This window comes from Halobacteriovorax sp. DPLXC-1 (assembly GCF_036903125.1).
Classification (GTDB): Bacteria; Bdellovibrionota; Bacteriovoracia; order Bacteriovoracales; family Bacteriovoracaceae; genus Halobacteriovorax_A; species Halobacteriovorax_A vibrionivorans.
This window is the reverse complement of record NZ_JAYMCO010000002.1, coordinates 288,358-346,028: the sequence shown is the minus strand read 5'-3', so window position 1 is coordinate 346,028 and position 57,671 is coordinate 288,358. Positions and strand designations below refer to the sequence as shown.

The following is a 57,671-nucleotide window of genomic DNA, read 5'->3' as shown; positions in this document are numbered from 1 at the left end:
ATCCTGTTGGTGTATAAAAAGCTCGAATACCCATGCCTGCGGCACGGATTCTTTCGCTTAACGTACCTTGTGGGATCAGTTCAATTTCAATTTTTCCAGATAACATGGCCTCTTCAAGGTCAGGATTCCCTCCTACGTAACTACAATATCCTTTAGAGATCATATTCTTTTTTAAAAGTTTTACTAGGCCTCTTCCTGAGTTTCCAATATTATTTGAAACAACTTTTAGGTCTTTGAGGTTTGTTGTGGATAAGTAGTTAATTGAGTTTTCTGGAATACCACATAGGCCAAATCCACCACTCATAATAGTACTTCCATCTGTGATATCACTTAAGGCCTCTTTGGCATTGTCATATAATTTACTATACATAAGCTTCCTTATTTATTTTGTATTATATTTAAAAGTTTCTCTAAACAATCTTCTAGAAGGTCATTAGGGTAGTTAAGGTAGGGACATAAAATAATCATATTCCTAGTCATATTGATATATAAACCATTATTTAAGCAATTCTCCCAAAATATTCTCATGTCTTCATTTGTATTGAGTTCAATTGCCATTAGCATTCCAATACTTCTAATTTCTGAGACCGAATCTAGTTTTAGAAGTTTATCTTTGAAGTGACTTAAAAGATTAATATTTTCTTTTAAAGTATTTTGGAAGTTAGCATCTTTTGTAAGATTTAAAACTTCATCTAAAAGGCGAAGGCCAATTGGATGGGAGGCATTTGTTAGTCCACAAGATAGAACCTCACTGTCAAAGAAAGATGCAATATCTTCAGAAACAAATGTTGCCCCAAATGGAAAATATCCACCTGAAATAGATTTTGCAAATGTAATAAAGTCTGGCTTAATTGGATAATTTTGAAAACCAAAGTCTTTTCCTGTTCTACCGAAGCCACAAATTACTTCATCTAGAATTATTTTTATATCATTGGTGCGACATACTTTTTCTAGTTTAATATAATAAGACTCTGGAGGAATATAGACACCATTTCCGCCGGTGATAGTCTCAAGGCAGATTGCTGCAATATTATCTGCGCCAATATCTTTAATTATCTTTTTCGTTTTTTCTAGGTCAGGATCATTATAAAAATTAGGGATAAAGGCCTGTCCTGGAGCGGACGTTCCTAATGCATCTCTACGCCAATCACCAGAAAGGGCAAGTGAGCCAGAAGTTGCTCCGTGATATGAATTCTCACAAGAAAGAATAATTTCTCTTTTAGTAAATTGCCTTACCATCTTTAGAGCATTCTCATTGGACTCTGCCCCTGAAAGGGTGTAGAAAATACGTCCATCAAAACCAATTCTATCAACTAGCTTCTGTGACACTTCAGTTTTTAAAGTGAATTCCGTTTTCGGTATGGCCATTGGGATTTCATTAAGCTGATGGATTAAGGCATCGATTAATTGTTTATTTTTAAGACCAAATGATTGATGGTAACTTCCTGATGAAAGATCAAATATTTTATCATCACTTGGAGTTATATAACCCCATTCGAAAGTTTCTTTTAGCTCAATTACTTTGGGGTTATTTTGATTTGACCAAGTATGAAAATATTTTCGATGCCCCATTTTAATCTCACTTTTTTTCTTGTGACCTATTTCGTATCCACAAGTGGTAGAGGTATTTCTACGTAGCGATAATTGTCATCGTATTCTCGACAGCCTCGCCATATTTTTAGCATTTGTGTTTTATAATTATAGAGTGCTCCACCACAAGTTTGTGAAGGATCGTTGGCACCTTCTGGGCTAAAGTGTGAACAAATTGAAATAGGGTGGCCATCATGAGATGTTAAAAAGTCAAACATGGCCTTCTCTGTTGTAATTTGTTTTGCGTATTTCTTTGCAAGTTCATATCGCTTATGTGTTGTTTTACTTATATTTTTCTTGTCTTCAACACTTATGATTCTCTCATTAAGGCAATGATTTGTATGAAAGATTATTTCTTTAGATTGTGGAGGCACAATCTCTTTAACAGTAGGAGTAATTTCATAATTGTAGGCATTACTGCCATCACTTATTAAATAATTATGACCTGAAGTAACTTTTGCGTTCATTAGGGTATCGATTACTTCATTTTGAGTCTTTAATGTCGACAACTTTCTTATCAATGCAGGCCAGATAATACCATTTTCACCATCCACCACATTTATATTATTGACACCAACAAATTGAGCGTAGCTATTCATTGCCATAAGCCCGAGGCAACCACATACTGTGTAGATTATTTCTTTTGTTTGCGTTGATTCATTGTGAACCTCAATTATCATCAAGTAGTTCTTTGCGCTTTGGTGCATATCCCAAGTTTGGCCTGCGAGGCTTATATCATCTCCGATATAAGAGATTGCTGTGCATCCTTCATCTGGTAATTGGATATCACGAAAGTCTGTATAGTTATTTAAGATGATAATGTCTGTTAATGAGCATTCACACCCTTCTGCTATTCCTTCAAGCTCAAGGGCCAAATCATTTGAGAAATCTTTCGTAAAACGAAATTGTTCCTTTGCAAATTCATCAAGTTTATTTTCTAGGTGAGGAGACCTCTTTAAAAGTAAGTTTGTTCTAATTTTAACAAGTTCTTTGATTGCCTCTTTGTAAGCCTTCCCATGCTGTAGTCCATTTTCGTATGGGTCAGAACTCTCATACTTAAAAATTGGTAGATTTAAGTCTGTTAACATGTGAAGAACCATTTTCCTGAGTTGCCAAAATCGCTTGGTGCCTTAAGGCCAAATTCATAAGAGATGTCCTCAAAACATTTGAATTCTTTCTTAGGTGTGTTTGATGTTAAGTATTGATAGGCTTGGGCCAAGGCATATGCATCTCCATCCCAAGTAGAAATCATCATTAATGGCTTTGATTCATAGACTTCATCTTTTAACATGCAAAGTCCTATCTGACCTCCAAAGTGGATATAGCTCGCATCTGGAGTAATCCCGTTTTCAGCACTAAGCATTTTTTTGTTCTTATGAAAATAAACACTCTCGTTAAATACAACTTTTGTTGCATTTTTGTGAGAATATTCAATTATTTCAATAAGCTCTTGTGTCGAAAACTCTTCTAGACGATCACCAATGAAAAGAGCGAGGTATTCTCCCTTATCAAGTTCTTCTTTTAGATCCGCTAAGCTTTGCGCCTTAGCATTTGGATAGAAGTCTATTTTTCCTGATAGTGTCGCTGACATAAAGCTTTGTTTACCAAAATAGTCATTATCAAGAGAAAGTACTTTTGTTCTCTTTTTTCCGTTCTTTATTAGAATTGATTTATATATCTTATCCACACACTCGCTATGTCCACTAGCACTAAAGAAATGTTGGAGCTCTTTTGGTGCAATCGCTTTAAAGTGTTTCATATTACTCATGAAGCTTTCATCAATAAAATTAGATAGGCATACTTTGTTAACTAATGTTCCCATATCATTAAATGAGGGAGTGTTTAATATAGGTGAAGATGATAGTTTTACATTTTCGTTATTCCACTTAAGGTTTTGACGGTAAATGATGACATCTCTAAAATCTACATCATCTAGATAGTTTTCTTCAAGAATGGTCTCAATAATTGCACCAAGTGAGCAATTTATTGAAAGCATGGCGCCTGCGTGAATATCTCTATTTCTTCCATAAATATATTCAAAGCCTGAAGATGCTGCAATTGTTGAAAGGGCATACTTTAGATATTTTCCCATGCCGTTTGTTTGGCGCTTTTTTACAATCGTTGTATCTAGCATATAAAGTGCTTTTGGATTATTGAAGTGTTTTAATAGTCTTAGTCCACTTTCGTGTGGAAAGTGTGAGATTTTTCCTGCAAAAGAAATACCTATTAATTCTTCATCTTCAGAGAGAAGCCCTATGGCCAGAGAGTCATCGCATTTCGCTATTTTCTCAAACTTCTCTATCTCTGTTTGTCTTGTTGGTTCATAGATAGCTTTTTGTATCTCTTCAATTTGGCCTTTATACTTTTTGAAGTTATCCTTATCAATATCAATCAGGGTAGCGTTGAAAGTGTCCTTGAAGAATTCATTTGAGAAACTTTTTGCTTCTTTTGTATCAAGTTTACCTTGTAGAGATTTAATAAGTTGTTCATGCCACTTATATTCATTTTGGATATTAACTTCTTTCTTCGTTTTGAATTCGATCTGATTATGTTCACCCTTATAAACACGTTTAGCAATCTCATCAATAGCATTAAATAAGTAGTCAATATCAGTAAATGTCCATGCAGTATTTAATCTAAATCTTAGCGTGTTTTCACCTGCTTGATAGTAGAGAAGACCTAGGTCAAATCTGTTTTTAATAAATGCAGGAATATCGTCTTTGTTTGATAAGTCAAAAGCAAATGCAAGTCCAAAGCAACGTGGAGCAGATAATTGTTCCCATTCACTTACTAGTTTAGATAGCTTTTCCTTTGTATAATCCTGGATCTCTTTAATCTTAAGTCGATTTTGGTCAAGAGCTATCGCCTGATAGTAGCCACGAATTACTGAAGATGTTTGGAATTCATTATTAAGCCATAATGGATTTTCTGTTAAGACAATTCCACTTTGTGCCTTTTTAGCACAAGTGATGAATTCTGGATTGAGTTGTTTACCTTGGGAGTCTTTAAGGTTAAATGTACGATGCCAGAAGAAGTCCAGTCCTAGGTGAAAACCTGTCTGTACTTCATCGTAGATGACTGCTACTTTATATGACTTTGCAAGTAAGTTAAGTGCATTGTGGAAACGATTTGTCGAGTAGCGGTCTCCACCTTCACATTGCATTGGTTCTACTAGAATTGCAAAATGTTCACCGCTTTGGAATGCTTGTTTTAACTCTTCTAGTGAGTCAATTTCACTTTTTAGTAAGTCATCAGCATTTGATTTAAATTTATCTAATTTTGTATCAAAGTCTTTTGCGTATGGGTTTTCCCAAAGCTTTAACCATTCATTATCTAGTTCAAGGATAAAGTTGTCGCTCTTTGTTTCCGGGTATTTAATAAAAGTCGTTTCATGTCCTGGTATTTGATATGGTTCTCTTTTGGAAGGGTTCCATGTTGAAAAAAGAGTTGAGAGAAAACGCCCATGGAAACTACCTTCAAAGGCCATAATCTTCTTTGCATCTTTGTTGTATCTACTTTTATAGGCCATTATAAGCGCTGTTTCATTGGCCTCAGCTCCTGAATTAACATAAACGGCCTTTAACTTCTTATTTGATGCCTTACTTTGAAGTAGCTTTTCAAAAGAATGCGCAATCTCTAAAAATGTTGAATCTTGATAATTTCCTGTCCAGGCACTCTGGTGCATTAATGTTCCAAAGAGTGGAGTTGCATTAAAGCCTAGTCCTAAGGTTGCAATTTGTGATGCAGCATCTAATAAGTATTCAGGATGACCTTCTTTATCCGTTTCCATTGCAAAGTAGGGCCCTTGAGAAAAATTATGTGCAGGAATATATTCCTTCTTTTCTGCTGGGGTGAAATTATCTTGATACATAGATGATAATTTCTTCTTTGCGTGTTCATGACTTTTACTACTTATTAGTTTTACTTCCATATATTAACCTTGATTTAATTATCTCGTTTCTTTAAGTATTTTCTCTTTTAAAAAATCACTAAATTTCAGTCCAGTATTTTCTAGCATCTTCGGAAACATCGAAATACTTGTCATACCAGGAAATGTATTAATCTCATTTAAGTATATTTCTCCATCACTTAAGAAGAAATCAATTCTTGATAAATGTCTAAGCTTAAGACACTTAAATGCTGTTTTAGCGATATTTTGCATCTTAGCAATTTGTTCACTTGTTAGGTCTTGAGCTTCAACTAATGTTTTAGCGTGAGAATCATCACTATATTTTTGTTGATAATCATAGAACTTATCATCATCATTTATAATTTCACCTGGCCTTGATGCATGGAGGTTTCCATCTTGTTCAAATACAGCAATTTCAAGCTCTCTGCCTTTGAGTGTTTTTTCTATGAGCACATCGTCACTATATTTTAACGCTTCATTAAGTTTTGTTTCAATCTCACTAGACGTTGTAACGTGATAGCAACCAACAGATGACCCTTGGCTAGCAGCCTTTATAAAGACATCATTATTTGATTCTTTAAAGAACTCTTTGATTTCTGATAACTCAAAAGGTAGACCTCTGTGTATTGCTTTCCATGGAGCATTGTTTATCCCCAGTAGATCAAACCACAACTTTGTTGTGACTTTATTAAAACAAATACTACTGCCTTCATGACGAGGTCCTAAATAAGGAAGCTTATGCATCTCTAGATAGCATTGAATTTCACCTGTTTCGCCAGGAGGGCCGTGTATGACTGGAATAACGTAATTGATATAAGGGCGCTCAGTTGCTGTTTCTAAAATTTGTCCGTTTAAGCTAACTTTATTTCCGTTAAGGGTTAGATTAGCATCCTTGTCCATTTCAACAACGATTGGATTGAGTTCTTTTATGAGACTCACTTGGTCTTTAATATATTGAGCTGACCTCAATGAAACTTCATGTTCTGAGGAGCCACCTCCGCAGATGATTAAGACGTTCTTCCTTTCCATGGAACCTTCTCTTTAATAAATATAAAAGACCCCTAAGGCTTATGCCTTAGGGTATTTTTCGCTATCAAGCATTTTTAATTTTTCTAGCATCTCTTCATGAGACCAGTTAAATGACTTCTTTGAACCATGCTTACGAACTGAAACAGCTTTGTTTTCAATTTCACGATCACCAAGAACAAACATAAATGGAACTTTTGCTTTTTGAATTTGGCGAGTCTTGTATCCCATTGTTTCATTTCTATCATCAACTCTTACACGATAACCTTCAGCAAAGAGCATGTCTTTAAGCTCTTTAGCTGCTTGTCCATGCGCATCTTCATTTACAGGAACGATTACAATTTGCTCTGGTGCCATCCAAAAAGGGAATGCACCAGCAACGTGTTCTGTGAATACACCAAAGAATCTTTCAAGAGATCCTAGTAGGGCACGGTGGATTACAACTGGTCTTTCTTCGCCGCCATCACTTGTTGTAAATTTCAAGTCAAATCGGTCTGGTAGTTGGAAATCAAGTTGAATCGTACCCAATTGCCACTTTCGCCCAATTGCATCTGCTACTTCAATATCGATCTTTGGTCCATAAAATGCGCCGTCACCTTCTTTGATAACGTATTTATGTCCAGAGTTCTTTAAAGCTTCTTCAAGAGCATTCTCTGCTATATCCCATGTCTTATCATCCCCGGCCTTCTTTTCAGGACGAGTTGATAAGTTAACTGTAATGTCATCAAAACCAAATAATTCATAAGCAGTGAAGATCATCTTCATTGTCTTTTGAATTTCTTCTTGAACCTGCTCAAGTGCTAGGAAGATATGAGCGTCATCTTGGCAGAATGAACGTACGCGAGTTAGACCTGCAAGGGCCCCGGCTTTTTCATTTCTATGTAGACGGCCAAAGTCAGCATAGCGAAGAGGTAAGTCACGGTAGCTATACTTGTAATGCTTATACATTAGCATGTGACATGGGCAGTTCATTGGTTTTACTGCATACTCACGCTCATCAATCTTAGAAAAGAACATATCATCTTTATAATGTTCGTAGTGACCAGATGTATGCCATAGTTCACTATCTAGGATTTGAGGTGTGATAACTTCGTCATATTCATAAAGACGATAAAGTCTTCTAATATAATTTGTGAGTTCATTTACAATGATTGCACCTTTAGGCATGAAAAACGGTGCACCTGGAGCAACAGGCTCAAAGTGGAATAATTGTAATTCTTTTCCTAATTTTCTATGGTCACGCTTTTTTGCTTCTTCAAGCATCATAAGGTGTTGCTTAAGTTGTTTGCGATCCATGAAGCAGGCTGCATAGATTCTTTGCATAACTTCACGCTTTTCATCACCACGCCAGTATGCACCTGCGATACTTAGTAATTTAAAGCCTTGTGGTAGATCTGCTGTATTTTCAACGTGTGGTCCTCGACATAAGTCAATGAATTCACCTTGAGTGTAACAACTAACTTCTTCATCTTCAGGTATGGCCTCTACTAATTCTATTTTTAAATCTTGACCTTCTGATTTAAAGAAATCGATAGCCTCAGAGCGACTCATAACCTTTCTTTCAATAGGAAGCTTCTCTTTAATGATGGTTTTCATCATATCTTCTATTTTAGGTAGATCATCTTCACCAAGGGTTTGATCCATTAAAATATCGTAGTAAAAACCGTTTTCAATAACAGGTCCAACCCCAAATTGAACTTTAGAATCTGGGTAAAGTCTTGAAATTGCTTGGGCCATAAGGTGAGCGCTTGAGTGTCTAATAGTATCTAAATCGTATTTGGCCATTGAATCTCCGTAAATAAGCCTAAAATTTGTCCTTTAAATGCACATAATATCAAATAATTAAAGGGTTCATCAATATTTTGAGTGTAAATATTTTAATGAAAATGAACTGTTTTGACTTGTAGCATGATGACATGATATGAACTTGTTGTGGTAAGATTCCACAAAATTCTCACAGCAAATAACGTGAAAATTAATCGATAGGGAGTTAAATATGCAGATTGTCGGGGGACAAGAATCTGGAACAAGTAATCAAAAAGAATCAGCAAGTTTAGATGTTCTAGGCTTCGTCGGTTCTGGTGAAGGGCTAATTCCAACTCAAGATAATTTAACTAAGCTAGAAGTCGGAAAGGCTTACTACCAGCTTGGTAAGCTTCACTATGATAAGGCCGATCTTAACAAGGCGGAAGTAAACTTTCTTAAAGCTATCGATTGTGCTGAATGTCCTCAGGATAATTACCGTGTTTTAAAAATTCTAAGTTTTCTCATTCGTATTGCGGCCGAGAAATTAGAGGATGAAAAAGCCGAAAAATATATTTCACATAGTGAGGCCATTGTTAATGACCTTCAAGAGAATCTAGGAAGCCTATCAGCTGAATACTTCTATTATTCAGGTCTTATCAAGTCATATCGAACTGACTTTGATGGAGCATATCAAGACCTAGACTTATCTTATAATAAGTCTAAAGAGGAAAATGATCCTGATCTTCACTCTAAATGCTTATTAGCTTTAGCAAATAATGCATTTAACAGAGGTCAATTTGAACTTTCTCTCGAGTATATGGGACAACTAGATAATCTTTTAAAAATTATTAATAAAGAGTATTTAGGTGGTTCAATGCATATGACATATGGAAAAATTCATATGGCCACAGGTAATATTGAAGCGTCTTTAAAACATTTTAATCTTGCAAATATTACGCTTCAAAATAAGAAGTGCTGGAACCTATACGGATATATTCTTTTAGGAATTGGACAAGTTCAAAAAGTTAAAGGTGATTACGATAGAGCAACTCTTTATTATAACCTAGCAAAGCAAGCAGTTGATTCGACGACATTTAAGCGTCTAACAAATGTTCTTGATGCCGAGATTCATGAAGTTAATGATTCAAGTGTTGATATTTACCTTGATCGTAACAATAGAAAAGTAAAAGAGAAGAATATTGGTGTAATTGATTTCAAACATCGTTTTGTTCTTCTAGAGATTCTATTCTTATTAGCTAAGAATCGCGGAAGTTTCTTTGATAAAGAAGATCTTGCGAGAGAGATTTGGAAAGATGAGTACAATCCATTAATTCACGATAAGCTTATCTATACTTCGATTTCTCGTCTAAGAAAGTTAATTGAACCTAAAGATAATAGTAATACGAAGAGAAAGTATATTATTCGCGGAAAAGACGGATATACTTTCAATCCAGATGTTAAGATTCGCTATCAAATGGAGACTAAGCTTACTGCTGGTAAAGCCGTGGCAAACGTTGATATCAGTTCTCCAGTTTAAGATAGATGCGATTTTTAATTTATATTTCAATTTTTTTTATGACAAATACATGGGCCCTTCGAGAAAGGGCCCTTTTCTCTATAAATGGTAAAATATATTTTACCAAGGAAGCCAATTTCCTCTTAAAAGCGTATCAGTATTCAAAATGCTCTATAGATGAAAATAAGAACAAAGATTATTTTAATGAATTAGTTGGAAAACTTTCAACTCAGGAAGGTGTAGAAGCCGCTCCACTGGTACCAAATGACTCTCAAATACAAAGAATTAAAAAGATAATGCTTATAGGGAAGTTGTTAAGCTTGGAGCATGAGTTTTTATCAACACCGAAGTTTGAAAAATGCAAGGTTCCTAAGGCTTATAGAAAAACTGTCGAGCAAATCTTTAATACAAATCTTGAGCTTGCAAAGCGCTATAAATCATTCATTAATAATAAAGACATAATAACTCCAGAAAGCCTTGTGAAAAGGTCAACAAGTTACCGTACGCATATATTGAAAGATATTCAGTCACGTCTATTTCTGTAAGGTCTAGGTAGTCGAAATATGAAAATACAATTCGAATACTTGGCCAAATTAGATGAACAGATGGTTGATAAGTTATCAGACTTTGAATCTGATCATTTTAAATGGTCATGGTCTAAGAAAGTTTGGAAAGAGCTTGCAAGTTCTTCAAGAAATATTGTTTGCTTGTGGCAAGAATCCTTAGAAAATAATAAAAAAGAAATTATATCTTTATGTGTATTTGAACTGTCTTCTCCAGATTTCTGCCATCTCTATAAGATCGTTGTCGATGAAAAATTCCGACGTCGTAAGTTAGCTTTGGCCTTATTTAAGCAAATGTGCCACGTCGCATCAGTAGAGTTAGGCTTCAGTAAACCTCATATATACCTTGAAGTAGAGGAGAATAATGATGGTGCGATTGGATTTTATCAAAAAATGGGCCTTAAACAGATTCATATAAAAAAGCGGTTTTATCAAAATGGTAATTCGGCCGTAATAATGCAGGGCGTTCAGGATTGTGACAAACCTTGACAAGATTTCAAAATGTCTGATAATTAATAGGTACTTAGAAATTTAGAATAATTTTTTTTAAAATCTGGGTAAATAACGATTAGTTAAATTTTTAACAAGATATAATCGGGTAGACTTATTAGTGCTACCCTTTTTTTTTATTAATAGGCACATTTTAATGAATTTAAATGTTGAATATAAAGGTATAGAGAAGAAGTTTTACGAGCTTTCACAAGCTATTGTAAGTGAAGCTGGTTACTACCTTTACGATATGGAATATATAAAAGGTTCAAAAACTTTACGCGTTTATATAATGAATAAAGAAACGAATACTGCAGTGATCGAAGATTGTGTGGCAGTTGATCGTGCTTTTAGTGAGCCTATGGAGAGTGCTGACTGGATACCAGATGATATTGTCTTAGAAGTATCTTCTCCTGGAATGTTTCGTAAAATTAAAACAAGAGAACACTTTGACTTAAGTAAGGGACAAAGAATTCTCGTTGAATTAAATAAGAAGTTTGGTGACTTATTTCAAGGTGAGAACTTTGATAAAAAAACGGCCAATACTAAGAAAGTTTTATGTGTTTTAAATGATGTTGGAGATGACTATATAGAAGTTAATCTCGACAGTGACTTTGATTTAAAATTAAATTTAAATGATATTAATAAGGTAGCACTTGAACCAGAAGTGTAACTATTGAGGTGAAAAAATGAGTTTCTCAGAATTAGGTAAAATTATTGATGTATTAGGTAAAGACCGTGGAATCGATAAAGCAATTATCGTAAACGCTATTGAGCAAGCTTTCTTAGTAACAGCTAGAAAGAAGTTTGGAATTCAAGGTGAATATGAAACTCGTTACAATGACGATGATGACGATGTAGAGATTTTTCAATATAAGAATGTTGTTGAAGATGTAAGAGATCCAATTATTGAGATTAATCTTTCTGATGCAAGAGAATTAGATGAAGACGTAGAGGTAGGAGATCAATTAGGTATTAAAATTGAAAACCCTAATTTTACTCGTGTTGATGTTCAAACTGCTCGTCAAATTATTATGCAAAAAGTACGTGATGCTGAAAGAGAAATTCTATTCTCTGAGTTCAAGCACAGAGAAGGTGATCTAGTAACTGGTATCGCTAGAAGATATGAAAGAGGGAATATCATCGTTGACCTTGGTAAGGCCGATGCAGTTCTTTCAAGAAGAGAAATTATCCCAGGTGAACAATTTAATCCAGGTGATAGAATTCAAGCATACTTAACTGAAGTTGTGATGACGAACAGAGGTCCTGAAATTAGACTTTCTCGTACATCTCCAATGTTCTTAGTTAAGCTATTTGAAGTAGAAGTACCTGAGATTCAAGATGGAACAATCGAAGTTAAGTCTGCTGCACGTGAGCCAGGTCAGAGAGCGAAGATTGCTGTACAATCAGTTGATAAAGATATCGACCCTGTTGGTGCATGTGTTGGTATGAAGGGATCTCGTGTTCAAAATATCGTTAACGAACTTCAAGGTGAAAAAATTGATATCGTAAGATGGAACGATGACCTAGCAACATTTGCTATTGCAGCACTTGCACCATCTGAAATTGAAAATATCTCAATTGATCATGACTCTAAATCAATGGATGTGATCGTTGAAGAAGATCAACTATCTCTTGCAATTGGTAGACGTGGTCAAAACGTTCGCCTTGCAGCGATGTTATCGGGATACAATATTAACATTATCTCTAAAACAAAACTTCAAGAGAAAGTTAATAAGGCCGTTGAAAACTTACTTCAAATTCCATCTGTTTCAGATGCAATGGCGCAAGTACTTGTTCAAAATAGCATCATGGCAATTGGTGACTTCATGGCAACACCTGCAAGCGAAATCGCTTCAATGACTGGTGTTGATGAAGCTGCTGCTCAAGCGGCAATTGATGAAGCAGCAAAGCTTGTTGAAGAAGGAACAATTGAACTTCAACCTGAAGGTGAAGAAGAGCTGGTATCTGCATCAGCAGTACCAAGATACCTAGGTATCATAAATAAAGAGTCTGGTGAGGAATCAGAAGAAGGCTCTGATAAATTTAATGAAGCTGAGAGAAGACTAAGAGAAGAATTAGCTGCATTTAAAATTAAATAATTTATAAAATTGTAGTCATACTACGGAGACAAAATGCCTAAGAAAATATTTGAATTGGCCAATGAAATCGGAAAGAAGCCTCTCGATCTTGTTGAGGAACTGAAAGCCCATGGCTTTAACGTAAGAAACCACATGTCGGTATTATCGGACGATGATATCACAAAGTGGCAAGAGTTAGCCGGCGCTAGTGCTAAGAGCGAAGATGCTCCAGCAAAGAAGAAGGTAACAAAGAAGAAAAAGGCCAAGAAGAAGACTGCTAAGAAGACTACTGTTCGTAAGAAAGCAGCTAGTAAAGACGAAGAAGACGGTGAAGATAAGCCGGCAAAGAAAACTGTAACTCGTAAGAAGAAAACAGTTGTTCGTCGTAAGGCTTCTTCAAAATCATCTGAGGCAACACCATCTGTTGATGAAAGCACTGAAGAGACAACTACAGTACATGTTGCTGAAGCTTCTGCAGAAAAACCTGAGAAGGTAGTTGAGGCAAAAGAAACTAAGGTTGCTGAAAAAAGCTCTGAAGAACCTAAAGCTGCTGAATCGAAAGATGAAACAGAAGCTCAAGAGAAGAAAGTTGAAAAAGAGACTTCTTCAAAAGAGAAAGAAAGTGACAAAGGTGTTGATGGTAAACCATTTGGTTTAAGAATTGTTTCAGCGCCTACTAAAGAAGATAAAGAGAAAGCTGCAGCTAGAAAGACTCGTGAAGCTAAAAAAGCTGAAGAGAAGCCAGAAGACGACATTAATGCGAAAGCTGGTCCTGGTACAAAAGGTGTTACTGGTAAGAAGGACGCTAAAAGTAGTAGGCTAAGTGGTCTTGCTTCTATGTTAAGTGCTAAGAAGAATGTTAATCGTTCTCAAGCCCTTAATGAAGAACGTGCTACAACTGAGCTTAAGTCATATGCTGCTCTTCAAGGCTCAGGCCGTCCAATGTATACTCAAGTTAAGAGGAAGAGACAATATTCAGGTCCTTCTAAGTCAACTGAGATAACAGAAGTTAAAGAATCAAAAAGAGTTATTAAGCTTCATGGTGGAGCTTATGCTGAGCAATTAGCTAAAAAGTTATCAATTAAGCTAAAAGATATGATCGATAAGTGTCTTGATCTAAACCTACTTGTTAGAAATGGTGATTACATCGGTCTAAAATTAGCAGGTCAAATCGCTGCGCTTTATGATTATCGTGTAGAAGATCAGTCATTTGATGAAGATGCAGTTATCGGTAAAGAAGAACTTTCTGAAGAAGAAGTTAGTAAACTTCCACTTCGTGCTCCTGTTGTTACTATCATGGGTCACGTTGATCACGGTAAAACAACTCTTCTTGATTGTATTAGAAACGCGAAAATTGCAGACGGTGAAGCTGGTGGTATCACTCAGCACATTGGTGCATATTCAGTTGATGTTAAAGATTCTAAACTAACGTTCTTAGATACTCCTGGTCACGCGGCCTTTGGAGCAATGAGACAACGTGGTGCAGATATCACAGATATCGTTATTCTAATTGTTGCAGCAGATGATGGTGTTATGCCACAGACTGTTGAATCGATTAAATATATTCAAAGTGCTGGAAAGCCTTTAATTGTAGCAGTTAACAAAATGGACCGTGAAGGAGCTAATCCAGATCGTATCAAGCAAGCGTTAACTGAATACAGTATTACACCTGAAGAATGGGGTGGAGATACTCAATTCTGTAATATCTCAGCTCTTAAAGGTGAAGGAATTGATGAACTTCTAGAAGCACTTGCTCTACAAGCTGAAATTCTTGAGCTTCGTGCAGATCCAAAAGGTGTTGCAGAAGCCGTTGTTGTTGAGTCTAGAATTGAGCATGGCCGTGGACCTGTTGCAACTGTACTTGTTGAAAAAGGAACGCTTAAAAAAGGTGATTCAATTGTAGTAGGTGAAACTTTTGGTAGAGCTAGAAGTTTAACTGACCACAGAGGTAATCAGCTTCCAAAAGCTGGGCCATCAACTCCTGTTCAAATCCTTGGTCTAAGTGAGGCTCCGGCTCCAGGTGACGTTCTAAACGTTGTTAAAAATGAAAGAGAAGCAAAGAAGATTGCACAAAATAGAATTGATGAGCGCATCAGAATTGAAGCTGCTGCGACGACTCAAGGACCTAAGGTTTCTCTTGAGGACTTCTTTGCAACGGCAGCTGGTGAAGAAGGTCAAACAAAAGATCTTAATCTTATCATTAGAGCAGATGTACAAGGTTCATACGAAGCTATTAAAACTGCACTAGAGTCAATTTCAAATCCTGAAGTTGAAGTTAAGGTAATTCGTGGTGGAGTTGGACAAATTAGTGACTCTGACATTGAACTTGCTAATACTTCTGGGGCATTTGTCATTGGATTTAATATGAGACCAGCAACATCTGCTAGAAAACTTTCTGAGCAGTATGGTGTTGATATTAAAACATACTCAATCATCTATGAACTAATCAATGATGTTAAACTTGCAGTCGAAGGTCTTCTTGATCCTGAATATACTGAAGAGTATATCGGTCGTGCAGAAGTTCGCGATACATTCTCTGTTCCAAAAATTGGTACAATTGCAGGTTCTGTTGTCGTTGACGGTAAGATCATGGTTGGATGTAATGTTCGTCTTCTTAGAGAAGGTAAGATCATGTTTGATGGTAAAATGTCTTCTCTTAAACGTTTCAAAGATGACGTTAAAGAAGTTAAGAATGGTTACGAGTGTGGTGTAGGTCTTGAAAACTATAATGATATTAAAGTTGGCGACCTATTTGAAGCATACCAAATGAAAGAGAAGAAACGTAAACTTGAAGACGTTATGACGTCTGAGTCACCGATTCTTTAATATTGGAGATAGGCCATGAGTAGCAATAATAAAAAACTGCAATACGAAGAGCAGATAAAAAATGAAGTCAATAAGTTATTGCGTACAGGTCTGGATAATAGTGCATTCACTTATTGTTCAGTAACTAAAGTTGAAATGAATCCAGACTTCTCAGTAGCAACTCTTTACTGGGATACATTTGATCCTTCTCGAAGAGGTGATATTGCAAAAGCAATGGAGTCAGCTTTAGGTAAAATGAGAACTCATTTGGCAAAAACACTTAAGGTTAGACACACTCCATCTCTAACTGCTGTTTATGACTCGCAATTTGAAGACGAGCAAGAAATTGAACAGCTGCTTAAGTCAGAAAAAGAAAAAGGAAAGTCATACTAATATGGCACGAAAGTTTAAAGGCCCAATTTTTGGGCCTTTCTTTTTTAAGGTCGATAAGCCTAAGGGAATAACTTCCTTTGACGTTATTAGACAGTTTAAAAGAAAGCTCCCTAAGAATATTGGAAAGATTGGCCATTTTGGAACACTCGATCCATTTGCTACCGGACTCATGGTTATTGGAATTGGTCCAGCTACTCGTTTAAATCAATACACTCAAGTTTCAACTAAAGAGTATATCGCTTCAGGACGCCTTGGCTTCTTATCGCCAACTGGTGATTTTGATACTGAAGATGGCACGATGGAAAGGGTTGAGATTCCGCCACTGTCTTATGAAAACGTAAAAGACGCCTTGGAATCATTTGTAGGGCCTTATATGCAAAGCCCACCGGCCTTTTCGGCCACAAAGCATGAAGGTAAGCCTCTACATGAATGGGCAAGAGAAGGCATCATCATCGAAAAGCCTCCTGTAGAGCGTCATATCCACGATATAGAGCTTCTAAGCTTTGAAGGGGATACTGTTATCTTTCGTGTTAGCGTCTCTTCAGGAACGTATATAAGAGTTCTCTTTGATGATCTGGCCATTAAGCTTGGAACACGAGGAGCACTTGAGGAGCTAAGAAGAACAAACTCAGCTGGTATTGATCTCGATGGCTCAATTAAACTTGATATTTTTAATGATGATGATTTTGATTTTCGAGAGTTTTTATTGAATCATGCTCAACCTATCACTGATTTAATCAATTTTCAGTTACTTGAGCTAGATGATAAGGATGCCCTTAGTTTTGCTAACGGAATGACGATAAAGAGAGAGAATGAGACGGATGGCCTATATTGGGTCAGATCAAATAATCAAACACTTGGCCTTGGGGCCATTGATGAAGGAAAACTAAAGGTAAAAGTCGGTTTTAGTCCTGCTGCGTTAGATAAAATCGATTTAACTATATGTAATTCCTTAGACGAATAATTTTAAATCATGCTATACTTTGGAAAAATATATAAGGAATTTAAGGAGATAAAGTGAATACTACTTTAATTGCACTAGCTATTGCATTATTAGTTGTAACAGGGATGATTGTCCAACTTGGTATTTTAAGCCTTCTTTCAGGTGCTTTTTTCTTTCTATTTGGAAAGTCAAAATTAGATGTATTAAAAGCTTCTGATGATGAGAGCTTTGCTTTCGGTTACCGTTGGAATAATTCAAGAGAGCCAGCAAAGTTTAACCATGTTGTGGTTAGATTATTTAACCCATTTGGTAAGAAAACACAGGTAACAGTTTCAAGTGATTATGCTGCACAAGACTCAGACTTCGCAGTAGAAGTTAAATTTGGACCTGCTTTCAAAGATATTTTAGATATTGAAAACCTAGACTCTGCAACTGTTGAAGTTGAGATTAAGTCTAAAGAAGGTATTACTCAATCACGTCAAATGAAGGCGCGTAAGTTTATTGAAGCTTATCGTGGAGCAACTCAGACTGTCGAAGAGTTTAATGGAGAGTTTGGATATGAGAAGCCTAAGAAGTTTTATCATCAAACTTCTCGTTCATTTATTGCAGATCCTATTCCTGAAGGAAATATCCCAGTAGGATTAAGAATTTCTGCTAACCCACAATTTGCTGGTGAGTTCGCTGGTAACGGTGGTGGAGATGCTGCTGCTCAAGAGAACTTTGCAGTATCTAAAGTTTGGATTGAAGAGGGTTGTATCGTTTGTAATGCTTGTGAAGGTATTTACCCAGAAGTATTCGAAGTAACTGATACAAATTGTATTATTCGTCCAGATGCTCCTCTTGATAATGGACTTCTGATTCTTGAAGCTGCTGAAGCTTGTCCAACTGAAGTTATCAAGTTCGAAAAAGCATAATTTAATATTTAAAACTTTTTCAATATATACAAGGCCCTCTTATTTGAGGGCCTTTTTTATTATTTAAGTTGATGATTATCATTTTGATTTCTTGCAAGTTTACTTTTTTCTTTTGTTACTAGTGTTTTGAGTTGTTCTTTATTGAACTTTGTTTGTACTTGTTTGTAGTTCTTTATTCGTCTTACTTTTTTTAATATTGCAGTTATTCGATCAACACTTTGATTACACTTTTTTAAAAAGTCTGGATTATGAGATTCCTTGAAACGTTTGAGGCTAAGTTTTGCTACCATAAGTGGATCATTTATTTCACTAGAAAGTACATAGATCATTTTTGATGTAACTTCTCTTTTATGATAGATCGAGGATTCTTTTGCCCTTTGTTCTTCTATAAGATTTTTAAAGTAGACGATAGATCCCATTACGAATGATGGGATAATGATATTTATAAATAACATACTTAGAAAGGTAATATCCTCAATATAATCGACTCGCATATATGAGCAATAAGACATAATAACGATATTTGTTATTAAGGCGATTAATGCCTTCTTCTGACCAGCAGTGTATGCGGTTATAGTGAAACCTGTTAAGGCCCAAGGCAGTAAAAGCCACGCTCTTGCTCCTAGAGCTATTGCGCGCAAATTAAGATGTATTAAACAAACTGCTATCAAGACAAATTCAAAATATGTTTTATTATCGTGTTTTACATATTGATAGTAGGCTAGAGCTGTTAATGGAAATATTAAAATTACTCCTACATTATCAGTTTTAATCTGTCCGTGCTGACTAAATATCAGATAGCCTAGAATAATTGAAATGAGAAATAATGATGTATTTGTAAACAAAACGAGTCTTGCTTCATGTAATTTTTCAATCCTTTCAAAACCTTCATATTGATGGATTGATTTTGGGTAAATATATTTTGAAATATCTAATTTAATAAATCACCCTCCTGTCTTTTAAACTTTCCATTCCTATCGATTTCTATCCTCTTAAAGATGTCATACATGGTACTTCTTTCACCATATTTAACTTCATCAAAATCCTGAAGGTCTTTGATAAGACGATTAATTTCGATAATACGCTCTAGGTTCTTATCACATCTTTCTATTAGGTCCTGTGAACGCTCATTTTCGAGTCGTGTTAAACACATTTTTACAATTGCCAGTGGGTTATTAATTTCATGACTAAGAGTAATGATCATTTTAGAAATGGTATCTTTTTGTTGTTGTAGTTTTAATTGTTTGTATTTATCACTGTCGATAATTTTCTTATAAGTCATAAGTATGATGTAGAGGACTGAGGGAAGTAATATATTTCCAAGAAAGTGAATTGTCTTATATTGGAAATCATCAAGTGGTGCTGCGTAGTAACAAAAGTAGCTAATAGTAATTATGTTAGTTAAAAATCCTAAAAATGGTATCGTAAACTTGATGATCTTATTTGATGTTAAAAATAATAGGTAAGACCATATCAATAAAGACCATGCGTGAGACTGTGTTATCAAGGCGAATATATTTATCACACCAAGTTGAAGAAATAGGAGTAGGGCCTGTGCAGCAAGTATTTTGTTGTGTTTCTTATAAATGTATATGGAACAGAGGCTTAATGTTGAAATGAGTGCTGCACTATAGGGGTAGATTTTTGGAAGATTAAATAAGGATAAAAATAAAATAAGAGATGTAAAAGAAGTGAATAAAACACTTAGTAAAATGAATGTGATTATTCTGGCTTCGTATGTTTTTTCAACAGCAGCTTGTCCTTTCAGCTGTATAAGTTGTTTCGGGTAAAAATAGTTGAAACGATCTAATTTGATAAAAACTCCAAAACTAATTCTGTTATGAAACCCTTCTGTAACCAATTTAACAATTGATTATTAAAATGTCGCATGGTGAAAAGTTATATTTTTATTAGGAAAATTTAAGAATTTAGTTATTTTAGGGATTTGTGCATTTTCGCCTCTGGGTTGTATTGCTTCATCCGCTCCTGTTCTTTGTGCATAAATTTTTATTCAATGAGAAGAGATGTAGAATATACATAATTGGTTACCCGAAGGCTCCCTTCGTGGTCGCCTCTGGGTTGTATTGCTTCATCCGCTCCTGCGGATGCCGCAAACAAAAAAGGCCCCACTGGACAGGTGGGGCCTAATTAAAGAACAAATTTATTGGTAGTCGGTTTGTTAGGTTATTTACCTTCCATTCCGTTTATCATTCTAAAGTATGAACCAAGAAGCTTTACGTTTCTCTTCATATCTCCGTAGAAGCTATTAACATCTTTAGTAATTCTAGCTTCACTAATCGCATCACCAATTAACTGATCCATTTGTAATGTTCCTTGTAGAGTTCCTTCATTTGCTTCTCTAGCAAAAACATCTCCAAACTTAACATTCTCATTGGCATTCATCCCTTGGATAATCTTTGTGATTACCGGAGCAAATAACTCAACCTGACCATCATCGTTGATAGATGGCATTGAGAAGTTGTTTAAAGTATTAGTAAGCTTATTATTTAGGTAAGCATTCTTATTGCTTCTACTTCCCATTTGTACTAAATCAATTGTTTGACAGTAGTTGTCTGATAATCGACAGAATTCTACATTCTGTACGATTGGAACAATTGCTCTACTTACAACTTGGTTAATCGTATCGATCGTTACATTTTGTAAACCTAGCTCATTCATTAGTCCTGCAAACTTTGCAGAGATGAAGTAGCTACCAGCTTTCTTTAGAAGATCTCTTTGTGCCTTGATACCTTCAATCTTAGTCTCTTGGTTAGATGACTGAGATACAGCAAGTACTTGTGCAAAGTATTTTTCTAGTTCTGCTAGGATCGTTTGTGTATCGCCAATTGCGGCTGCAGCTTCAAGTTCTCCTTTTTGGAAGTTCATTGACTCTACTGTTGCTGCTTCAGCTGGCTCAGTTTTAATAAGCTCTAGAGCTGAAATGTGGGCCTGTTCCCATTCTTTAAATAATGAGTCCCATCTATCATCATGCGAAATTAATTGCATGATACTAGCTTTTTGAATGATATTACCTGCTACATATGAATCAGTTGCATATGGAACATAAGCTTCTCTGTGGTTTGTTTTTTCTGCCACAAAGTCTTCAGCAACTTCATACATTTGACCTTCAACTTCAACATTTCTAGTCACTAGGTCACTTTGAGCAATATGTTTTACCCAGAATGCTCTAGCAGGGTTTGCTGTTTGCTCAAATGTATCGATATGTCCGTAAATTAGACCACCGATTGCAGCGTAGTTCGTTTCAACTTCATCAACTGCTACAGTAAACGCTCCATTAGTAAGAGGTACGTTTCTTCCTGTGTCTGGATCGTATACAAGTGGTGTAACTTGTCCGGATAGAACTTCAGTCATTGTTGATTGAGCAATTGAGTTTTCAATATCGATACCAAATAGGTATTGCTCAAGTAACTGGTATGGAATTCTTAATGAGTTTGAACGATACTTGTAAGAGTATGATTCAGACTCAGATAGTGCAACTAGAGCAGCTGCTTTATCCCATTCAACACCACGGTTCTTAGCTCTGTAAGAGTCAGCATCTAGTGAGTAAGAGTCATTCCATTTCGTTTCAACAACCATTGCTTTTTGCGTTTGAACATCAATTTGTGTTCCGTCTTCTGCCGTTACTTTCGTTTGAGAAGGAACGATTGTTTGTACGAAACGCTTATTTCTTTGTGCTTCAGTATCCAGTCCTGCACCTGGTGCGATATCTGGAGTAGCTACAACAGACTGTAGGAAGAATAGTGATTTAATTGTTCCATTTACTAAGTCATTAGTTGTCGCATCGTGAGCAACTTGATCAACACTTGGATCATAAAGCTCTGGAGAAAGAATTAGATGGTAGAAGATCTCTTCATTCATCATTCTTAATTTGTAGAACTTATTCATTAACCAACCAAATGCAGCTCCACCGTAGAATTGCTTACGCTTTCCAGGGAAGTAAATATACTCATACATTAGACGGTAATCTTTGATTTCATAATCAACGATTTCTTCAAAAGATGATCCATAGTCATGTCTTTGACATTGTGGCGACTGGCCAGCATCTTCATCTGAACAGAATCTAATTCTCTTAAGACCTGCCTCGGCCATTAATGTATGCTTTGAAATTGCAGCAGGGTTACCTGATTCATCTGTCAATGCATCTAATACATCTTGGATTTTAACAAGGTGGTAGTAAAGCCCTGATTCAAATTCTGATTCTACTGAAGTTACTTTAACTTCTTTACCATTAATTGTTGTTGAAGTTTTCTTCTCATTTGAAGTTCCTTCAAGTTCAACCATTCCAGCGTAAGCTGCACGTAGAGCATATACATCATATGGAGCTAGTCCATCATAAGTTGCATGATCATCAATCGTGTAGTCCATAACAGATGAAGAAGTTCTCTTAGATTCTTTTTCACCTGGGAATAGCCAGTTCTTCTTATCAAATGATCCAACAAAGTTGTGACGTAGACCAAGGTTGTGGCCAATTTCGTGTGCAAGTGTTGGCATCCAGATATCGATTAGGATGTCATTCTTACCTTCGTCAGTTTTTGCCATCTCTAGAACATCGTAGTTCTTAGCAAGGTTGCTCAATGCAAAGTCTGCAGTTTGGTGGTTACATACTGGTGTCTTTACACCATTTCTGTATTCCATTGAGTGTAGGATTTTTGCACTGATTGCTTCTGGAGAGTTCTCTCCGTGAAGTGCTTCTTGAAGAGCAACTTCATCTTGCTTTGCAATCGCTTTCCAAGCTTTATGGGCCTTTAGACCTTCTGCTTTCTTAGCTCTTGGAAATCTTTCAAATACTTCATCTTTGTCATATGAAGTTGCAGCAAAGTCTGCCTTCATAAGACGATGTGCATCCTTAATTGATGACATACGAGAGTTAATATTTGGAACCTTAATCTTATTAAGTAGGTTCGATTTTAACTTATGGTGAGCGATACCGTGACGGTGTGAAACAATATTTTCTTGTTTCGCATCTTGTGTCGCAACTTCACCTTCTACTTCAACATCTGTTCCATCAGTTGATGGCTGAGTTGATTGTTGTGTTTTTGCATTGTGCTCATCAAGTGCTTTTTGAATAGCTGCTTTATTTGACTCAGCAACTAATTGCTTAAGCTGTCTTGAAGGAGTCATATTCTTAACAAAGTTTTTCTCTGCTTTTGCCTTTTCAATCATCCAATCAATTGATGATTTCATGTTTCCACCATAAAGGTAAACAGAAGCTGATTCTACGATACCATTAACCGGGTTAAATGATGGACCACCAAGGCCAATGATTGGGCTTGAAGTCGCTTTTTGTACCCAGTAAATGTGGTTACGTTGTAGATCACCAAGGTGAGCTTTTTCAACAACTTCAATCGTTACTGATTGTTCTTGCCCATCAAGAGTATAATCAACTGTGTAGTTCTTTGTTCCTGCTGGAATAGAACCATCTTTTTCAATTTTTAGTGTAATAACATCACCACGACCTTCGTACTGCGTTCCTTTGAAAGCGCGTCTGAAACCAGTGTTGATGTCATTAATAACTTTCTTAGAAGATAGGATGATCTTATTTCTAAGGTCTAACTCTGTCTTTGTCAGTTTCTTAACAAGGTTACCTTCTGAATCGTATTCATTTGAAGGGATACCTGTAAGGACGTATTCAATTGTCTTACCGTTTTTGATATCAAAAACCATTGGTAGGCCAACTGAAGTGTCAAAGTCGTTTGTTTGTTCAGTATATCCTTTTGGAACTAGTTTAGAACCTGTGAATAGACCAAAGTTGAATTTCTTTTGAACTTCATATGATAAGTCTTGCTCTGGCTTATTATACTTGTGCTCATACTTCATGAAAGTTGTTCTTTCTTTGAAAGTAAGAGTTTCGTTTTGTGGACCTAGGTAATCTCCACCATAGTCTGCACAGTTAAATTCATTACCTTTCTTATAAGTCTTTTGAGTTGACCAGTTAAGTACATTGTCTTTCCCATCAACTACTTGAGAGATATTCTTTACTTCTGTAAGACCAGGAATAACTCCACTTGTACATGCACTCATAAGGTATGGGTCAAGAGCTGTTTGTACATTTTTAACCTTGTCATTTTTAAGGTTAACTACAGCAAAAGCTCTTTCATCATTATGGTGTGATGGAACGTATACAATCCCACCATTGTCATTTTGACTTTTTCTATAATACTCAGCTTCAAATTCTAATAGAATTTCAGTATCAAGATCGCTTGTACCTGTTTTGTCTAGTAGAGGAGCGCTTCTTCTAATTGCAACTCTATCTTTTTCGAAATCAAATTTTACAATTTCAACGTGCCAAGCTGATTTTGATCCAGCAAATGTATAGTTAAAGATATTTGGAGCATCTTCTAGTACTCTTCTAAACGTAAATGTTTGATTTTTAAATTTTTCTAGTGAAAGCCATGCTGTACTTAGCTCTTCTTTAATATCCTGTGGAAAAACAACTTCTGGCTTTGAGTCTTTTTCTAATTGGATAAATTTAGCGCCTTCAGCATCTGTACTTGTTGATACTTTTGTTTCAGCTAGGACTTCATCGTTCTCATCTAGATCATATTTGAACTTAACGTATTTAATTGATTCTGAAATCTCTGATCTTAAGAAACAGTCTGCAAGTGGTGCTTTTACTCTTTTTGCAGTTTCAGCATCACACTTTGTGAATAGAACATTGTATTTTTCTGCTCTAGCAAGCTCTGCTTCATTGTCAGTAAGTTCTGATCTATTAATAACTCTAGCAAAGTATGCTTTTGATGTTTTATCATCAATGATTACTTTTATAAGGTCTTTGTCTTCAAATACACGACCGTCAATTTCAGATCTTGTGAAAGCATCTTTGTTGTTAAAAAGCCTCGCTTCAAGATCTGCTACAGTGAAAACATCATTTTCTATTTTATTTCGACGATAGATTGTAGAAATCTCTTTTTGGTCCATACCAAAAACGCCAGTATAAGTTCTGTTCTTAACAAGATAGTCTACTTTAAAGTGACTTGACTCAGAACGATCTCTTTCAACATATTGTATGTGTCTTGTTTTTTCTTCAAGGTCATTCTTTCTATTTTCTCTCTCATAAAAGTCGACTCCATATTGAAAAATAGGGATTCGCTTTAAAGAAGAAGCCTTAACAGGAAGTACATCTCTAATTACTTTGTTTGATGCACTAAAAGATTTAACGTCTCCTTCAACTGGTGAAAGGTATGCAACTAGGTAGTTTGTCGTAAGGTCAAATGTAATCTCAAACTTTTCTCCTGGTTTTTCAGAGAAGATAAGAAGGTCTTTTACAAGTACATTGTATTGCTTATCGTTAGAGCTAACGATTTTTGTTGAGTATAGCTCTTTTGCTTCACTACCAACACTTGCATCAATCATCTCTGTACTGATGTTATTTTTTGCAAGTTCTTCCTGAGTAGCAATTGCACTAGATTCAACAATAATTTTAGCTGCCGTTACAGAGTTATTAGTTCTGTACTCTTCGTAAGCGTAGTCTGGCTCTTTGTCCGGTAGTGTTTTTGCACACCCTGAAAGGATTGTGGCCATTGCTAAAGCATGTGTAATACCTTTTAGCATTCCAAATCTTTTTTGTTTTTTGATTTTCATTTTGTTTTCTACCTTTGTTTTATTAACCATTTGTCCTTCTTGTGTATTTCTTTCTTCTATATTTTTATTGTTAGTGTTGCGTATACTGATGACTCTCTTTCATCAAATAGGTCGATCTCAACATCTTTCCCATCTGGTGAAAGAGGAGTTCCTCCGAACTCATGCCCAACTTCTAAGTTATAAGTAGGCGAGAAGCTATATCCCATTGATTGTGAAAATGAATAGAGGTCTTTTGTATTATTTTCGTAAGTCCAACCCTTGGCATATGTTCCACCAAGACTTAAGTAAAACGAGTCAGTAAATGAATATGTTAAGTACGCAATCGAAGACACAGAATATGAAGTATTCGATGTACCATAAAGTGATGTCTTATACTCGTGAAAGTTCTTTGAAGCAGCTAAGATCAAAAGTGCTGATAAGTTTTTTACTCTCGTCACACTGTCTGAGATTGAAAGGCCTTCACTTATTGAAAGCTTTGTTCTTAGGTTAGTTGCTCTTCTTGAAACCTTACTTGTTGGTATACCTGCTGAGATACTTCCAAATGAAACAACTCCTTCAAATGGTCTTGCAGCTTTTCTTGAATATGAGAAAGATGAATCATTGATATTTGATTTTCTTTCATCAACAAAGCTCTTACTCATTGATGTTTTAAATGTAAAGCTTCCAATATCTGTTGCGTAACTAAAGCGAAATGAATTAGTCATACCACTTGTATGGTCCGCTTCTGATGTCTTTAGAAGGTCACGATAAACTGTTGAGTCTATTCTAGCTGTCCAACTTTTGGCCGTATTAGGTCCTTTTTTGACACTTTCGATGCTACCGGTACTACTTTGCGCCACCGCTGATGTTGCAACTGCCGATAGTAAAATTAATGACATACACTTATTTAGTGTCACTTTGGCTCCTTTTCTTCGTCCTGAAAATGAATTAAGTCCAATACTTGATGCAATTACTATGCCATTCGTTCAAGTAAGAACTGGTTCGACCATTTATGCAATATTATCGAAATGAGGCTTAAATAGGGGCTTTTTGGAAAAACTACATGCATTGTGAAAAAATTGATCACAAAATATGCTAAATAATAATTGTAAGTAGTTGATAAAAGGGAGGCCGAAGAATTACGGCCTCCGTTACACCTAGGCCCAAAATAAGAGAGAGGGATTATGAGGGATATATGGGCCTAAATGAGACTAAACCAAAATAAACACGGATTAATGCTGTGCATTGTCTCTGTATTCTGAGTATGTCTTATTAACGGAGTCGCCGCCATCGAAATTGACTTAAGATTGTTTAAGGAAGCTTAAGAAATGGTAAAGAGTAAATATTTAGAGGAAGCGCTTAAGAATAGGCTCTTCTAAAATTGCTTTAAAACCCTTTTCATTTTCTTGCCATACTTCTTCTACAGTTATTCCTGTATCCACAGTAGGACATTCAAATGTAAGAACAGGAGCTTTTAGATCGATGCTTCCATATGTCCCAAGAGATCCTGGAGTCGGATATCCAATATCATCTGCTATAGGGTATTCATTATGCTTGGCCAAGAGCTCGGCCACATCTTTACAATCACCATTATAGTTAATAATTGGCTTCCAAGAGTGGATGGAAAGAATAAATGCAGGTGGGTATTCTTTAAACAGTTTATCTAAATACTGATTTTCAGGCTCACTAAGTGGTGCCTTGCCTGGATTATACTTATCTTGTTCAAAATTAGGGTCCCAACTTGCCGTCGGAAGGTTTCGATTTAGATCGACACCATTAGCATTGACTCTAGTACCAGCTTGAACTCCGTCAACGTTAACAATTGGAATAACCACAAGCGGTAAGTCTATGGCCTCTTCACTCTGTTCTTTAAGCCATGAATATAATTCTTTTAGGCAGTGTACGCCTTCAATTTCATCACCGTGTACGCCGGCCATAAGATAAATATAGCGATCACTATCTATTTCGTTACGAAATGCAGTGATTTCTTGATTATTAACTGATTTTCCAGACTCGAGCTTCGTAAATTTCATAAAGAAATTGTGGTGGAAGTTTTCTTTTTTGTAAATGAAGTTTTATACTTAGGGCCTTAAAAGGATATGGAAAAGAAAATATGAAGAAAAATGCAATTATAAAGACACTCGATTATTTAGAAAATGTTCTAGACACACAAGAAGATCATGATGCAATCGCCCAATTAAGAGAGAGCGTAGATTTACTAGAGGAAGTTGACACTGGAGTTTCAAGTGATCCTAGCGGCTTTAGCGTACCTATGGAAGCGGTTGGAGCCTACACTGTCTATAGTGATGGAGGATGTCGTGGAAATCCAGGTCCAGGTGCTTGGGGAGCAATGGGGCAAAGACCAGATGGCGTTGTCTTTTTTGAAAGTTCTGGATTTGAATTTCAAACGACTAATAATCGAATGGAGCTTACAGGCGCCATTGAATCACTAAAGGCCCTTGCTAATGAGCTTGAGGAAGAAGGCCTAGATCTATCACACGCTGCATTTCTTTACAGTGATTCAAAATATGTTGTTGATGGTATTTCAAAGTGGGTACCAGGTTGGAAGTCTCGCGGTTGGAAAAAAGCCGACAAGAAAACTCCAGAAAATATAGAATTATGGCAAAGTTTTGATGAAATAGCGGGGAAGTTTTCTAATCTCCAATTTCGTTGGGTAAAAGGGCATAGTGGCCATCCTCAAAATGAGCATTGTGACCTATTGGCAAATAAGGCAATGGATGAAAATATTTAAGGCTTGAAAACCAGACTAAAGCAATTTAACCTATTTATATTATTAGTTAAATATTAATGGAATCTTCAAAGAATTATACAAAGGATGTTAAATGAAGAAATTATTAACAACGCTGGCAATTGCGCCAATTCTCCTTATTTCATGTAGTAAAAATACTGAAGTTAAACCAGAAACTGAAAATGACAAAATCTTCTATTCAGTTGGACATGTTTATGGACAAAGGTTTAAGGACTTTAAACTTACTGACAAAGAAATTGCTAACCTTGTTCAAGGTGTACGCGATGGTATTTCACAAAAGAAGACAGATGTTGATACTAGAACATTTGCATTCAAATTTAGAGATATCGTAAACAAGAGAATGAGTGAAGTTTCTCAAGGTGAGAAAGAAGCTGGAGCAAAGTACTTAGAAGAGTTCGTTGCAAAAGAAGGTGCTAAGAAGACTGAATCAGGTCTTGCTTATAAGATCATTGAAGCTGGTTCTAGCAAGAAAGCTAAGCCAACTGATACAGTTAAAGTTCACTATAAAGGTACTTTAAGAGATGGTACTGAATTTGATTCTTCATATAAGAGAAATAAGCCAATTGAATTCCCACTTAACCGTGTTATCAAAGGTTGGACAGAAGGGATGCAATTAATTGGTGAAGGTGGAAAAATCAAGCTAGTTATTCCATCTGAGCTTGCTTATGGTGACCAAGGTGCACCTCCTTCAATTCCAGGTGGAGCAACTCTTACTTTTGAAGTTGAGCTTATTGAAGTAAAAGGTCCAGCTAAGAAGTAATAAATACTTAAAATTTGAAATAAATTAGGCCCTCTGAAAATGAGGGCCTTTTTTATTTTTACGAATGTGACAAGACGTGTTTTATATGTTTATCTATATTTATTGATCTTATAAATAATGAATATTTCCTAGAAGGGGATTTAGATGAAACTACTTATTGCTACAGTTTTAATTGTTACTTCAATTTCTCATTCAGCTATGGCCGCAGATAAAGTAAGCGCAAAGAAGTCATTTATCGAATATATTATGGAGATGATCATTAAACCTTCAATTCCTCACGATGGTGAAGGTGACTCTAAGAAATAATCCTTTTAAAAAGCATAACCTACGCTTAGTCCTAACATTGTTAGGTCTGTGGACTGCTCAAAGCCGTCAGCGTAAGCTTCGTTTGCTTGGATTGCATCAAAGTTTAACTTGAAAATTAAGGACTGGCTTGTTGAGACCTTGTATTCTAGGCCAAGACCAACTGAAGGAAGAACTAAGGCCGTTCCTGTCCTTGCTGTATTTTGGATAAGAGTTTCTGAGCGGCCAAAGCCAGCACTAAGTTGAACAAAGTAACTAAATCGGTAACTCCAATCATTTGAAAAGTTTATTTTTAAACCTGCAGTGGCAAGCATCCTTCTTGTTTCTTGCTCTACATTTGGATTTAGTAGGGTTAGAAGATCCACGTCATACCTTGCACCAAGAATTGTTTGAAACATTTGGTTAATTGGAATGGCGTAGTTAAGTCGAAAGCTGTCGCTAACTCTAGTTCCATCATTATTTGAACTATCTGTCGTCGATTCACTTAGGCCTTGGTATTTGGCATAGAATAATTCAAATCGATTATCGTATTTTTGATATTGTCTTTCTTTTAAAGAAGCTTCTTCTTTTGCCAGCATCTGTTGGTACTTTTTATCTCCCATAATTTTTGGGATCTCTAACCACACTCTTTCAGGAGAGTAGTTAACAGTGATGATTTGGCCTTTTTCAAATGGAACTTTAATTTTGTTATCATTTACAATCCATTGTGAGTATTCACTTGAAATGGAGATCGCTCTTGCTGTAAATGAGATATTTCGACTTGAAAAAAGAGAGTTTTGTCCTTTTACAATATTGTCTTGTCTACCTTTTCGAATAACAAATGATAGGCCATCGTTTGCGACATTTTGAACAACGACGAGATTTGTGTTGAGTTTACTTTCAGCTTTTGCACTACCGATGAGTCCAAGAGTGAGGGTAATGGCAAGGATGGTTTGCAATATTCTACTATGAGCGTTCATATTAATATTTTATTACTAAAGCCAACTTTAAGAAATCATTGAAAAATACTCCTTTATTCTATTGTTATCCGAGATAATTGATACAGTAATATTAATTATTTAGAATAAGATTTAACTTTGAATATTAATCTCCGATATGAAATTAGGGATTTATATATATGAAAGTAAACCATTTAGTATTTCTATTCATGATTATGTCGCTTATTGCTTGTGTTCCTACGACAAACACAGGGCGTAGTGACGTTAATTCATCAGATACGACTGATATTTCAAAAAGGCATCAGGTGTCTTTAATAGAGGTATCAAATAATGAAATGACAATTAATGGTACTAATTTATCGACAGTAACTTCAGTTAAGTCAAAATATGGCCCTCAAGTTATCAATTTTAATATTTTATCTAAATCAAATAATACACTTCGATTATCGGTACCAAATGGAATGAAGCTTTTAAGTGGCTTCATTTATGACTTAGTGATAACTGATGCTTTTGGACAATCGACAACGAGTATTAGTTTTGATGTTCAAAATGATTCAATTTCTACAAGTAAAATTCAAGACGGAAGTATAACAAATTCTAAATTAAGCTCGCTTGGTGCTTCTTCAGCTGGCCAGGTCCTTCAATATGATGGAACTTCTTGGGTTGCTGTTAATTATACGGGAGGTAGTAATTACCTTGGCCGTATTGAAGTTGATCCAGGTGGAGGTATTACTCAACCATCAATCAGTGGATTAAATAATGGTGACTTCTATGTCGTCAATGATGCTGCACCAGTAACAGGTGATCTTAATGGTGATGGAAATATTGAAACCTATACAGCAGGTGATATTATTCGTTTTAATTCCATTACTGGAAAGTGGGATCTTCAATCAGGAAGTGGTTCATATGTTGGGCCATGGAGTGTCAGTGGATCAGATATTCTTCGCACTGGTACTGGACAAGTAACGATCTCGGAGAATCCGGTAGCAGGTCCTGCAAAATTTAATTTAGGCCGTGCAACAGTAAACCCTGCAACAGCAGAAGATAGTATTCTATTTAATATTGGTGGTGATGTTCCTTTTGGAATTACATCTAATTGGTCAAGAGCAATGTCTTTTGGTTTAAGACAGGAACAGAATGCTACGATGGGAATTTTTAGTACGACAAATACTAATCAAGACCAAGCAGAGTATTTCTTCATTGATGTTGATCGTCAGGGGAGTCTAGATCCAGACTTCTGGAATAATGCAGAACTCTATATTTCAATGGATGGAGAAGTTGGTATCGGATCAACTCCTTCTGGTTCATATACTTTTGAAACTTATGGTAATGGCCGTTTTTCAACGAATCTTGATGTTGATGGCACTATCACTGCAGCAGCTCTTATAGGTGATGGTTCAGGTATAACAAATGTAAATGCAACTAATATGACAAATACTGGAACGACGACTATCCGTGGTGGTGGAAGCGGTACAGGAGATGTGGCATTTCAATCTGTAACTTCTGATTATGTAATCTATGATGAGAATGGTTACTTATCATTTGGCCATAGTGCAAATTCTGGTGATTACACTGCAACAGCACAACTTGATGTAAGAAGTAATGCTGCAGATGCTGTTGGACAATTTTATTCTTATGGTGGAAATCAATCTTCAATCAATCTTGCAAGTTCGAGAGGAACAACGACAGCAGCAGCAAATACTGGCTCTGGTGATGTTCTTGGACAATTCAACTTTGGTGGAGATGTCGGTACAGGTATTGCTAATAGTGCTTCAATTAGAGCAACTGCAACTGAAGGCTTTTCAGCAACAAACCTTGGTACTCAATTAAGTTTTTCTACAACTGCAAATACAACATCGACTCTACAAGAAAATATGCTTCTCACTCATGATGGTAGACTTCTTGTTGGAAACTCTGCAATTGCTGATGGGTCGACAAATGCACTAGTTGTAGGCGGTGATACACAAATAAATAATAATTTAACAGTAGCTGGTACATCTAGTTTTGCAAATGTTTCAATGACTGGTAGCTTAACTCAAGCTGGAACGTCAGTTTTTAATAATACTATTGATGTGAATGCCGTTGCTACAGTTGATTCTCTTGTTTCTGAGGGAGGAATCACTAATACAGGTCTTTTAGATAATAATGGTAATGCTGATATTAGTGGAACACTACTTGTTTCAGGACTTGCTTCTCTTACTGGAGGGGCCACTGTTTCAGGTGGAAGCCTTACTGCAGATACAATTACTGTCAACAGTATCACTGGTTCAAGTACAGCGACTTTTGGAGTCTTAACTGCAAGTGATCGCGTTGTTGCAACAGGTGCATCAAATGAAGTTGTTTTTAAAGGTGGAACAGATGATAACTTTGAAATTCTAGTTGATGATTCAACTGGAATTCACCTCGGTAATATTAATACTGGAGGAAGTGTAACTTCAGCTCTACCGATATCTTTTTATACGGATGACGCAGAAAGAATGAAAATTATGGGCACTGGTAACGTGGGGATAGGTTCAGCTGCTCCAACTGAAAGACTTCATGTTGTTGGAAACTTAAGAGTTGAAGGCTCAACTGATTGTACTCTTGGTGGCGGAGCTGGTGCAACAAATTGTACTTCAGATAAAAGATTAAAAGATAATGTCGTCAATATTGATAATGCCTTAGATAAAATTAAAGCCTTAAATGGAGTTGAATTTGATTGGAATGAAAAGTCTGTTTCTCCTGGCAAGCATTCTATTGGTGTTATCGCTCAAGATGTACAAAGACAATTTCCTACGGCCGTTATTGAAAATAGTGAAGGATGGCTGGCCGTGGATTATGCTGTTTTAGTTTCTCCATTAATTGAAGCGGTAAAAGAGTTGGATAAGAATCTTGATATGTATAAAACGATGAGTGAAGGAATGAGTGAAAGTGTAATTGAAAACACTCGTCAAATTGCTTCATTAAAAGAAGATAATGAGGTCCTAAAAAATCAAGTTAAAGAGCTTAAAGATGAGAATAAGCAGATGAAAAAGGCCCTTTGTAGCCTAAATTCGAACTTTGAGTTCTGTCAGTAGTTGAGCGTTTCGCCAGAGTATCTGGGCGATTTGCCTTAATCGTGTCTATGTAAGTATCTGAAAAAACGATCTTTTCTGTTCTGAAGAGGAAATCTTCTATAATACTGAAATAACGTAAGTCTTTCTTTAAAGTAAAGAATTTAAATGGCGATAAGTTATTGGGATATTTGGGAAAGATATGAATCGAATTTTAATCTTAACATTATTTATTGTGGGACTAATTTCTTGTACTCCGCAGATGAATTCACTAAAGCAGGCAAACTGTAATGATGGCCATTACTTTGATGAAGTTCGCCGCACGTGTGTTCTTGATGTTTCTCCCAAAGCTCCAGTAGTAACGACTAATGCTCTTACAATAGTTGAAAACACTGTTAAAACTAGTTATCAAGTTGAATATACCGATCAAAATAATGGTGTGCCAACTTCGTGTACAGTTGTTGATAGTGGAACAGGGCTTAATCAAAGCTTAACAGTAGGCTCTGTTACTATTGAAAAAGTTAATACTTGGCAAAACTCTATAAATTACCCAACTTTATTTTTTGAAATTGTCGATAATCCTTCAATTATCTCTGGTGGGGAAACAGCTTCAATTATTGGTAATACAATCACTGTTGAAATTGATTCTGGTTTTTCAACATCACTTCAAATTACAAATGCAATTAACTCAGATCCAACTGTAGGAGCAATTTTAAATGCTTCAGTTACAGGTGCAAATACTCCTGAGTCAGTTACTCCTGGATTAAAAACACTAGGAGCAACATGTGCATGTGCAAGTGGTACTTGTACTGTTGATATTGAACCATCTAGAAATACAAATGGTTCAACTTTTGTTGATCTCTACTTATCAGATGATGATGGTGATAGTGCGACTTCTCGTATTTATATTGATGTAACAAACGTTGATCAAGCACCACGAATCACTTCAACAAGAACTGCTACAGTAAACGAAGATGACGTTATTAGTTTTGAATTTGACAGCGAAGTAAATGAAAATCCATTAACAGGGTATTTTGATTACGATGGAGACTTTGCAACATTTTGTAGTGCAACTTCAATACACGCAAGCGTTCAAAACTCAAATGTCACATGTACATGTTCACTAGGTAAGTGTACGTTAAATATTGTAACGGATAAGGATTACTTTAATACAGTTGCAGAAGACTTAGTTGAATATCAAATTTATGCTAATGGGCAATATTCAAATACAGGTGTTGCTAGTGCTTTAATAAATGCTGTTGACGATGATCCTGTTCCGGGAAGCTCTCTTGTTATAACTGTTGATGAGGATGACTCTGGATTGCCTTCATCGACGACGACAGCTTATTTTTCTTTTCCAACTGCAAGTGATGATGGTCATGGTGGATTCTTATCTTCTGATTTAAGATATCGTCTTAAGAATCTTGCAGCATTCCCTGATATTCAAAGCTCTAATTGTGATTCACCAGCGGCCGTAGATGATAGCTTCTTATGTAATATTGTTTTTGATGGTGATGCTAACGGTACATTCTCTGTAGAGTATGAGATTGCTGATGGCCTACCAACTTTTCATTCTACAGGCTATATTACTATTGTAATTAATGCTAAAAATGACCCTCCAGTAATTTCTAGTAGTACATTTACTCATACAATGGATGAGTCAACGGATTGGAATGCTGTTTCTGAAACAATTAATCTTGGAACAGTTTCTGATGTTGATAATTCTCTTACAGGTCTACAAGTTTACTTCTTAGACGGAGCTACACGTGTTAACACAATGGCCGGTAATTCTAGTGTCACAGGAAGTGAGGGAACAATTAGTGATTGTGCAATTGATACAAGTGGTGACATTACTTGTTTATATACAACAATTAATGGAAATAGTGCCAATAGTGTTATTGGAACACCTGATAATTTTCAATTTGTCGTAAGAGATACTGCAAGTGCAGAATCGACTATATCTACTCTGGATGTAACTGTTACTGAAACTTCTGATGCTCCAGTTATCTGTCAGTACTCTCAATATAATAGGAGAGAAGGACGCACTGAATGTGGAGTTAACGATTGTATTGGGGAGGGTGCACCAAGTTTTAATCCTACATCTCACACGACTTCAAATCCTGTAATTTACTATGATCGCACAAATAGTCTTTGTTATGAGTCATCAAATACGGCGTCATGGGAAATTGCGACAAATAATGGAAACCAAAATGCAAGCTACATTGGTGATGTTGTCATTGGTGAAAAAGAAAATGTAATAATTGATAATGTCATTGTGAGTGAAGGTGGATCTATTGCAAATGAGTCCGCTCAAGATATTGTTGTTGAAAATATTACTTCTACAAATAGTGTTCTAATTAATCCTGCAAATATTTACTTCTTAAAAGATGTAAACTTAGATGGGAATTACAATGATATCTCTGTTAATGGACCAAGTGGTGGAATTATTAATAGTGGTGCTTCTGCTAACGAAAAATTAAGAATTAAAATGATTCCTACTTCTTCTCAATTTGGAGAGTCGACGATTTCGTTTGATATTGTGGACAATGGAACAGGTACTCCACGTACAACAATAAGCTTTAATGTAAGAGTTGAGCCTCAGACAATTACACACAATGGTTGGGCCAATATTAAATCGATTGGAACAAAAGTTAATCATTATGGAGTTCGAGTTGAAGATAGCTTTACATGCTCTCACTCATTAACGAAGTGCCAAAGCGGTCAGGAGTGTTATGGTGCATCTGATCCAAGTGGTTTAGTTACACCTGATGTAGCCGGAGCAGTTTATCGTACATCTTCAAACCAGTGTTATTATTCAACAGGTACAACACCTTCTGACTGGGTTTTAATTTCTAAGCAAGTAGCTTGTAATATTAGTGAAGTTAATCGCCAATATACAACTAGTGGAATCCTAGATGATCCAACAACAACTTGTGACGATCTAGGAAGTGGAAGTTGTATTGGTGATGTAACATATGATGACACAGCAACAGGTTCTGTAAGTGTTGTTTTTAATTCTCAAACGGAAACTCTTGTTGCAAGTGAAAATAAAGGTAAGTTCCTATTTAACACAGCATATGAGCCAACAACTGGAACAGATTGTTTTTATTCTGATGGTTCTGATTGGATTCCTTATCACGGAACATCAAAAGTAACTCTGGAATGGGAAGACTTTACAGTAAACACTTCTGGGGCAATCCAAGGTTATAATGTTTATCGCAAGCAAGCTGGAATGGTGAATAGCTTTAATTATAATAAGCCAATTAATCGCAACTTAATTACATCTTCAACGACTTATGTTGATAATGGTCAAAACTCACGTCTTGCACCAGTACCAAATCATACATATATCTATGAAGTTAGACCGGTACTTAGTTATACAAATCAATTAGGTGCAACAGAAGAATTAGAAATTACAACAAATAATAAAGTTGCAAAGGTGAGAGTTATTGCACCTGCTGAAAATTATGCATTTGTTCACCGTTGGATGGTTAATAAGAAAGCTTGTACAATGATGCATTCGACACCATTTATAGATAGTGACTATATTTGTGAATATGCAGGTCTTGGTGATGAAAATAATGCAACGCTTGGATATACAGTATATGACTTTGGGAAAGATTTAATCGTTCCTCGTTTTGAAATGGGGTGCCCATATACAAAAACTGGTTGTAGCACATCGGATGGACAATGTGTTGGTCAGTCCGCTGTCGGTGTTTCTGCTGCTAATGTAGGTGATATCTTTTATGAGCGAAACTCTGGCCTATGTAAGGTAAATGATGGTGGTTCAACTTGGTTAGATTATACAGGCCAAGCTCTCGATAGCGCTATTGCTTCTCAGTCATATCTACCTCCTCTTACAAATGTCGATATGGACGAAGCGGCAGCTGCATGTACGGCCATGACAAATACACACGCAATTACAGGTTATAATCTTGGAACGACTTTCAAACTGCCAACACGTGATGAGCAAATCGCTTATTCGGCCTGGGATGTAAGAAATATCTCTGATTCTTCAATTGAAGAAATTGAAAGAGGTCTTTCTTTAAATTCATCAAGTAAGTGTAATTCTTCTCTAGCAAGTGGGCTTGATAGCTCTTATATGGATATTGATAACCTCAGTTCATCAGATGTTCACTCGATACCTGGAACTTATTCTTCTGGAATTCGCTCCCTGTATACAGGATCATCTTTTACTGAAACTTGTACTTCAATGTTTGGTATTCAGGACGCTGTTGGAAATATTGCAGAGATTTCTAGTACAGATTATACATTTAATGCTGCAAACTTTACGTATGACTTTGCCAGTATTTTATCTGTTGATACTGATCTTTATGGATCAGGTAGTGCAAATTATGTAATGGATAATACGATAGGGCCATGTGAAGATAGTGACGCATCTCTTCCTTGTGAGGGAGAGCTGGATAATTTCTTATTTGAAGACCAGTCATACTATAGTTCTCGCTATTTTAATTACGTCTTTGGTATGCCTATTACGACTTCTGCCTATGGAAATGCCACGGCCGATTCTCTTTTAGAGAAGTACACTCTTCGTATTGGTTCAAGTGCTGGACTTACTAACTCACAGCTCCATGATGATGGCTTCTTCAATGAATACACAAATGTTACAACAGGAGCAATGGTAAGTGGTGGTGATTACACTCGTCTTAACGCAAGTGGTGTCTACACAGTCGAGCTTTATCCTGATGAAACAAGAACGTCACGTGTCGGCCTTCGCTGTGTTGTTGAAATTGACCCTGATCAGTATGTCTCTGAATAAAATTATGTTATACTTTCCAAGAATTTTACATTCATATTGGGGGAAGTATGTTCTTTGGGCGAAATAAGCAAAAACTTGATGATAAGGGTAAAGGGAAGGTCATATCTTTTCTAAACCAAAAAGGTGGCGTCGGAAAGACGACGATGTGTTTTAACACGGCCTATGCTTTAGCTCAAAAGGGTCATAAAGTTCTTGTCGTGGATATGGATCCTCAGGCCAATATGTCCTATCTTTTTGGAAGAGAAGAAAATGAGAAAAGTATCTTTAATCTTCTTTTGAATACAGTTAAAGAATTGAAACAGATGCATACAAGTGTAATTTTTGAAAATGTCGTTTACAAGACTGAAGCGGGAGTCGATCTTCTTCCTTCGGCCCAAGAGCTTTCTGGTTTTGAACTCTGTGTTGCTTCAGTTAACTCCCCAAGACAAACTATTCTAAAAAAATATATTGAACAGGCCGGACTTAGAAAACGATATGATTATATTCTTGTGGATTGCCCTCCAACTCTGGGACTTCTCGTGGTTAATAGTATCTGCTCAAGCGATGGCGTGATTGTTCCATTTAGACCTGATGATTTTTCAATGAAGGGCCTAGAGCATTTTTATCGCATGCTTGGGGATATCGAGGATATGGAATTAGTAGAACTTCCTGAAATTATCACTCATATACCAAATCTTATGGACTCAAGACGCAAGCAAGAGGAGAGTGATCTACACGAGATTAAGGAACTTATTCGTAAAGTTACTGGTAACGATAAGTATATTGCTCCATTCTTTAATAAGGCCCAAATCGTAAAGTCACAGGCCGCTAAGAAGTCTATTTATGATTATAATTCCAAGGAATATCGCCCGCTTCATGAACAATTTAATAAAATCGCAAATTTAATTGATTCGTGGAATGAAGCGAGTTTATAGTCTATATGATAAGATTAAAGAAGAATGATGAATTAAGGAGTTTACGTGGCATCAATTAAGAATCCTCTCTATGTAGTAACAAATGAAGGTAAAGACGTGGAAGGTGTGGCCAATTATATTGAACTTGTTATCAAAAAGCTTGGTTTAGAGCCTTATCTAGACTTATTGGAGTCTATGATTGCAATGATTACCAATCAGGTTGGTAATTATGGATTCTTTATCGCACTACAAAATCTTGTGGATCATATTGCTGAGCAAATCGAAAAAATGCTGGAGTTTGCTTCACGCATCATCTAAATAGTGCTAAACTCCTGCCATATTAAAAGACCCTTAAGGTAAGGAGCCTATTGTGCAAATTCAAGAAAGAGTTGATGCTCTTGTGGAAGAGTTTAATAAATTCAATGATTGGGAAGACCGCTACATGCATATTATTTCCATGGGAAAGAAAATGCCTGCACTGCCTGAAGAATTATATAAAGAAGAATATAAGGTTAAGGGATGTCAGTCTCAAGTATGGCTTATCCCTGAGCTAAAAGATGGTAAGGTTATTTTCCAAGCAGATAGCGATGCGGCCATTGTTAAAGGTATTGTTTCAATCCTTATTGGGATTTACTCAGATGCTACTCCTGATGAGATCCTTGCTACGAAACCAGACTTTCTCGATACGATCGGCTTAAGACAGCACTTATCAATGTCACGTGCTAACGGCCTATCAAGTATGATTAAGCAAATTTCCATGTATGCTCTCGCATATAAAACTAAGTTACAAATGGGATTATAATATATGTATTTAAATAATATTAGACCTCGTCGTAATCGCAAAAACCACGCAATGAGATCTCTTATGCGTGAAACGATCTTAACAGTTGATGATTTAATCATGCCTCTTTTTATTGTAGAGGGTAAGGATCAGATCATTCCTGTTGATTCTATGCCAGGAATTAGTCGTTTTAGTCGCGACTTAATTGTAAAAGAGGTCAAAGAGCTATGGAATCTTGGTGTTAAGTGCGTCTCATTATTTCCGGCCCTAGATGATTCAATCAAGGATCGTCTTGCTACTGAATCAAAGAACCCTAATGGACTTCTTCAAAAGACAATTAAAGATATAAAAGATGCATGTCCAGATATGCTAATTATGACAGATGTTGCGATGGATCCGTATTCTAGCGATGGCCATGATGGTATTGTTTGTGAAAAAACTGGCGAAATCTTAAATGATGAGACCTTAGATATTCTCTCTGCTATGGCACTATCTCAGGCCCAGGCCGGAAGTGATATTATTGGCCCAAGTGATATGATGGATGGAAGAGTTGGACATATTCGTGAAACGCTAGATAGTGAAGGCTTTCATAAAACTCAAATCATGTCTTATACGGCCAAGTATGCTTCGGCATTCTATGGACCTTTTAGGGATGCTCTTGATAGCGCACCTAAGGCCGGTGATAAGAAAACTTATCAAATGGACCCTGCTAATCTTACTGAAGCTCTACGAGAGATTGAACTTGATGAGGCAGAGGGTGCAGATATTCTTATGGTGAAACCAGGAATAAGCTACCTTGATGTTATTGCAAAAATGAAAGAGAGAACGAATCTTCCAGTTGCTGCTTATAATGTTTCTGGCGAGTATGCCATGGTTAAGGCCGCAGCTGAAAAAGGCTGGATAGATGGCGAAGCTGTAAGTCTTGAAATGCTAACAAGCTTCAAGCGTGCAGGTTGTGACATGATTTTGACTTATTTTGCAAAAGAGTGTGCGATTAATTTTGCTAAGAATTAATGACAAGAATTAATTTTTTGATTTAATAGGGATGTAGGCCTTTGCTCTTTTTTCGCGGGCCTGCTTCTCTTTGACTGAAGCAATTCCTACTAAAATACCGACAATAATTACTGGAATCCACATATAGTTCCATCTCCTTTCTTAAGGATATTGTATCATCCTTTCATTGTTCATATCGACAAATCCATGTCAATTTTTAGCAAGGTTGCCAAATAACGGGAATTACTGGCCAATTCCAACGCATTTTATTGCTTTTAGGATAAATTATTTTGTCACAATTGCTGATTTCTTGTGTCCTAACTTTGCCATTTGAAGTTTTAAACTGGTATTATATGAGTAAGATTTCAATTATTTAAGCCAAGTTTAAGGAAGATTACACATGGATTTTTGCCAGATTCTATCAGCAAAACAAAAAGCACTACAAATTAACCTCGACAACTCTGTCTATGGAAGCTTTGCCGAAATTGGGGCAGGTCAGGAAGTGGCCAGAGAGTTCTTTAGAGCAGGTGGAGCTGCTGGTACTGTTGCAAAGACAATGTCGGCCTATGATATGCAGATCTCTGATTCAATTTATGGGATTGAAGAGACAAAGCGTTATGTTTCATTAGGTCGTTTGAATAAAATGCTTGAGACTGAATTTTCAAAAACATATGATCGTCTAAAGGACTCACGCGATGACTCAACTAAGTTCTTTTGCTTTGCCGATACAGTGGCCGCAAAGAGCTATTCTGGCAAAGGTGAATGTCATGGCTGGTTAGGTGTTCGTTTTCAACACGCTCCAGGAGCACAGCCTTCTGACCTTATTCTTCACGTTAAAATGTTAGATCAAGAAAACCTACAGCAACAAGAGGCCGTTGGTTTCTTAGGTGTGAATATGATTCACAGCTGTTTCTATAATTCAAATGATACATCAAGACTCGTTTCATCTCTTATGGATAACCTTTCTACAAGTCGTTTGTTGATTGATATGATTGATGTACGTGGCCCTGCATTTGAAGGCCTTGATCCAAGAATACTTTCTCTTGAACTTGTAAAAAGAAAATTCACATCTGCAGTTATGTTTGATGAGAATGGAAGTGTTGTTCAAATTAAGGATTATCTCTATCGAAAGCCTCTAGTGGTTCTTAGAGGATCTTTTAGGCCACCGACAAAAGGAAATTTAGATGCCCTTAAAGTTGGTCGTGAACATTTGTGTACTACTGAAAAATGTGAAAACGTTGTGACGTTATCTGAGATTTCGATGTCAAAGCTTTTATCTCGAAGCTCTGCAATCGATAATGCAGACTTCTTAGCAAGAGTTGATCTACTTACAAAACTTAAGCAAAAAGTTCTTATTACTAATTTCGCATCATACTTTGAACTTAATCAATTTCTACAACCAATTTCTAAAAGCCAAATTGCGTTTATTACAAATACATATAACTTAAATGAAATTCTAAATATCAAGCACTATGAAGATACTTCATATGGGATCTTAGGTGGCCTTGGTGAGTTATTTGGCCTTAATACTAAATTATTTCTATATCCATGTGCCGATGATAATGATGCAAATAATCGTCTAGGCTTCTCTGATGTTAAATACGATCCAACTCTTGAGTATCTTGTTAAGTACCTAAGAGATAATGGACTCATCGTTGATTTAGAGGGATTTGATTTCAAATCATCAGGTATTTGGTCTCGTACAGTTATTGAAATGATTCAAAAAGATCAAAAAGGCTGGGAAGATAAGCTTCCAAAAGTCGTTGCTGATCACGTTAAAGAGAAAAAACTTTTTAAGAGTTAACTATGAAAAAAATTATCTTATCACTACTTGGGGCCGTATTCTTATTAATAACTACTGTATACTTCCTCTTGTTAGGCTCATTTCCAGTTATGGAAGGAAGTTTAAAAATTGGTGATATCGATAATGAAGTTCAAATCTATCGTGACCACGAAGGTGTTGTTCATATCGATGCTAAAACAAGACATGATATGAATTATGCACTTGGCTTTTCAATGGCAAGTGATAGAGCTTTTCAATACGAGCTAATTGCTCGCGCAGGACAAGGACGACTTTCTGAAATTCTTGGGCCTGACTTAGTTGCTGCTGATAAATTATTTAGAACTCTCAATTCAAGCTATATACGCAATGATATTCTTACAAATCTTGATCCTGTCGTTCGCAAAGATCTCAAATCATTTATCGCTGGTTATAATTATTACTTAGAAAACAGCATTCGACCGATTGAATATTTTATACTTGGAATCAAGCCTAAGAAAATTAATCTAGAAGATATCTATGGTGTCTTTGTCTATTTAAATTATAGCTTTTCTCCATTTATGAGAAATGAGATTGCTTATCAACAAATCATGGCCGACGTAAAACACCGTGATTTAAAATATCTCTTTGCAAATAATGAAGTTGATTTATCTCATCGTCTTCGTCGTGTCGTAGAAGCTCAATTTATTGACTACGATGATCTTCTTGAAGGGATTGGTACTTTCTCAGGCTCTAATGCATGGGCCATAAGCGGGGATAAAACTCGATCAGGTAAGCCAATTTTAGCAAGTGATCCACATATTAAATTTTCAGCACCTAATATATGGTATGAGGCCAATATTAAAAATGAAGAAGAAGGTTTTCATATGTATGGCCATTTTCTTCCAATGATTCCTTTCCCTGGAATGGGACATAATCGTAATCACGGTTGGGGATTAACAATTAGCTATACAGATGATGTGGATCTTTATCAATTAGACGACGATTTTGATATTGTTCGTGTTGAAAATTCTGTCATAAAAGTAAAAGGTTCGACTCCTATTAACTTTAACCTTAAGTGGTCTGAAAAAGGCCCTATTGTTGATGAAATTGTAAAAACAGTAAATAAGGATTCAAAGAATATAGCAGCACACTTTAGTTTTTTTCAACTAGGTAATAAGCCAATTGAAGGCTTCTATGGGCTAGGCCGCGCTAAAAGTTTTGAAGAGATAAAAAAAGCAACAAGTATTGTTAAGTCTCCTGGGCTTAATATTGTATATGCTGATGCCAAGGGAAATGTAGCTCGTTTAGTTATGGGTGATAGCTATAATAGATCTCATCCTTATGAGTCTGATCTTGTACAAAGTGCTGATCGTAAGATCTTAGGAGCTTATGATTTCGATGATAAGCCTCATGAGATAAACCCGGAGAATGGTTTTGTGGTCTCGGCCAATGATGCTCCAAAAACGATGAAGGAAGGGATTTATCATCGTGGTGGCTGGCATTCTGATAATCGCTACAACACAATTCTCGAATCTCTTAAGTTACGTAAGAATTGGGATATCGACTCTCAGAAGATGGTACAAACAGCTAGCTTTAGTAGTCATAATGCAACTCTTTTAAAACTTATAGGAAATGCCGCTAAGAATTCTAAATTATCGCAATATGAAAGTAAGGCACTTGAGACACTTCTTTCGTGGAAAGGTCATTCACGTAAGGATCAAGTTGGGCCAACGATCTTTCATGAAATGAATATCAGAATAAGAAAACTTCTAATGGATGAAATGGGCGATAATTATCTGAATTATTGTAAGGCCATTAATTCTTGGACTTATTATTACAGATTGCTAGAAAGGCCTGATGACTTTTGGTGGGATATTGAAAAAACAGCACCAATTGAAGGCCGTGACGATATTTTGATGATGGCATTTAAGTCAACGGTATCTTACCTTAAAGGATTACTTGGTGATGATATTAGTACATGGCGATGGGGCCGTGTTCACAAACTTAAATTCGTTCATCCGTTTGAAAAGAATAAATTCTTAGCAAAGATTTTTTCTCATGGGCCGTATGAAGCAAATGGCTCAATCAATAGTATTAACCATATCAGGCGTGTAAAATGTAATAAGGGCCACACTCCAGTGACTGGGCCAAGTACGAGACGCCTTGTTGATTTTGCTAATGTTGATCTTTCATATGGCATCTTACCTCTTGGTAATTCTGGACATATGTTATCGCCATACTATGACAACCAAAGAGAAAGATTTTTTAATGATGAATATCGTTATCAGATTTTCAACTTTGATTTAGTTAAGAAATCTGGCCCTAAGGTTTTAACCCTAAGGCCAATATAGAATTACTTTAAACGATCAATAGATGAACGATTTGGTGCGTGCCAACGCTCATTTTCAAGTGACTTAGCAACTTGTTTCGACATCTCAAAGTTAACATCTTCAGGTGAATAAGTAACACCTGGATCTTTTTGTACATGTAGAGTTTGAGTAGGGAAGGCAAAGTTAATACCGTGCTTTCTTGCAACTTTTAAAATATCTAATAGAAATTTATGTTTTTCATGTAATTCGTCATCCCATGATGGAACTTCCCAGAACATATAAACAAGAATATTAAGAGAGCTTGCACCCATTCCATTAAAATATACTTGAAAGTTATCCTTACGTGTAAATGGATGAGCGATGATGATTTGTCTTATACTCTCACAAAAGTTTTCAATTTTTTCTGGTGGAGTAGCATAATCAATACCTAAGTTTGTATTAAATCTACGATAGCGACGTCTTCCAAGGTTATCGATATTTGCATTGATAAGAGTACCATTTGGAACAGATAAAACTGAATTATAAAATGTTCTAATACGAGTTGATCTCATTCCAACTTCTTCTACAATCCCTTCAATATCATCATTGATCTTAACCCAGTCACCAATAGTAAATGGATTATCAAATAATACTGTGAATGAACCAAAGAGATTTGAAATTGTATCCTTTGCTGCAAGAGCAAAAGCAATACCACCAATTCCCATACCTGCTAGGATGGATTTCATATCCAGCTCTAGTGCATCACCAATGAAAATGATACCAACAGCAAAAATAAAGAATCTTGCAGTTTTTCTTACAAGGGGAACAATAATATCATCGAATTTATTCTCAGTATCACGGGCCTTATCTTCTAGGTAGAGACAAATGACCGTTAGTAGCTCGTTTAAGATCATAATCATCGCGACAGCAAAAATGATGTCACAGGCTTTTATGATAAGAACAAGAGCGTCAGTCGGTAAATCAATCCATGTACATAATGTTTTAAAAATATAAACAAAGGTAACAATTCCAAAAGGTGCAGTCAGTCGGTTTTGTTGTTTTTCAGTAAAGCTTATATTTCTCTTTTTTAGGATTGAAATTGCTTTAACTGCAATATAGTGACGTACAATACGGTCAAAAACAAAGCTTATAAGAGTAATTATAATTAATAGAATCCAATGGATATTTAAAAGAAGAAATCTTTGATGAAATGTCCATGGAGGAAGATACTCTTTAAGTCGATCTTTTATGGACTTACTGTAAACAACGTCTTTGGCCGTTTGTTTTCCTCTAAGTGATAAGTCGTAGTGATATAGTGATTTCGTTGTTTCTTCAGTAAAGAGCCAAACAATTTTCTCATCTCTTTCAAATTTTTGTAAAGAAATTTCGACTTGATGATCATCACCATCAACATGGACCTTAGATTTGCGGTAGTACCAAATATCTGTATTAGGCTTCTTAGGGATTTTCTTTACATCGATATATTCAATACGATCAAGAACCGTTATCAACGTTTGAGCATAGTCTTTAAGTTTAACTTCTCTAACTGATTCCGGAAGATAACTACCATCAAAAGTCTTTATGGCATATTCTAGTCCAAGGTTGTTTCCTAGTTTATAGGCCTTCATATTCTTGAGATAGTAATTCATTGTCGCTCTAGGTGTACTTAAGTCGAGAGGGACGATTTCATTTGCAAGCACTTGAACTTTGCAAATAGTTAAAAGTATAAGGAAAAATTGGATAAAAGTTTTATACATAAACACTCTTTTTATTACGAAAAAAAATTAATTGGTTACCTTGACAATTATAAATGAGCTCCCATCTTATTTATAGAAGGGGAAAAATACCTCATAATTTTAGGTGTTTATGCCCAAAATTTACGCGGAGGATTTTTATGAATAAGTACGATTCAATCGTTGCAGGAAGTTTGGACATTGCCCAAACTCTTCTTATGGAAAAGAAGAATACTCAACTATCCGAATGGCACCTTGCCTATGGACTAGTGAAGAATCCATCTTCTTTCTCTTCAAGATCTCTTAAGAATAAACTGAAAGAGATTAAGACAGAAGTTGATCGCCTTCCTCAGGCATCAAGTGAAGTGGCACTTGATAATATAAGACCGACTGCTGGACTCAGTAAGTGGTTAACTCTTGCATCTTCTAATGCAATACAGAGTGGACGCCAGGAAATTTCAGAGACAGATTTACTAAAGAATATCATTACGATTCTTCCAAGCTTGAATATTGATCCTACAATTTTCTCTCAAAACTTTGATGGTGATGAGGAAGATGAAGTGCCATCATTCTTAACAAATCTTAATGAAATGGCACAAGAAGGTAAGCTTGATCCAGTTATTGGCCGCTCAAAAGAAATTCGTGCGGTAATGGAGATCCTAGGAAGACGTGGAAAGAATAACCCTGTTCTTGTAGGGCCTGCCGGTGTTGGTAAGACTGCAATTGTTGAAGGTCTTGCTGAGATGATTGTTAAAGGCAAGGTTGCAGATGTATTAGAAGGAAAGACTGTTTATGCTCTTGATATGGGAGCTCTAATGGCCGGAACTAAGTTTCGCGGAGAGTTTGAAGAGCGACTACAAAAGCTTTTAAAATATATTAAAAAGAATGCAGCCACTTCGATTCTCTTTATCGATGAGATCCATCAACTTGTTGGTGCAGGTAAAACTGATGGTGCAATGGATGCGGCCAACCTTCTGAAGCCGGCCCTTGCTAGAGGGGAGCTAAATTGTATTGGTGCTACAACTGATGAAGAATATCAGAAATATATCTTAGGTGATAGTGCTCTTGAGAGAAGATTTAGAGCTGTACCGGTTAATGAGCCATCAAAAGAAGATGCCATTGAAATTTTAATGGGGATACGCGATAAGCTTGAAATTCACCATGGTATTAAAATTTCTGATGAGGCCATCTTTAATTCAGTGATACTCTCTGATCAGTATATAACTGATAAGAATTTACCGGATAAGGCCATCGACCTTGTGGATGAAGCTGCAAGTGCGCTAAAGCTTTCAGCTGAGGCCATGCCTGCTAAGTTAGTAGAGCTAGAGGCAGAGATACGCTCTAAGAAAGTAAATGCTCAAATTGATAAGGAAAATGAAAAACTAAGCTCTGAAATAAAAGAGCTTGAAGATAAGTTCAATGAACAAAAAGCAAAATGGGAAGATGAAGTTCTCTCTCTTAAAAGAGTCTCTGAACTTAAGAATCAGTGTGACCGTTTAACTTTTGAACTTGAAGCAGCAGAAAGAAATCAAGACTATGAAAAAGCTAGTGAGATTAAGTATTCAAGACTACCTGAGATTGAAAAAGAACTAGAGTCTTGTCATCATGACTGGATTCTTGCAACTAAAGATATTGCAATGGTTATCTCAAGACAAAAGGGAATTCCTGTTGAGAAGATCTTAAAGTCGAGACAATCTCAAATTCTTCAACTTGAAGGATTTTTAAAGTCACGTGTTTTTGGACAAGATGAAGCATTACAAGAAATTGCTGATACTGTCATTACTTCTCATGCTGGACTAACAGACCCATCTCGTCCATTAGGCTCATTCTTGTTAAAAGGTCCAAGTGGTGTTGGGAAAACTGAAACAGCAAAAGCATTGTGTGAATTCTTATTTGATACACAAGATAACTTAATTCGCTTTGATTTATCAGAATATAGTGAAAAACACTCTGTTAGTAAGCTTATAGGTGCCGCTCCTGGTTACGTCGGCTACGAAGAGGGTGGTGTTTTAACTGAAGCTATCAGACGCCACCCTTACTCTGTTATCCTTTTTGATGAAATCGAGAAGGCCCATCGTGACTTTGGAGATATTCTACTCCAAATCCTTGATGACGGGAGGCTAACTGATAATAAAGGAAGAACGATTGATTTTAAAAACACAATTATTCTTCTAACAACAAATGCTAAGAATGTTGAACATGCATTTAAGCCAGAAGTTTTAGGCCGTCTTGATGCAGTCTTAGACTATAATCCGCTTGATCGCTCAATTATGAATTCACTAATTGATAAGCAGATCAAAGAATTAAACTCGAGACTTCTTGCACGTAAACTGAAGGTTAATATCTCTGATAGTGTAAGAGCGAGATTAAACGAGCAAGGTTATAGTGAAGATTACGGTGCAAGGCCACTTGCCTCAACTTTTAATCGACTTGTAACTAGACCGCTGTCAAAAGAGATTATGTCTCATGACTTAGAATCTAAAGATTTAAATATTGATTATAAAGATTCTGAAATAACGATTAGGTAAATGTTGAGGTACGTCGATACTTTTGGTCAAAGGCCAAAAGTATCGACGTACCTACTTCTTAAAGGGAAGAAGCTCATTTAGTTTTTGATGATAACGTTGCACTTGTTTATTCTGGTTTAGTACATGTTGTCTAAGAGCTTCGTGAATCTGAGTATTCTTTAAATGATGCCAGGATTCAATTTCCACTGGACGAAATCCTCGGTAAAGTTTTTGTTCACCTTGTGCGCCGGCCTCAAATATTCTAAGCCCTTTATCTATTGTGTATTCCATTCCCATGTAATAACACATTTCAAAGTGAAGAAAATCAAAACTGCTTTGATAAAGAGGATGAATTCCCCAGTAGCGTCCATAAAGCTTTGTCTCTGATTCAAAGAACATTGCCATGGCAATAATCTCATCTTCTTTACTTGCAAGATAGGCCAGGTGGAAGAAGCAATTATCTAATTCTTTAAGTCCAATAAAGAACTCTAACGTTAAATAGGGGTAAGCTGACTTCTTATCGATGGTTGTTAAATAGATTCCATAGATCTGCTTAAGTTCTTCTATTTGTAGATCTCTTGCGTCTACTTTCTCTATTTTAAGCTCGTATGCATCACAAGTTCGTCTTTCTTTCTTTATATTCTTTCTTTTATTCTTTCTTAGTTTTGAAAGATAATCTTCAAAAGAGTCATATTCATTTATGAAGTGATATTGAGTCGTGACTTGTTTAAAGAAACCTAAATCCTCTAATTGTGTGTATTCCTTGTCAGTAAAATAATAGTGCTCACTTGAAAAAGGAGAGTTTTGATAAAACTCAAATGATTCTTTTAAAAGATCTGAATCAAGATTTTTTGTGAATTTACTATTATTAACAGGTGTAAAAGGAATAGCATGAATGAGTTTGGGGTAATATTCAAGGCCCATTCTGTAATAAAGGTCGGCCCAGGCCCAATCAAATATATACTCACCGTAACTATGATCTTTTACATATGAGATAAGAGTGTTGTCATTTTTAGTTAGGTGAACTGGATGCCATCCTCTCTGAGGAGATGCACTCCCACTGTCTTCTATGATTTTGAGAAAGTGGGAGTTAGCAAAGGTATGCATTATTTTTCAAGCTCTTCCTTAACTTGTAGTTCAAGTTGGTTGTAACTGAAACTCTTTAATGGTTTCCCATTGATAAAGAAAGTAGGGGTACCACGTACTCCAAGTTTCTTTCCATCTTCCATGTCTTTTTTTACAATCTCCATGAATTTTGGATCGTGCATATCTTCTTTTACTTTTTCAATGTCTAGTCCCTCAATTGTTGGAAGATAATTCCAGATGAGATCTGGTCTTGGGTTGTGATGATTTCCCCAAGCTGGTTGACTTTTAAATAAGACACCAAGAGTTTCCCAGTATTTGTCTTGCTTTCTTGTTGCCTCTAGAATTGCAATGGCATAACTTGAATTCTTGTGAAAGGCCGCATAACGAACCACAAGTCTTACTTGTCCTTCGTACTTTGCCATAACATTTTTAACATATGGATAAAATGCGCGACATGATTCACACTCTGGATCAAGAAACTCTACGATTGTAACAGGAGCATCTTCAGGTCCCATTGATGGGGCATAGTCTGGAACAAAGAGTTTATAATTTTCATTAGCTTGCATACCAAGCTTCTTACTTTGTTGTTTTTTGTAAACTGTTGTTGCGATAGCAAAGATTGCAATAAGAGCAATCACAACACTGATGATTTTGTAATTCTTATTCATTTGTTGTCCTCATTGATTTTTTATTTTTGTAATATATTACTAGAGTTATTAGTAAAATTGTAAATGCCATAAGTGATAGAAATGGAATGGAAATAAATCCAAACCAATTTATCCATTTTGCTGAACATGGTACTCCACTTAAACAAGGTGAGGCACTTTCTGGTATAATTTCCCATTGAAGAAGATTGTGATAAACGGCAATGGCCCATCCAATGACAGTGAAAGGAATACTTGTTTTCATGCAATAGTGTTCTTCATCGTAGACGCCAAAGAGAAAAATTATAGCAAGGGGATACATGGCCACTCTTTGGTACCAACAAAGTGAACAAGGAGTGAATTCCATAATAACACTAAAGAATAAGCTTCCTACTGTTGCTATCATAGCAACAATCCAGGAAATAAAAATGAGATTTGAGTTTTGTTTTTTCATAAATTTACCTCTGGTCTATTTTGTCTAAAAAGTATGACATTGACCAGAGGTAAACGTTTATTAAAGAGTGTATTCTGGTGTGAATTCTTGTGCGCCTTCTTCTAAGACTACTGGAGTTGACTCTGAATGATCATCTTCATCAATTGACTCAGTGCTTGTCATGCTACCTGTCGTTCCCATTTTAAAAAAGTGGTTCAGGTTTTCTTGCAGTTTTCTCATCTCTTTCATGATTGAGTCTGCTTCTTTACCTTCATAAGTTAGCTCTTCTAGAAGAATTCTCGTTAGATTTTTATTTAGTCTCTTAGAGAGATTTCTTAGATGTGCATATTCTTTTGGAAGTGGAATCATTGTTTCAATTTCTTGATTTGCTTCTTCAATTCCACCACGTTTTGCAGCTGTGATAATTTGCTTTGCTTCCTTTACTGTTTTGTCAGCAATCATTGGAAGGATCTTCTCTTGTGTTTCTTTATCAAGCTTAATGATCTCATTTGTTTGGCTAGCGTTTAAGTGGCCAAGACGACGGGCCTTCTTAACATGTTCTGAAGCAAGAGCGTCTCTTTTGATTGCACCTTTAATAACGCTTTTAGAAAGTCCTGTTTTTTGGGCAGTAACAGCTGCAAAAGAGTCCATATCTTGCTCTTCTTGAGCTTTTTCAAGTTTCTTCTCTTCAGTCGTTGTTGCGATTTTATCAACTTCAATTTTTGTAGCAGTTGGATTTAATTCTTCATAGATTTCGCGACCACGGTTAAGACACTTCTCAAACTCAAGTTTATCAAGTGGCTTTCTAACAAGGTTTTCATCAATTGAGATAAGTTCTTGCTCTAGGCTCTTTCTATCAACAACGTGAACTGGAATATCAGTGATTCCTAGCTCTTTTAAAGCTGTATATCTTCTTGCTCCTGCAAGTAATTCGTTTTCTTTATTAATTGTGAGAGGATTAATTAGTCCAATACTTTCGATACTATTCTTTAATGTTTCTACATCTGTCTCTGTTCTAAGGTACTGAGAATTTAATTTGATTTCATCAATATTGATTGTGGTAGTTTGCATTTATGTCCCTCATAAAATTAATTATATGAATAATCGTGTGTGTTGTGTGAAGGCATTTTAAGGTGCATTTTTAATTCTGACTAGATCTGACAGGTATTGTAAGAAAGTATTTAGTATCCGCGCCCCGTGTTAACTCTCTCAATTATGCGTAATGACACTTTTGTGGGGAGCGTCGTTAAAAGTGATTTGAAAATTCTATTGAATCTGCCAGGAATGATAAATGGTGATTGTTTAGAAAGAGCATTCAATGTTTCCTCAACAACCTGTTTTGGCCAAATACCTGAGAAGTGTTTTTTCTCTTGTTTACCTTGATTAATTCGAAATTGAGTATAAACGAGTCCTGGGCAAACAGAGATAACAGTTTTATTCGTTCCAATGAGATCGCGATAAAGAGCAAGGGAAAAAGAGTGAATCATGCTTTTTGAAGCAGCGTAAATGCATTGTCTAGGAACAGGGAAGAAAGCATAAAGAGAGGCCACGTTAATAATCTGTAATTGATCATCTTGTTTTAAGAAGTGATGTGTCAGTCTCATGGGCACTTCAACGTGAACTCTTTGCATGGCAATTTGTTTTTCAATATCAGTATCTTGATATTTACCAGCTACTCCAAAACCTGCATTATTGACGAGGTAATTAATTGGAGTTGTTACTTCTTTAATTAAAAACGAGCTGGCATCATCTTCTATGAGGTCTTTAACTATAACTTTGCATTCAACGTGATACTTATCTTGATAGGTCTTTGCGTTTGCACTTAGTTTTTTGCTATTTCTGCCGTGAAGGTAGAGATTGATTCCAGCACTTGCAAAGTAATTAGCAAAGGCCTCACCCATCCCAGTTGTGGCACCTGTTATAAGAGCGAACTTCTTATTCTTTGTCATAATACCAGATTCCCATGTTACGAGGTGATTCTTCTTCATCAAAGAAGCTCATAAGCTTGGCCTCTTTATTCATCTCTTGTAACATCATAACACGATCAATAAGGATGTATAGCTCAAGTGCTCGTCCAAATTGCCAGCGAATAATATCGCAAAGAAATAATGTCTCTAGAATATCTTCATGCTTTTTTAAATACTCTTCAAATTCTTCATCTGAAAAATTTATTGGTATATTATTTTCGTGGCACTTTGATTTTGCATAGGTTGCAAAGTCACCAAGATAAAGCCTTTTATGTGCATCACCAATAGGCATAACTTCTTTGTCTTGTCCGTAGATGTCATCAATATAAAATTGTAAGCAGTAGCGATAGTATTTAACTTTTCTTTTTTGCTCAAAATCTTCATAGGTCATGCTTTGATGACCTCTGGTCGCAAGAGTGCAGCTATCGCGTCCAAACTCAAGTGGATTATTTTCTTTGGCAAAGTTTGAGAGGTTAATATCACTTTTAGGTGTAAGCTTATTATAGCAGCAACCGAAATTTAGCATTCCACTGCTTTGATGTTTCGCTGCAACCTGCATATGTTTAACAGCAAGTGGCCCGCAAGTATGAAGGCCTAGTGAAAATGAATTATCGCAAAAGATTTCTTCATTCTTTTCATCTGCTAAATCGACTGAAAAGTCATGATTGATAAATTGGACATTCTTGTGACCTTGCGGCTTAGGGAATTTTTCAAGTCTCTTTTTCCCTATCTCTTGAAACTCTGGATTTATATCAAGACTGATCATATCCATGCCAAAGTAGTAGGCTAGAGTTCTACTAAGGTGGCCAACTCCTCCGCCGATATCAACAACATGTTTAAATTTGATCTCTTTATTTTTTTGTAAGTTCGTGAGGAAGTTTGCAATAGTTAGAATCTCGTATTGCTTCTTTCCCTTAACTTTGTGAAAGGCCCAGCTTGGAAGCTTCTCAATTCCGGCCGTCATCTCTTTATCAATGACCTCAACTTCTTCTAAGCTCTTTAGTGAATTAAATAGATCTTTTAAGTCTGATTCTGGAAGTGAGTCATAAATTCTTTTGCAATCAACTTTGAATTGTTCTTGAGCTGTTATTTCTCGTAGTGGTGCAATGAGCTTTTTAGGATAGACTTGATCTAATTTTCCAGCACGGAATTGATCAATAACTTCTCTTTGCCATATTTCACTATATGGCCGTAGAATGTTTATAATAGAAGTAAATTGCTGCTGGTAATTCATCACGTTATTTATAGCATGACTAACCACCATTTAAAACGGGACTTTTCTATGATTATTAATGAATCTCTTAATCCATATAATAAAATCGCAGTTGTAGGACTTGGTGTTTCAGGTCGCTCGGCCCTTCGCCTTCTGACATTTCTTGAAAAGGACGTTTATTTAGTTAATCAAGGTGAGGTTGAGACTTGGCCAAGATATGAAGAGACAAGAAGTATTCTGGGCAAGGTGGAGCAAGAAAATTCAAATGAGCTACTAAAAGAGATGGATTTGATTATTTTATCTCCAGGAATCTCTAAGGATATTGATATCTTTGATGGTGTTACATGTCCTATTTGGTGTGAAATTGAACTTGCTTATAAATTTGCTGATGCTCCAATTCTGGGAGTTACTGGAACTAATGGAAAAACCACTGTTGTTAGCTTTCTTGCAGAGTGTGCAAAGTATGATACGACAGGGGATTACTTCATAGGTGGCAATATTGGTGTGCCTTTTTGTGATTATATCTACGAGCGTATGAGTGGTGAAAGAGAGCAGGCCCAGGGAATTATCCTTGAGCTTTCAAGCTTTCAGTTAAATCTCATTGAGGAATTTCAATGTGATGTGGCCGGACTTTTAAATCTCACTTTTAGTCATGGCGAGCGCTATCATAGTATCGAAGAATATGGACTTGATAAGTATGAAATCTTTAAGAATATGCAAAATGGTGGAGTGGCCTATTATCCAAGTGGCCTTCCTGTGGCAATTCCATATGAGATGAGAAATGGCCATGCACTAGATCTTGATATGAAAAAGATTATCTCTGAATTATCTTCTTATATCGATGTCTCAAAACTTAAAATATTTGGTGAACACAATATTATCAATACCTACTTCGTCTACCTCTTGTGGGATGCTTTTACAGGTAATATCGATGCTTTTAAAGGTGCTTGTGAGAGCTTCCATGGTGTTGAGTATCGCTTGCAATTAATTAAACATGAATCTGATCAATACTTTTTTAATGATGCAAAATCCACTAATTGGGATTCTACTTGTATTGCAGTTAAAGGAGTTGAAAACTTAGGTAATGTGGATCTTATCATTGGTGGTCAATTGAGAGGCGAAGGTGATAATCAGCTTTCTCGCTTAGATGAATTCAAGAATGAGATAAGAAAGATTTACTTTTTTGGTGAGTCTGGAAAGATTTTAAGTAATGAATGCCGTGAAATTGATTGTGAGTATTATGAGAATTTGGATGATGTGTTTAAAGCTGGATTTGAAGCAAAAGTAATTCTCTTTTCGCCGGCCTTTCCTTCATTTGATCAGTATCTGAACTATATCAAAAGAGGTGAGCACTTTACGAAATTAACGCTTACTTAAGAACAGAGATCTTAACTTCATGTGGTTTGGTATCTCTCATATTGTCAGCAATTGCGACTTTAAATAGAAAAATGATAAGAATACCTAAAATAAATTTTCCTGACTTTGATTCCATAATGTGATTATCGGCACTTACTGTTTGAATCTTTAGAAAAAAATTTAACTTCTTAACAAATTTTTTCTTGATTCGTAAATCTTGTTATTATTAAACTCAATAATAACATGATAGCACCTATGAAAAAACCACCGGAAGGCTTTGCAGGAGACTGTTCAGACATGTTTGTGCCCTCAAGCTTATCATCGATCTGCTTATCGATTTGCTCAATTGTTCCACACATTGGAATTTGCTCTTTAGGGTAGAGGTAAGTCGCTCCGTCCCAATCGTCTTCTCCAATAGTTTCTCGCCCTGTTAGGTTTCTAAAATACATGAGTGAGTCCTCAAGCTTTGAATGACCTAGACCAAAAGCGTGACCGATTTCATGAGCAAAGAGAGCAATCTTCTGAGCACGAGTTTGCTCATTATACTTAGTTCCAGAAATATCATTAATTCCGATGACTGAGCCAACAATTGTTGCACCACTTAGATTATTTGGAAGGGTTACTGCCAGAATTCCAACTGAAGTGAAAACATCAGTATTGCCGTTACAGACAATAAGGATATCTCTATTTGTATCTGGTACTTGAGTTGAGCAGCCAGCTGATCCAGCATTACAGATTCCATTTGTCGTATAAGCGCTGTCAACAGTTTGAATATTGCCACCTTTTAAATGAAGGCTACTTGTTGAAATTTTATTCCAGTAATTACTTGCTGCTATTTCTACCATATCCATAATTTCATCGGCGCTGTCTGTGATATTTGAGCAAGCATTGTCTGCAACGTGAACTCTAATTTCAGGATCTGCAAAGCGAATAGGTATATTGGCATTGATAGTAAAGGCCTGGGCGGAAAAAGCTAAGATAAAGCTTAAAAGTATTTTCATTTCTTATTACCTAGTGTGTAATTAATTGAGAGCCCATAGCTAAATGCACGCTCATCACCGTCTTCAATATTAAAGGCACTAATTTGGCCATTGATAAAAATGTCCTTATTTAACAGATAGTCACTTCCTATCACGAGAATATTGTTAACGGCCGTTTGGATATCTGAAGGTGTATTATATTGTTGAGTTGAATTACCATTTCCAAGGGTCTGGACCTCTCCATCCATTTTTGTATAAGTAAAAAAGAGTCCGGCACCGGCCTGAAGCCTAAAGTCACTAATCATATGTTCAATTAATGCCTGAAGCCAAAGATTGGTTACTGTGACAGCATCATCTGCACCTTCTTGAGGAATTGTTAAGCCTATTTCAAGGATTAACTTCTTATCCCAATAAAAGTCTGAGCGGTAATTGGCGCGAAGATATGGATTGAAATCAAAATAATTTCGTCCACCGTCAAGGTCCTTTTGAACCTTTCCAACGTACTTTGTCATATTTCCTATACCTAGAGAGAACTCACCAGGTATATTGTATATTTGTGCATTTGTTTGATTTGTTACGAGACTTGTCATGAAAAAGACAAAGCATGCAACTGTTAAGGTCAACTTTTTCATGACACAATTGTTAAGAAGAATTTATTATTTGGCAATATGTTATTGTTTGCAAATGGTGTGAATTTAATTAAAATTGCCGTAATGACTATTAGAAAAGGAATTTAATATGTTCGAAAATTATAAAGTACCATCAGAACTAGTACCAAGTGACCCACGCTTTGGTGTCGGGCCATCTCTTATTCCAACAGAATTTATCCAAAAGCTTGCTGATACAAAAGCTGAACTTCTTGGAACATCACATA

At 36.2% G+C, this 57,671-nt stretch carries 45 protein-coding genes (2 of these 45 only partly in view); 23 read left to right on the top strand and 22 right to left on the bottom strand.

Features of this window, described 5'->3' with window-relative positions:
* The 6 genes in view from VCM44_RS09835 to thrS are tightly spaced (at most 39 nt apart) and all read right to left on the bottom strand, a layout consistent with a single transcriptional unit that may run on beyond the window.
* A protein-coding gene (locus VCM44_RS09835) for a CoA transferase subunit A (RefSeq protein WP_334678701.1) crosses the window boundary here: on the bottom strand, window positions 1–370 show its 5' portion. It extends 323 nt beyond the left edge of the window; the window shows 370 of its 693 coding nt (coding positions 1–370); the start codon lies at window positions 368–370; its stop codon lies off the left edge, out of view.
* Window positions 371–378: 8 nt separating this feature from the next.
* Window positions 379–1,572: an aminotransferase class III-fold pyridoxal phosphate-dependent enzyme gene (locus VCM44_RS09830; protein WP_334678700.1), complete on the bottom strand. Its 1,194-nt coding sequence runs from the start codon at window positions 1,570–1,572 to the stop codon at window positions 379–381.
* A 26-nt stretch (window positions 1,573–1,598) separates the two neighbouring features.
* The gene (locus VCM44_RS09825; protein WP_334678699.1) at window positions 1,599–2,678 is read right to left on the bottom strand and encodes a C45 family peptidase; all 1,080 of its coding nucleotides are present in this window, start codon (window positions 2,676–2,678) and stop codon (window positions 1,599–1,601) included.
* Window positions 2,672–5,521, bottom strand: coding sequence for an aminotransferase class III-fold pyridoxal phosphate-dependent enzyme (locus VCM44_RS09820; protein ID WP_334678698.1), 2,850 nt, complete (start codon window positions 5,519–5,521; stop codon window positions 2,672–2,674). The genes VCM44_RS09825 and VCM44_RS09820 overlap by 7 nt, the downstream gene beginning before the upstream one ends.
* A gap of 18 nt (window positions 5,522–5,539) precedes the next feature.
* Complete coding sequence (locus VCM44_RS09815; RefSeq protein WP_334678697.1) at window positions 5,540–6,529, bottom strand: D-alanine--D-alanine ligase; 990 nt, start codon at window positions 6,527–6,529, stop codon at window positions 5,540–5,542.
* 39 nt (window positions 6,530–6,568) lie between these two features.
* The gene (gene thrS / locus VCM44_RS09810; protein ID WP_115363914.1) at window positions 6,569–8,311 is read right to left on the bottom strand and encodes a threonine--tRNA ligase; all 1,743 of its coding nucleotides are present in this window, start codon (window positions 8,309–8,311) and stop codon (window positions 6,569–6,571) included.
* A 211-nt stretch (window positions 8,312–8,522) separates the two neighbouring features.
* On the opposite strand from thrS, the gene VCM44_RS09805 reads away from it, so the two are divergent.
* The 9 genes from VCM44_RS09805 to VCM44_RS09765 all read left to right on the top strand — a co-directional run bounded on the left by VCM44_RS09805 (window position 8,523) and on the right by VCM44_RS09765 (window position 17,976).
* Window positions 8,523–9,809 carry a helix-turn-helix domain-containing protein gene (locus VCM44_RS09805; protein WP_115363912.1) on the top strand — a complete coding sequence of 429 codons (1,287 nt, stop codon included), beginning with the start codon at window positions 8,523–8,525 and terminating at the stop codon, window positions 9,807–9,809.
* Window positions 9,810–9,847: 38 nt separating this feature from the next.
* Complete coding sequence (locus VCM44_RS09800) at window positions 9,848–10,333, top strand: hypothetical protein (RefSeq protein ID WP_334678696.1); 486 nt, start codon at window positions 9,848–9,850, stop codon at window positions 10,331–10,333.
* A gap of 18 nt (window positions 10,334–10,351) precedes the next feature.
* Window positions 10,352–10,840: a GNAT family N-acetyltransferase gene (locus VCM44_RS09795; protein WP_334678695.1), complete on the top strand. Its 489-nt coding sequence runs from the start codon at window positions 10,352–10,354 to the stop codon at window positions 10,838–10,840.
* Window positions 10,841–10,997: 157 nt separating this feature from the next.
* Window positions 10,998–11,513 carry a ribosome maturation factor RimP gene (gene rimP / locus VCM44_RS09790; protein ID WP_115363906.1) on the top strand — a complete coding sequence of 172 codons (516 nt, stop codon included), beginning with the start codon at window positions 10,998–11,000 and terminating at the stop codon, window positions 11,511–11,513.
* 16 nt (window positions 11,514–11,529) lie between these two features.
* The gene (gene nusA, locus VCM44_RS09785) at window positions 11,530–12,942 is read left to right on the top strand and encodes a transcription termination factor NusA (protein WP_115363905.1); all 1,413 of its coding nucleotides are present in this window, start codon (window positions 11,530–11,532) and stop codon (window positions 12,940–12,942) included.
* Window positions 12,943–12,975: 33 nt separating this feature from the next.
* Window positions 12,976–15,747, top strand: coding sequence for a translation initiation factor IF-2 (infB, locus tag VCM44_RS09780; RefSeq protein ID WP_334678694.1), 2,772 nt, complete (start codon window positions 12,976–12,978; stop codon window positions 15,745–15,747).
* Between the two features lie 15 nt (window positions 15,748–15,762).
* Window positions 15,763–16,119: a 30S ribosome-binding factor RbfA gene (rbfA, locus tag VCM44_RS09775; RefSeq protein ID WP_115363901.1), complete on the top strand. Its 357-nt coding sequence runs from the start codon at window positions 15,763–15,765 to the stop codon at window positions 16,117–16,119.
* A 1-nt stretch (window position 16,120) separates the two neighbouring features.
* The gene (gene truB, locus VCM44_RS09770) at window positions 16,121–17,083 is read left to right on the top strand and encodes a tRNA pseudouridine(55) synthase TruB (protein ID WP_334678693.1); all 963 of its coding nucleotides are present in this window, start codon (window positions 16,121–16,123) and stop codon (window positions 17,081–17,083) included.
* Between the two features lie 53 nt (window positions 17,084–17,136).
* Window positions 17,137–17,976, top strand: coding sequence for a ferredoxin (locus VCM44_RS09765; RefSeq protein WP_199506676.1), 840 nt, complete (start codon window positions 17,137–17,139; stop codon window positions 17,974–17,976).
* 59 nt (window positions 17,977–18,035) lie between these two features.
* Here VCM44_RS09765 and VCM44_RS09760 read toward each other — a convergent pair whose 3' ends face one another.
* From VCM44_RS09760 to VCM44_RS09740, 5 genes are all read right to left on the bottom strand, one after another.
* Window positions 18,036–18,821: a hypothetical protein gene (locus VCM44_RS09760; RefSeq protein ID WP_334678692.1), complete on the bottom strand. Its 786-nt coding sequence runs from the start codon at window positions 18,819–18,821 to the stop codon at window positions 18,036–18,038.
* A gap of 86 nt (window positions 18,822–18,907) precedes the next feature.
* Complete coding sequence (locus VCM44_RS09755; RefSeq protein WP_334678691.1) at window positions 18,908–19,501, bottom strand: histidine kinase dimerization/phospho-acceptor domain-containing protein; 594 nt, start codon at window positions 19,499–19,501, stop codon at window positions 18,908–18,910.
* 659 nt (window positions 19,502–20,160) lie between these two features.
* Window positions 20,161–25,608: a zinc-dependent metalloprotease gene (locus tag VCM44_RS09750; protein WP_334678690.1), complete on the bottom strand. Its 5,448-nt coding sequence runs from the start codon at window positions 25,606–25,608 to the stop codon at window positions 20,161–20,163.
* Between the two features lie 26 nt (window positions 25,609–25,634).
* Window positions 25,635–26,474 carry a hypothetical protein gene (locus VCM44_RS09745; protein WP_115363892.1) on the bottom strand — a complete coding sequence of 280 codons (840 nt, stop codon included), beginning with the start codon at window positions 26,472–26,474 and terminating at the stop codon, window positions 25,635–25,637.
* A gap of 429 nt (window positions 26,475–26,903) precedes the next feature.
* A complete protein-coding gene (locus tag VCM44_RS09740) occupies window positions 26,904–27,590 on the bottom strand; it encodes a M14 family murein peptide amidase A (RefSeq protein ID WP_115363890.1) in 687 nt (228 codons plus the stop codon).
* Window positions 27,591–27,829: 239 nt separating this feature from the next.
* Here VCM44_RS09740 and VCM44_RS09735 point away from each other — a divergent pair, with 239 nt between their 5' ends.
* The 3 genes from VCM44_RS09735 to VCM44_RS09725 all read left to right on the top strand — a co-directional run bounded on the left by VCM44_RS09735 (window position 27,830) and on the right by VCM44_RS09725 (window position 29,393).
* Window positions 27,830–28,309 carry a ribonuclease H family protein gene (locus tag VCM44_RS09735; protein ID WP_115363977.1) on the top strand — a complete coding sequence of 160 codons (480 nt, stop codon included), beginning with the start codon at window positions 27,830–27,832 and terminating at the stop codon, window positions 28,307–28,309.
* Between the two features lie 91 nt (window positions 28,310–28,400).
* Complete coding sequence (locus VCM44_RS09730) at window positions 28,401–29,087, top strand: FKBP-type peptidyl-prolyl cis-trans isomerase (protein ID WP_115363888.1); 687 nt, start codon at window positions 28,401–28,403, stop codon at window positions 29,085–29,087.
* A 144-nt stretch (window positions 29,088–29,231) separates the two neighbouring features.
* The gene (locus VCM44_RS09725; RefSeq protein WP_158536930.1) at window positions 29,232–29,393 is read left to right on the top strand and encodes a hypothetical protein; all 162 of its coding nucleotides are present in this window, start codon (window positions 29,232–29,234) and stop codon (window positions 29,391–29,393) included.
* A 5-nt stretch (window positions 29,394–29,398) separates the two neighbouring features.
* Here VCM44_RS09725 and VCM44_RS09720 read toward each other — a convergent pair whose 3' ends face one another.
* A complete protein-coding gene (locus VCM44_RS09720; RefSeq protein WP_133296995.1) occupies window positions 29,399–30,349 on the bottom strand; it encodes a hypothetical protein in 951 nt (316 codons plus the stop codon).
* Window positions 30,350–30,507: 158 nt separating this feature from the next.
* Here VCM44_RS09720 and VCM44_RS09715 point away from each other — a divergent pair, with 158 nt between their 5' ends.
* From VCM44_RS09715 to VCM44_RS09680, 8 genes are all read left to right on the top strand, one after another.
* On the top strand, window positions 30,508–33,384 hold the full coding sequence (locus VCM44_RS09715) for a tail fiber domain-containing protein (RefSeq protein ID WP_334678688.1): 2,877 nt from the start codon (window positions 30,508–30,510) through the stop codon (window positions 33,382–33,384).
* 178 nt (window positions 33,385–33,562) lie between these two features.
* A complete protein-coding gene (locus tag VCM44_RS09710; protein ID WP_334678687.1) occupies window positions 33,563–38,140 on the top strand; it encodes a hypothetical protein in 4,578 nt (1,525 codons plus the stop codon).
* 47 nt (window positions 38,141–38,187) lie between these two features.
* Window positions 38,188–39,054 (top strand): ParA family protein, encoded by an 867-nt coding sequence (locus tag VCM44_RS09705; protein WP_115363880.1) that lies wholly within the window; start codon window positions 38,188–38,190, stop codon window positions 39,052–39,054.
* A 45-nt stretch (window positions 39,055–39,099) separates the two neighbouring features.
* A complete protein-coding gene (locus VCM44_RS09700) occupies window positions 39,100–39,351 on the top strand; it encodes a hypothetical protein (protein ID WP_115363878.1) in 252 nt (83 codons plus the stop codon).
* Between the two features lie 52 nt (window positions 39,352–39,403).
* Window positions 39,404–39,835 carry a SufE family protein gene (locus VCM44_RS09695; protein WP_115363876.1) on the top strand — a complete coding sequence of 144 codons (432 nt, stop codon included), beginning with the start codon at window positions 39,404–39,406 and terminating at the stop codon, window positions 39,833–39,835.
* 3 nt (window positions 39,836–39,838) lie between these two features.
* A complete protein-coding gene (hemB, locus tag VCM44_RS09690) occupies window positions 39,839–40,828 on the top strand; it encodes a porphobilinogen synthase (RefSeq protein ID WP_115363874.1) in 990 nt (329 codons plus the stop codon).
* A gap of 379 nt (window positions 40,829–41,207) precedes the next feature.
* Entirely contained in the window at window positions 41,208–42,611 is a 1,404-nt protein-coding gene (locus VCM44_RS09685) for a TonB-dependent receptor (RefSeq protein WP_115363872.1), read from the top strand.
* Window positions 42,612–42,613: 2 nt separating this feature from the next.
* The gene (locus tag VCM44_RS09680) at window positions 42,614–44,920 is read left to right on the top strand and encodes a penicillin acylase family protein (protein WP_334678686.1); all 2,307 of its coding nucleotides are present in this window, start codon (window positions 42,614–42,616) and stop codon (window positions 44,918–44,920) included.
* 2 nt (window positions 44,921–44,922) lie between these two features.
* Here VCM44_RS09680 and VCM44_RS09675 read toward each other — a convergent pair whose 3' ends face one another.
* On the bottom strand, window positions 44,923–46,527 hold the full coding sequence (locus VCM44_RS09675; RefSeq protein ID WP_334678685.1) for a mechanosensitive ion channel family protein: 1,605 nt from the start codon (window positions 46,525–46,527) through the stop codon (window positions 44,923–44,925).
* A 245-nt stretch (window positions 46,528–46,772) separates the two neighbouring features.
* On the opposite strand from VCM44_RS09675, the gene VCM44_RS09670 reads away from it, so the two are divergent.
* The gene (locus VCM44_RS09670; RefSeq protein WP_334678684.1) at window positions 46,773–49,139 is read left to right on the top strand and encodes an ATP-dependent Clp protease ATP-binding subunit; all 2,367 of its coding nucleotides are present in this window, start codon (window positions 46,773–46,775) and stop codon (window positions 49,137–49,139) included.
* A 51-nt stretch (window positions 49,140–49,190) separates the two neighbouring features.
* Here the strand turns inward: VCM44_RS09670 and VCM44_RS09665 are convergent, their stop codons facing one another.
* The 6 genes from VCM44_RS09665 to VCM44_RS09640 form a co-directional block, all read right to left on the bottom strand.
* Window positions 49,191–50,225 (bottom strand): peptidogalycan biosysnthesis protein, encoded by a 1,035-nt coding sequence (locus VCM44_RS09665; protein ID WP_334678683.1) that lies wholly within the window; start codon window positions 50,223–50,225, stop codon window positions 49,191–49,193.
* Entirely contained in the window at window positions 50,225–50,872 is a 648-nt protein-coding gene (locus tag VCM44_RS09660) for a DsbA family protein (RefSeq protein WP_334678682.1), read from the bottom strand. Before VCM44_RS09660 ends, VCM44_RS09665 begins: the two co-directional genes overlap by 1 nt.
* Complete coding sequence (locus tag VCM44_RS09655) at window positions 50,865–51,302, bottom strand: disulfide oxidoreductase (RefSeq protein ID WP_115363862.1); 438 nt, start codon at window positions 51,300–51,302, stop codon at window positions 50,865–50,867. The genes VCM44_RS09660 and VCM44_RS09655 overlap by 8 nt, the downstream gene beginning before the upstream one ends.
* A gap of 60 nt (window positions 51,303–51,362) precedes the next feature.
* A complete protein-coding gene (locus VCM44_RS09650) occupies window positions 51,363–52,352 on the bottom strand; it encodes a ParB/RepB/Spo0J family partition protein (RefSeq protein ID WP_334678681.1) in 990 nt (329 codons plus the stop codon).
* Between the two features lie 110 nt (window positions 52,353–52,462).
* Complete coding sequence (locus VCM44_RS09645; protein WP_334678680.1) at window positions 52,463–53,269, bottom strand: SDR family NAD(P)-dependent oxidoreductase; 807 nt, start codon at window positions 53,267–53,269, stop codon at window positions 52,463–52,465.
* Window positions 53,217–54,482 (bottom strand): methyltransferase, encoded by a 1,266-nt coding sequence (locus tag VCM44_RS09640; protein ID WP_334678679.1) that lies wholly within the window; start codon window positions 54,480–54,482, stop codon window positions 53,217–53,219. Before VCM44_RS09640 ends, VCM44_RS09645 begins: the two co-directional genes overlap by 53 nt.
* 48 nt (window positions 54,483–54,530) lie before the next feature.
* Here VCM44_RS09640 and murD point away from each other — a divergent pair, with 48 nt between their 5' ends.
* Complete coding sequence (gene murD, locus VCM44_RS09635; protein ID WP_334678678.1) at window positions 54,531–55,838, top strand: UDP-N-acetylmuramoyl-L-alanine--D-glutamate ligase; 1,308 nt, start codon at window positions 54,531–54,533, stop codon at window positions 55,836–55,838.
* Here murD and VCM44_RS09630 read toward each other — a convergent pair.
* Genes VCM44_RS09630 through VCM44_RS09620 form a run of 3 tightly spaced genes read right to left on the bottom strand, consistent with a single transcriptional unit; the run spans window position 55,831 to window position 57,429 of the window.
* Window positions 55,831–55,953 carry a hypothetical protein gene (locus VCM44_RS09630; RefSeq protein WP_255509259.1) on the bottom strand — a complete coding sequence of 41 codons (123 nt, stop codon included), beginning with the start codon at window positions 55,951–55,953 and terminating at the stop codon, window positions 55,831–55,833. The two genes, murD and VCM44_RS09630, sit on opposite strands and share 8 nt — an antisense overlap.
* A 52-nt stretch (window positions 55,954–56,005) precedes the next feature.
* On the bottom strand, window positions 56,006–56,818 hold the full coding sequence (locus VCM44_RS09625; protein WP_334678677.1) for a matrixin family metalloprotease: 813 nt from the start codon (window positions 56,816–56,818) through the stop codon (window positions 56,006–56,008).
* On the bottom strand, window positions 56,815–57,429 hold the full coding sequence (locus VCM44_RS09620; protein ID WP_334678676.1) for a hypothetical protein: 615 nt from the start codon (window positions 57,427–57,429) through the stop codon (window positions 56,815–56,817). The genes VCM44_RS09625 and VCM44_RS09620 overlap by 4 nt, the downstream gene beginning before the upstream one ends.
* A 106-nt stretch (window positions 57,430–57,535) precedes the next feature.
* Here VCM44_RS09620 and VCM44_RS09615 point away from each other — a divergent pair, with 106 nt between their 5' ends.
* On the top strand, window positions 57,536–57,671 hold the beginning of the coding sequence (locus VCM44_RS09615) for an aminotransferase class V-fold PLP-dependent enzyme (protein ID WP_115363849.1). Its footprint extends 986 nt past the window's final position; 136 of the gene's 1,122 nt are visible here — the first part of the coding sequence; its start codon is at window positions 57,536–57,538; the stop codon falls past the right edge of the window.

Excerpts from the sequence above, each read along its gene's own strand:
- VCM44_RS09825 (WP_334678699.1), bottom strand. The coding sequence starts at position 2,678 with ATGTTAACAGACTTAAATCTACCAATTTTTAAGTATGAGAGTTCTGAC.
- VCM44_RS09630 (WP_255509259.1), bottom strand. The coding sequence starts at position 55,953 with ATGGAATCAAAGTCAGGAAAATTTATTTTAGGTATTCTTATCATTTTT.
- VCM44_RS09705 (WP_115363880.1), top strand. The coding sequence starts at position 38,188 with ATGTTCTTTGGGCGAAATAAGCAAAAACTTGATGATAAGGGTAAAGGG.
- thrS (WP_115363914.1), bottom strand. The coding sequence starts at position 8,311 with ATGGCCAAATACGATTTAGATACTATTAGACACTCAAGCGCTCACCTT.
- VCM44_RS09735 (WP_115363977.1), top strand. The coding sequence starts at position 27,830 with ATGGAAGCGGTTGGAGCCTACACTGTCTATAGTGATGGAGGATGTCGT.
- VCM44_RS09645 (WP_334678680.1), bottom strand. The coding sequence starts at position 53,269 with ATGAAGAAGAATCACCTCGTAACATGGGAATCTGGTATTATGACAAAG.
- hemB (WP_115363874.1), top strand. The coding sequence starts at position 39,839 with ATGTATTTAAATAATATTAGACCTCGTCGTAATCGCAAAAACCACGCA.
- VCM44_RS09805 (WP_115363912.1), top strand. The coding sequence starts at position 8,523 with ATGCAGATTGTCGGGGGACAAGAATCTGGAACAAGTAATCAAAAAGAA.
- VCM44_RS09685 (WP_115363872.1), top strand. The coding sequence starts at position 41,208 with ATGGATTTTTGCCAGATTCTATCAGCAAAACAAAAAGCACTACAAATT.
- VCM44_RS09650 (WP_334678681.1), bottom strand. The coding sequence starts at position 52,352 with ATGCAAACTACCACAATCAATATTGATGAAATCAAATTAAATTCTCAG.
- truB (WP_334678693.1), top strand. The coding sequence starts at position 16,121 with ATGGCACGAAAGTTTAAAGGCCCAATTTTTGGGCCTTTCTTTTTTAAG.
- VCM44_RS09665 (WP_334678683.1), bottom strand. The coding sequence starts at position 50,225 with ATGCATACCTTTGCTAACTCCCACTTTCTCAAAATCATAGAAGACAGT.
- VCM44_RS09715 (WP_334678688.1), top strand. The coding sequence starts at position 30,508 with ATGAAAGTAAACCATTTAGTATTTCTATTCATGATTATGTCGCTTATT.
- VCM44_RS09820 (WP_334678698.1), bottom strand. The coding sequence starts at position 5,521 with ATGGAAGTAAAACTAATAAGTAGTAAAAGTCATGAACACGCAAAGAAG.
- VCM44_RS09740 (WP_115363890.1), bottom strand. The coding sequence starts at position 27,590 with ATGAAATTTACGAAGCTCGAGTCTGGAAAATCAGTTAATAATCAAGAA.
- nusA (WP_115363905.1), top strand. The coding sequence starts at position 11,530 with ATGAGTTTCTCAGAATTAGGTAAAATTATTGATGTATTAGGTAAAGAC.
- VCM44_RS09675 (WP_334678685.1), bottom strand. The coding sequence starts at position 46,527 with ATGAATTACTATCTCAAGAATATGAAGGCCTATAAACTAGGAAACAAC.
- VCM44_RS09620 (WP_334678676.1), bottom strand. The coding sequence starts at position 57,429 with ATGAAAAAGTTGACCTTAACAGTTGCATGCTTTGTCTTTTTCATGACA.
- VCM44_RS09730 (WP_115363888.1), top strand. The coding sequence starts at position 28,401 with ATGAAGAAATTATTAACAACGCTGGCAATTGCGCCAATTCTCCTTATT.
- VCM44_RS09670 (WP_334678684.1), top strand. The coding sequence starts at position 46,773 with ATGAATAAGTACGATTCAATCGTTGCAGGAAGTTTGGACATTGCCCAA.
- VCM44_RS09800 (WP_334678696.1), top strand. The coding sequence starts at position 9,848 with ATGACAAATACATGGGCCCTTCGAGAAAGGGCCCTTTTCTCTATAAAT.
- rimP (WP_115363906.1), top strand. The coding sequence starts at position 10,998 with ATGAATTTAAATGTTGAATATAAAGGTATAGAGAAGAAGTTTTACGAG.
- murD (WP_334678678.1), top strand. The coding sequence starts at position 54,531 with ATGATTATTAATGAATCTCTTAATCCATATAATAAAATCGCAGTTGTA.
- VCM44_RS09725 (WP_158536930.1), top strand. The coding sequence starts at position 29,232 with ATGAAACTACTTATTGCTACAGTTTTAATTGTTACTTCAATTTCTCAT.
- VCM44_RS09815 (WP_334678697.1), bottom strand. The coding sequence starts at position 6,529 with ATGGAAAGGAAGAACGTCTTAATCATCTGCGGAGGTGGCTCCTCAGAA.
- rbfA (WP_115363901.1), top strand. The coding sequence starts at position 15,763 with ATGAGTAGCAATAATAAAAAACTGCAATACGAAGAGCAGATAAAAAAT.
- VCM44_RS09795 (WP_334678695.1), top strand. The coding sequence starts at position 10,352 with ATGAAAATACAATTCGAATACTTGGCCAAATTAGATGAACAGATGGTT.
- VCM44_RS09640 (WP_334678679.1), bottom strand. The coding sequence starts at position 54,482 with ATGAATTACCAGCAGCAATTTACTTCTATTATAAACATTCTACGGCCA.
- VCM44_RS09680 (WP_334678686.1), top strand. The coding sequence starts at position 42,614 with ATGAAAAAAATTATCTTATCACTACTTGGGGCCGTATTCTTATTAATA.
- VCM44_RS09655 (WP_115363862.1), bottom strand. The coding sequence starts at position 51,302 with ATGAAAAAACAAAACTCAAATCTCATTTTTATTTCCTGGATTGTTGCT.
- VCM44_RS09710 (WP_334678687.1), top strand. The coding sequence starts at position 33,563 with ATGAATCGAATTTTAATCTTAACATTATTTATTGTGGGACTAATTTCT.
- VCM44_RS09625 (WP_334678677.1), bottom strand. The coding sequence starts at position 56,818 with ATGAAAATACTTTTAAGCTTTATCTTAGCTTTTTCCGCCCAGGCCTTT.
- VCM44_RS09750 (WP_334678690.1), bottom strand. The coding sequence starts at position 25,608 with ATGGTTAATAAAACAAAGGTAGAAAACAAAATGAAAATCAAAAAACAA.
- VCM44_RS09720 (WP_133296995.1), bottom strand. The coding sequence starts at position 30,349 with ATGAACGCTCATAGTAGAATATTGCAAACCATCCTTGCCATTACCCTC.
- infB (WP_334678694.1), top strand. The coding sequence starts at position 12,976 with ATGCCTAAGAAAATATTTGAATTGGCCAATGAAATCGGAAAGAAGCCT.
- VCM44_RS09830 (WP_334678700.1), bottom strand. The coding sequence starts at position 1,572 with ATGGGGCATCGAAAATATTTTCATACTTGGTCAAATCAAAATAACCCC.
- VCM44_RS09660 (WP_334678682.1), bottom strand. The coding sequence starts at position 50,872 with ATGAATAAGAATTACAAAATCATCAGTGTTGTGATTGCTCTTATTGCA.